The sequence below is a fragment of the Kyrpidia sp. genome, from assembly GCF_023512215.1.
Taxonomy (GTDB): domain Bacteria; phylum Bacillota; class Bacilli; order Kyrpidiales; family Kyrpidiaceae; genus Kyrpidia; species Kyrpidia spormannii.
Genome location: NZ_JAILZZ010000021.1, coordinates 1 through 46,684, shown reverse-complemented (window position 1 = coordinate 46,684; position 46,684 = coordinate 1). Strand labels below are relative to the sequence as shown.

The 46,684-nt window shown below is 59.7% G+C and carries 39 protein-coding genes and 1 other RNA gene; 8 read left to right on the top strand and 32 right to left on the bottom strand.

The genetic code is table 11. The features are described 5' to 3' along the window. The 7 genes from mnmA to hisS all read right to left on the bottom strand — a co-directional run. A partial coding sequence (mnmA, locus tag K6T64_RS09275; RefSeq protein ID WP_288009792.1) for a tRNA 2-thiouridine(34) synthase MnmA occupies window positions 1-1,083 on the bottom strand: 1,083 nt, incomplete at its 3' end. Beyond that, window positions 1,076-2,227, bottom strand: coding sequence for a cysteine desulfurase family protein (locus tag K6T64_RS09270; RefSeq protein ID WP_288009790.1), 1,152 nt, complete (start codon window positions 2,225-2,227; stop codon window positions 1,076-1,078). The genes K6T64_RS09270 and mnmA, both read right to left, overlap by 8 nt. 23 nt (window positions 2,228-2,250) lie before the next feature. Further along, window positions 2,251-2,661, bottom strand: a complete 411-nt coding sequence (cymR, locus tag K6T64_RS09265) for a cysteine metabolism transcriptional regulator CymR (protein ID WP_100668120.1) — start codon at window positions 2,659-2,661, stop codon at window positions 2,251-2,253. Further along, complete coding sequence (locus tag K6T64_RS09260; RefSeq protein WP_288009788.1) at window positions 2,658-4,064, bottom strand: replication-associated recombination protein A; 1,407 nt, start codon at window positions 4,062-4,064, stop codon at window positions 2,658-2,660. The genes cymR and K6T64_RS09260 overlap by 4 nt, the downstream gene beginning before the upstream one ends. 104 nt (window positions 4,065-4,168) lie before the next feature. Further along, a non-coding RNA gene (gene ssrS, locus K6T64_RS09255) (6S RNA) lies at window positions 4,169-4,347 on the bottom strand. Between the two features lie 117 nt (window positions 4,348-4,464). Beyond that, window positions 4,465-6,261 carry an aspartate--tRNA ligase gene (gene aspS / locus K6T64_RS09250; RefSeq protein WP_100668121.1) on the bottom strand — a complete coding sequence of 599 codons (1,797 nt, stop codon included), beginning with the start codon at window positions 6,259-6,261 and terminating at the stop codon, window positions 4,465-4,467. Continuing rightward, complete coding sequence (gene hisS, locus K6T64_RS09245; protein ID WP_288009786.1) at window positions 6,245-7,519, bottom strand: histidine--tRNA ligase; 1,275 nt, start codon at window positions 7,517-7,519, stop codon at window positions 6,245-6,247. The genes aspS and hisS overlap by 17 nt, the downstream gene beginning before the upstream one ends. A 271-nt stretch (window positions 7,520-7,790) precedes the next feature. Here hisS and wecB point away from each other — a divergent pair, with 271 nt between their 5' ends. The 4 genes from wecB (at window position 7,791) to K6T64_RS09225 (ending at window position 12,329) form a co-directional block, all read left to right on the top strand. Continuing rightward, the gene (wecB, locus tag K6T64_RS09240; RefSeq protein WP_100668123.1) at window positions 7,791-8,882 is read left to right on the top strand and encodes a non-hydrolyzing UDP-N-acetylglucosamine 2-epimerase; all 1,092 of its coding nucleotides are present in this window, start codon (window positions 7,791-7,793) and stop codon (window positions 8,880-8,882) included. Between the two features lie 71 nt (window positions 8,883-8,953). Then, window positions 8,954-9,925: a DUF3048 domain-containing protein gene (locus K6T64_RS09235; protein ID WP_288009782.1), complete on the top strand. Its 972-nt coding sequence runs from the start codon at window positions 8,954-8,956 to the stop codon at window positions 9,923-9,925. A 115-nt stretch (window positions 9,926-10,040) separates the two neighbouring features. Continuing rightward, the gene (locus K6T64_RS09230) at window positions 10,041-10,754 is read left to right on the top strand and encodes a response regulator transcription factor (RefSeq protein WP_198592002.1); all 714 of its coding nucleotides are present in this window, start codon (window positions 10,041-10,043) and stop codon (window positions 10,752-10,754) included. 255 nt (window positions 10,755-11,009) lie between these two features. Then, window positions 11,010-12,329, top strand: coding sequence for a glutamate-1-semialdehyde 2,1-aminomutase (locus K6T64_RS09225; RefSeq protein WP_288009781.1), 1,320 nt, complete (start codon window positions 11,010-11,012; stop codon window positions 12,327-12,329). A gap of 90 nt (window positions 12,330-12,419) precedes the next feature. Here K6T64_RS09225 and K6T64_RS09220 read toward each other — a convergent pair whose 3' ends face one another. From K6T64_RS09220 to K6T64_RS09195, 6 genes are all read right to left on the bottom strand, one after another. Continuing rightward, window positions 12,420-12,641: a NifU family protein gene (locus K6T64_RS09220; protein ID WP_100668127.1), complete on the bottom strand. Its 222-nt coding sequence runs from the start codon at window positions 12,639-12,641 to the stop codon at window positions 12,420-12,422. A gap of 128 nt (window positions 12,642-12,769) precedes the next feature. Then, complete coding sequence (locus K6T64_RS09215; RefSeq protein WP_288009780.1) at window positions 12,770-13,084, bottom strand: hypothetical protein; 315 nt, start codon at window positions 13,082-13,084, stop codon at window positions 12,770-12,772. 81 nt (window positions 13,085-13,165) lie between these two features. Continuing rightward, a complete protein-coding gene (yfmH, locus tag K6T64_RS09210) occupies window positions 13,166-14,452 on the bottom strand; it encodes an EF-P 5-aminopentanol modification-associated protein YfmH (protein WP_288009779.1) in 1,287 nt (428 codons plus the stop codon). Next, window positions 14,433-15,725 carry an EF-P 5-aminopentanol modification-associated protein YfmF gene (gene yfmF / locus K6T64_RS09205; protein ID WP_288009777.1) on the bottom strand — a complete coding sequence of 431 codons (1,293 nt, stop codon included), beginning with the start codon at window positions 15,723-15,725 and terminating at the stop codon, window positions 14,433-14,435. Before yfmF ends, yfmH begins: the two co-directional genes overlap by 20 nt. A 161-nt stretch (window positions 15,726-15,886) precedes the next feature. Next, window positions 15,887-17,053, bottom strand: coding sequence for an NAD(P)/FAD-dependent oxidoreductase (locus K6T64_RS09200; protein ID WP_288009775.1), 1,167 nt, complete (start codon window positions 17,051-17,053; stop codon window positions 15,887-15,889). Window positions 17,054-17,127: 74 nt separating this feature from the next. After that, window positions 17,128-17,934 (bottom strand): CPBP family intramembrane glutamic endopeptidase, encoded by an 807-nt coding sequence (locus K6T64_RS09195; protein WP_288009774.1) that lies wholly within the window; start codon window positions 17,932-17,934, stop codon window positions 17,128-17,130. A gap of 146 nt (window positions 17,935-18,080) precedes the next feature. Here K6T64_RS09195 and K6T64_RS09190 point away from each other — a divergent pair, with 146 nt between their 5' ends. Next, window positions 18,081-18,803 (top strand): N-acetylmuramoyl-L-alanine amidase, encoded by a 723-nt coding sequence (locus K6T64_RS09190; RefSeq protein WP_288009772.1) that lies wholly within the window; start codon window positions 18,081-18,083, stop codon window positions 18,801-18,803. Here the strand turns inward: K6T64_RS09190 and K6T64_RS09185 are convergent. The 7 genes from K6T64_RS09185 to K6T64_RS09155 all read right to left on the bottom strand — a co-directional run bounded on the left by K6T64_RS09185 (window position 18,769) and on the right by K6T64_RS09155 (window position 27,494). After that, window positions 18,769-19,845, bottom strand: coding sequence for an ABC transporter ATP-binding protein (locus K6T64_RS09185; protein WP_288009770.1), 1,077 nt, complete (start codon window positions 19,843-19,845; stop codon window positions 18,769-18,771). The two genes, K6T64_RS09190 and K6T64_RS09185, sit on opposite strands and share 35 nt — an antisense overlap. After that, window positions 19,842-20,588: an ABC transporter permease subunit gene (locus K6T64_RS09180; RefSeq protein WP_288009768.1), complete on the bottom strand. Its 747-nt coding sequence runs from the start codon at window positions 20,586-20,588 to the stop codon at window positions 19,842-19,844. The genes K6T64_RS09185 and K6T64_RS09180 overlap by 4 nt, the downstream gene beginning before the upstream one ends. Window positions 20,589-20,673: 85 nt before the next feature. Then, the gene (locus tag K6T64_RS09175) at window positions 20,674-21,183 is read right to left on the bottom strand and encodes an N-acetyltransferase (RefSeq protein WP_170085929.1); all 510 of its coding nucleotides are present in this window, start codon (window positions 21,181-21,183) and stop codon (window positions 20,674-20,676) included. Window positions 21,184-21,302: 119 nt separating this feature from the next. Continuing rightward, window positions 21,303-21,803, bottom strand: a complete 501-nt coding sequence (locus K6T64_RS09170) for an LSm family protein (protein ID WP_100668136.1) — start codon at window positions 21,801-21,803, stop codon at window positions 21,303-21,305. 198 nt (window positions 21,804-22,001) lie between these two features. After that, window positions 22,002-23,786, bottom strand: a complete 1,785-nt coding sequence (locus K6T64_RS09165; protein ID WP_288009765.1) for an acyl-CoA dehydrogenase family protein — start codon at window positions 23,784-23,786, stop codon at window positions 22,002-22,004. Between the two features lie 69 nt (window positions 23,787-23,855). After that, complete coding sequence (locus K6T64_RS09160; RefSeq protein ID WP_288009763.1) at window positions 23,856-25,034, bottom strand: acetyl-CoA C-acyltransferase; 1,179 nt, start codon at window positions 25,032-25,034, stop codon at window positions 23,856-23,858. Between the two features lie 57 nt (window positions 25,035-25,091). After that, a complete protein-coding gene (locus K6T64_RS09155; protein WP_288009762.1) occupies window positions 25,092-27,494 on the bottom strand; it encodes a 3-hydroxyacyl-CoA dehydrogenase/enoyl-CoA hydratase family protein in 2,403 nt (800 codons plus the stop codon). Between the two features lie 266 nt (window positions 27,495-27,760). Between K6T64_RS09155 and K6T64_RS09150 the strand changes: the two genes are divergently transcribed. Together K6T64_RS09150 and K6T64_RS09145 are read left to right on the top strand one after the other, a co-directional pair. Continuing rightward, the gene (locus K6T64_RS09150; protein ID WP_100668142.1) at window positions 27,761-29,497 is read left to right on the top strand and encodes a class I adenylate-forming enzyme family protein; all 1,737 of its coding nucleotides are present in this window, start codon (window positions 27,761-27,763) and stop codon (window positions 29,495-29,497) included. Beyond that, window positions 29,494-30,780: a beta-ketoacyl-[acyl-carrier-protein] synthase family protein gene (locus K6T64_RS09145; RefSeq protein ID WP_288009761.1), complete on the top strand. Its 1,287-nt coding sequence runs from the start codon at window positions 29,494-29,496 to the stop codon at window positions 30,778-30,780. Before K6T64_RS09150 ends, K6T64_RS09145 begins: the two co-directional genes overlap by 4 nt. 290 nt (window positions 30,781-31,070) lie before the next feature. On the opposite strand, the gene icmF is transcribed toward K6T64_RS09145, so the two are convergent. Further along, a complete protein-coding gene (gene icmF / locus K6T64_RS09140; RefSeq protein ID WP_288009759.1) occupies window positions 31,071-34,334 on the bottom strand; it encodes a fused isobutyryl-CoA mutase/GTPase IcmF in 3,264 nt (1,087 codons plus the stop codon). Then, window positions 34,324-35,013, bottom strand: a complete 690-nt coding sequence (locus tag K6T64_RS09135) for a TetR/AcrR family transcriptional regulator (RefSeq protein WP_100668145.1) — start codon at window positions 35,011-35,013, stop codon at window positions 34,324-34,326. Before K6T64_RS09135 ends, icmF begins: the two co-directional genes overlap by 11 nt. A gap of 230 nt (window positions 35,014-35,243) precedes the next feature. Between K6T64_RS09135 and fadH the strand changes: the two genes are divergently transcribed. Beyond that, on the top strand, window positions 35,244-36,059 hold the full coding sequence (fadH, locus tag K6T64_RS09130) for a 2,4-dienoyl-CoA reductase (RefSeq protein ID WP_100668146.1): 816 nt from the start codon (window positions 35,244-35,246) through the stop codon (window positions 36,057-36,059). 171 nt (window positions 36,060-36,230) lie between these two features. On the opposite strand, the gene fabI is transcribed toward fadH, so the two are convergent. The 10 genes from fabI to K6T64_RS09080 form a co-directional block, all read right to left on the bottom strand. Next, window positions 36,231-37,004: an enoyl-ACP reductase FabI gene (fabI, locus tag K6T64_RS09125; RefSeq protein ID WP_100668147.1), complete on the bottom strand. Its 774-nt coding sequence runs from the start codon at window positions 37,002-37,004 to the stop codon at window positions 36,231-36,233. Further along, entirely contained in the window at window positions 36,988-37,413 is a 426-nt protein-coding gene (locus K6T64_RS09120; RefSeq protein WP_170085936.1) for an NUDIX hydrolase, read from the bottom strand. The genes fabI and K6T64_RS09120 overlap by 17 nt, the downstream gene beginning before the upstream one ends. A 153-nt stretch (window positions 37,414-37,566) precedes the next feature. Further along, complete coding sequence (locus K6T64_RS09115) at window positions 37,567-38,175, bottom strand: hypothetical protein (protein ID WP_100668149.1); 609 nt, start codon at window positions 38,173-38,175, stop codon at window positions 37,567-37,569. A gap of 116 nt (window positions 38,176-38,291) precedes the next feature. Beyond that, window positions 38,292-39,476, bottom strand: coding sequence for a pyridoxal-phosphate-dependent aminotransferase family protein (locus K6T64_RS09110; RefSeq protein WP_170085937.1), 1,185 nt, complete (start codon window positions 39,474-39,476; stop codon window positions 38,292-38,294). Between the two features lie 108 nt (window positions 39,477-39,584). Continuing rightward, on the bottom strand, window positions 39,585-40,031 hold the full coding sequence (locus K6T64_RS09105; protein ID WP_170099559.1) for a PepSY domain-containing protein: 447 nt from the start codon (window positions 40,029-40,031) through the stop codon (window positions 39,585-39,587). A gap of 82 nt (window positions 40,032-40,113) precedes the next feature. Then, complete coding sequence (locus K6T64_RS09100; RefSeq protein ID WP_288009736.1) at window positions 40,114-42,333, bottom strand: S-layer homology domain-containing protein; 2,220 nt, start codon at window positions 42,331-42,333, stop codon at window positions 40,114-40,116. An 84-nt stretch (window positions 42,334-42,417) separates the two neighbouring features. Further along, the gene (locus tag K6T64_RS09095; RefSeq protein WP_288009734.1) at window positions 42,418-43,611 is read right to left on the bottom strand and encodes a D-alanine--D-alanine ligase family protein; all 1,194 of its coding nucleotides are present in this window, start codon (window positions 43,609-43,611) and stop codon (window positions 42,418-42,420) included. Window positions 43,612-43,637: 26 nt separating this feature from the next. Continuing rightward, window positions 43,638-45,218, bottom strand: a complete 1,581-nt coding sequence (locus tag K6T64_RS09090; protein WP_288009793.1) for a UDP-N-acetylmuramoyl-tripeptide--D-alanyl-D-alanine ligase — start codon at window positions 45,216-45,218, stop codon at window positions 43,638-43,640. 11 nt (window positions 45,219-45,229) lie between these two features. Then, window positions 45,230-46,006, bottom strand: coding sequence for an alpha/beta fold hydrolase (locus tag K6T64_RS09085; RefSeq protein WP_232070186.1), 777 nt, complete (start codon window positions 46,004-46,006; stop codon window positions 45,230-45,232). Window positions 46,007-46,481: 475 nt separating this feature from the next. Then, window positions 46,482-46,684 (bottom strand): hypothetical protein (locus K6T64_RS09080; RefSeq protein ID WP_288009733.1); only part of this gene is annotated, 203 nt, incomplete at its 5' end.

Sequence of the window (46,684 nt, the reverse complement as noted above, 5' to 3'; positions counted from 1 at the left end):
GGCCAAACTTTTTTCGATCGTACCACCGCCAACCACGTCCTCGCCCCGGTAAAACACCACCGCCTGCCCCGGGGTCACCGCCCGCTGAGGCTCATCGAACTCCACCCGGACCCGCCCTTCCTCTTCGGGGTAAAGGGTGGCCGCAGCTTCTGGGGCCCCGTAACGAATCTTCGCGTTCACCCGGATCGGGCCGTCCGGCCGGGGAAGGGAGACCCAATTCACCTTCGAAGCCACGAGGCCCTTCGCAAACACCCGCTCCCTGGACCCCAGCACCACCCGATTGCGCTCTGGCTGAATATCCACTACATATACGGGATGACCCACCGCCACCCCCAAGCCCTTTCGCTGGCCGATGGTGTAGAAAGGAACCCCTTCGTGCCGACCGACCACATGCCCTTCGGTGTCGACAAAATCCCCCGGCGCTACGGCTGAATCCCCCATCCTCCGACGGAGAAATTCTCCGTAATCCCCATTCGGGACGAAACAGATGTCCTGGCTCTCCGCCTTGTTCGCCACCCGGAGCCCAAATTCCCTCGCCATCTCCCGAACCTCCGACTTCTCGTACTCCCCGAGGGGGAACAAGGTCCGGGCGAGCTGTTCCTGAGTCAGGTGATACAGGACATAGGTCTGGTCTTTTCGCCGGTCCTCCGCCTTGCGCAACACATAGCGACCCCGGGATTCGTCGTACAGTACCCGGGCGTAATGTCCCGTGGCCAGGTAGTCCGCCCCGAGATCCAACGCCTGCTCGAGGAGCAGGTCGTACTTCATATACATGTTGCAGGCAATGCAGGGGTTCGGCGTCCGTCCCCGCTTGTATTCGTCTTCAAAATACTGAATGACCCGTTTTTCGAAAGCCTCGCGGTAATTGACGGCGTAAAAAGGAATCCCCAGCGTCTGACAGACCCGCCGGGCGTCGCTCACATCATCCACCGAGCAGCACCCCCGGCCGGAAGAAGTCTCTTCTCCCCCCCGCAGCCGCATGGTAATTCCGATCACATCGTATCCTCGTTCCTTGAGCAGGGCGGCGGTGACCGAACTGTCCACGCCGCCGCTCATGGCAACCACCACGGTCCCCTTATCCATGGCCACCGGGCCGGACCAATCGCCGGGCGATCCGCCCCACCGCGCGTCCGGCCTCCCGCACCTCCTCCTCTGTGGTTTGTATCGAAAAGCTAAAACGCAAGGAACTTCGCACCACCGCGTCCCCGAGGCCCATCGCCTGCAGTACATGGGAGGGCTCTAAAGACCCGGAAGTACACGCCGAACCGCTCGACGCCGCAATTCCGTGCAAATCGAGATTCATCAACAGGGTCTCCGCCGAAACCCCGGGAAACGCGACATTCAAGATGGCGGGAATGCCGTCTTCCGGGGAGTGAACCAGGACCTTGCCAAACTCCTCCCGGACTGCACCGAGAAAAACTTCTCTCAACCGAGCCGCGTGGTCCAAACCCGCAGTTCGCCTCGCCTTGAGCCAGGCTGCCGCCGCGCCAAATCCGACGATGCCCGGGACATTCTCCGTGCCCGCCCGTCTCCCCCGTTCCTGGGTTCCGCCGTACAGGAGCGGCACCCAGGGAGTGCCCTTCCGGACATAGAGGGCGCCGATCCCTTGGGGCCCGTGCAGTTTGTGGGCGGACACGGACAGCAGATCACAGCCGACCGCATCCACCTCCACCGGGAGCCACGGCACTGCCTGGACCGCATCGGTGTGAAAAAGGATGCCCCGCTCCTTGGCCAATGCGCCGATATCCCGCACGGGCTGAACCGCCCCGGTTTCGTTGTTCACCCACATGACGCTGACTAAAACCGTGTCCGGCCGAAGCGCCCTGGCCACGTCTTCGGCCCCCACCACACCCCTTGGCCCCGGATGGACATAGGTGACCTCAAACCCCCACTCCTCCAAGTGCCGAGCAGTGTACAACACCGCATGGTGCTCGATGGCCGTGGTCACCACGTGCCGACCTCGGTCCCGCAGAGCCAAAACGGCACCGACTAACGCGGCGTTGTCCGCCTCCGTGCCTCCGCTGGTGAACACCACTTCTGCCGCAGTGGCGCCAATCAGCGCCGCCACCGCCTCCCGGGCATCCTCCACAGCCGCCTTGGCTCTGCGGCCGAACTCGTGAATACTCGACGGATTCCCCACCCGTTCTTCCAAGTGGCGGGCCATGGCTTCCCGCACTTCCGGCAGCACGAAGGTGGTCGCCGCGTGGTCCAAATAGATGGCCCTCATCGGCTCCACCTCACTTGTTTTTCTTAAATGTAGTACATCAAACCGTCATCTGTGCCCTGGCGCATCATCTCCGCGAGATCAACCAGGGTCGTTCGGTCCAACACGGCATTGATGGCATCCCGCACTTCATCCCACAGCCGGCGAAGACCCGTCGGTTCATCTTCCACCACGGTGATGGGGCCCTCCAGAACCCGGACGATATCCCCGGCCGTAATCTCCTGGGCGGGTTTGGCAAGCACATACCCCCCGTACGCGCCGCGGATACTTTTGACAAGCCCGGCGTTGCGCAGAGGCGCAATCAACTGCTCCAGATAATGTTCCGACAGATTCTGGCGCTCGGCGATGGATTTCAGGGACACCGGCTGGTCCCCACTGTTGATCGCTAAATCCACCATCAACGTAATCCCGTAACGACCTCGGGTCGACAATTTCATGGAGTCCCACTCCCTTCGACTTGGTGCTTTCCCCCGCCCGTGATCTTCTCGCCCGCCTCCTCCCTCTTTTCGCCCGGGGACTGCTCTTCTTTCCAGCGCGCGGCCATGAAGCGAGCGATTTGCTGCTCGTGGCCCTGATCGCTGGGCCGGTAATACCGCCGGGGTGCAATTCCCGGAGGCAGATAGGACTGTTCCACCCAGTGGCCAGGATAATCGTGGGGATAGAGATACCCTTCTCCGTGACCCATGGCCTTTGCACCGCTATAATGGGCATCCCGGAGATGGCGGGGGACAGTCAGGTCCAGCCCTTTCCCGACATCTGCCAACGCTTTCTCCAGCGCCATATAACTGGCATTGCTCTTTGGCGCCGTGGCCAAATAGGTCGTGGCCTGAGCGAGGGGGATCCTCCCTTCGGGCATGCCGAGCCACTGAACCGCTTGAAAAGCCGACACCGCCACCACCAGTCCCTGTGGATCGGCGTTCCCAATGTCTTCGCTGGCCAGAATCACCAACCGCCGTGCGATAAACAGCGGGTCCTCCCCCGCCTTGAGCATTTTCGCCAACCACAACAGCGCCGCGTCGGGGTCTGAACCCCGGACCGATTTAATGAAGGCGGAAATGGTGTCATAATGGACGTCCCCTTCCCGATCGTAAACCACCGCCCGGCGCTGAATGGACGCCTCCGCCACCTCCAGCGTGACAACAATCCGGCCCCGGTCGTCCGGAGCGGTCGTCAAGGCGGCTAGCTCCAGGGCGCTTAGCAGCCTGCGGGCGTCTCCTTCACAGTAGCGCACCCAGTGATCCAATGCCTCCTCCCGCACCTCCAGAGGCATCGTACCCAGCCCCCGTTCTTTATCCGCAATGGCCCGCCTCGCGATCGTTTTTAAGTCTTCCGGACCGAGCGGGTGCAGGGCGAACACTTGGGAGCGGGACAGGAGCGCCTTGTTGACCTCAAAATACGGATTTTCCGTGGTCGCCCCGATGAGGATGATCAGCCCGTCCTCGACGTGAGGCAGCAGGGCATCCTGCTGGGCCTTATTGAAACGATGGATCTCGTCAATAAACAATGTGGTTTTCTGCCCATACATCCCCAAACGTTCCCGGGCGTCATCCACGATTCGTCTTAAATCCGCTACCCCCGCAGTCACGGCGCTAAGGGTGACGAAAGCAGAGCGGGTGTACCCCGCGATCAGCCGAGCCAGGGTCGTTTTACCCACGCCCGGAGGTCCGTAAAAGATCACCGAAGTGAGTCGGTCCGCCTCAATGGCTCGACGAAGAAGGGTGCCAGGGCCCACCACATCCTCCTGGCCCACGAGTTCGTCAAGGGTCGCCGGACGCATGCGGGCCGCCAGAGGAGCGTTCATCCGTTTCTCCTGCTCAGCGCGATAGGAAAACAGATCCATTTTCCGCCCTTCTTTCACCCGTAACTTCATCATTATACTCTACTTTCCAACATAAAAAAACAACGGGCCCTCGCCCGTTTTCGATGATCCTTCATATATGGGGTAAGAGCCCTGCCATGCCGTGTCCCTGAGTTTTGAACCTGCCCTCGGCAGGTGGGTGACCTGCGTCACGGTTTACATGTCCACCCGAAGATGGCTTATGCGCTCCGCGCCGACCCCGGTCTCCCTTTTAAACGGTGTTGGCTCAAAACTTCACGATAGATCACTAACACAGAAGGGCCCAAACCTACGGATCGTCGCGGTATCGCGAGCTCGGCCGCTCGCTCTCCGCATCTTTATGGTACCACATCACTTCACACTGTGCAATGGAGAAATTCTCCGTCACGGACTCTTGTCCGGCCTATTGTCGGGCCGTCACGCCATCCGGCCGGATGTGCAACTCCCGCCATTGCTCTTCCGAGATCTCCGAAGGAGCACCAGTCAAGAGGCACGAGGCGCTGGCCGTTTTCGGGAAAGCGATACACTCCCGAATGGAGGACTTCCCCGCCATAAGCATCACGACCCGGTCGAATCCGAAAGCCATTCCCCCGTGGGGAGGGGCCCCGTATTCAAAGGCCTCCAACAAAAAGCCGAATTTCTCCCGAGCCTCTTCCATCGAGAACCCGAGGGTCCGGAACATCGCCTCCTGGATCTCCCGGCGATAAATGCGCAGACTGCCGCCTCCGATCTCATAACCATTGAGCACCATGTCGTAAGCCTGAGCCCGTACCCGCCCCGGGTCTCGTTCCATCAAATCCACATCTTCCCAGCGAGGCATCGTGAAGGGATGATGTTCCGCCACCCATCGTTTTTCCTCTTCATCATAGCTAAACAGCGGAAAATCGGTGATCCATGCGAAGGCGAAAGACCCGTCGTCGATCAGCCCGAGTCTGCGCCCCAAATGTAACCGCAGTTGCCCCAACACCTCCGCGCAGATCTCCGGCCGGTCGGCCACAAAAATAAGCAGGTCCCCGGCCTCGGCGCCGAGCTCCCGGCGGATGGCGGCGAGTTCCTCGTCGGTGAAAAATTTGGCGATGGGGGATTTGACCCCTTCATCGGTAATGACCATCCACGCCAGGCCCTTAGCCCCCAGCTGTCCGGCCAGTGCCCCCAAATCGTCGATTTCCTTGCGGCTGAACCCTCCGCATCCCTTGGCGTTGAGCCCGCGCACCGCCCCACCGGAATTCACCGCGCTCTGAAACACCCGAAATCCACAGGTTTTAACCGTCTCCGTCACGTCCCGAATCTCCAGACCGAACCGCAAGTCCGGTTTATCTGAGCCGTACCGGAGCATCGCTTCATCATAGGGTATCCGCCGAAACGGGAGTGGAACCGTCACGCCGAGCAGTTCCTGAAACAACTCCGCCATCATCCGCTCCATCAATTCCTGGAACTCCGCCAGGGGCATAAAGGACATTTCAATATCGATCTGGGTAAACTCGGGCTGGCGATCCGCCCGGAGATCTTCATCCCGGAAACACCGCACGATCTGAAAATACCGTTCGAACCCCGAGACCATCAACAGTTGCTTGAACAGCTGAGGGGACTGGGGCAGGGCATAGAATTGTCCGGGGTGCACCCGGCTGGGGACGAGATAGTCCCTGGCCCCTTCTGGCGTCCTGCGGGTCAACATGGGGGTCTCGATTTCCATGAACCCGTGGCGGTCCAAGAACCGCCGGACCAGTTGCATGGCCCGGTGCCGCAGCAAAAACGTCCGCTGCATCTCCGGCCGCCGCAAATCCAAGTATCGAAACCGCAAACGCACCGACTCATCCACATCGATGCCGTCCTCAATCGGAAAGGGGGTCGGCTTCGACCGGTTGAGCAATTCCACCTCCCGGGCCCTCACTTCGATGGTCCCCGTCTCCAAATTCGGATTGACGGTATCCGGATCCCGGGCCACCACATCCCCCCGCACGCTGATCACATATTCGTTGCGCACGAGATCCGCCACCGCAAAGGCAGCCTCTCCAAACTCTGGACTCGACACCACTTGAACGATTCCACTGCGGTCCCGCAGATCCAGAAAAATCACTCCACCCAGATCCCGCCGCCGCTGGACCCAGCCGCTGAGAACCACCTCCCGGCCGATGTCGGACTCGCTTAGCCGTCCGCACATCGCGGTGCGCGTTAACGATTCCTTACCTGCCTGTGCCATGCTCGGTCTCCTTCCACCATGACTCCAATTCCAGAGCGGGCAGCTCTCGTTGTTCACCGCCCGTCAAATCCTTCACGATCACTACCCCCCGTCGCCGTTCCTCCTCTCCGAGGATGAGGGCCCACCGGGCACCCAGTCGGTCCGCCGCCTTCAACTGGGCTTTGAGGCTTTTCCCTTCGAACCCCCGCTCCGCCCGACAGCCCAAGGCCCGCAGGCGGCGCAGCCACCCCGTCAGCTCCACCGACGCCTCATCCCCGAGAGCGATGCCGAACACATCCACACCGGCTTCTGAGGCCCCCTCGCCCCGACGCTGCTCAAGGGCCAAGATCAAGCGCTCCAACCCGGCGGCAAATCCGATCCCGGGCACCGAAGGGCCTCCCAGCTCCTCCACCAACCCGTTGTAACGGCCTCCGCCCAGCACCGTGCCCTGGGCCCCGATTCCTTCTTCCACCACTTCGAAGGCTGTGCGGGTATAATAATCGAGACCCCTGACTAGCCGGGGGTTGATCTCGTAGGCAATGCCGGCGGCGTCGAGATGGCGGTGCAACCCCTCATCATGAGCCCGGCACTCGTCGCACAACGCCTCCCCGATCCTGGGCGCCCTCTGGGCGAGAGCCTTGCAGGTCTCCCGCTTACAATCGAGTAGCCGCAATGGGTTGCGTTCCAATCGGTCCTGGCAATCCTCACACAGCTGTTCTCGCAACGGTCGGTAGTACGCCAGCAGGCGCTCCCGGTACACCGGCCGGCACTGGGAACAGCCCACGCTATTCAATTCCAGCCGCAGTCCTTTCAAACCGATATCTTCCACAAAATCCAGGCCCAGGGCAATCACCTCGGCGTCCACGGCCGGGTCCGCCACCCCGAACACTTCGACCCCGAACTGGTGAAACTGGCGCTGCCGTCCAGCCTGAGGTCGCTCATAACGAAACATCGGGCCGAGATAAAACCATTTGACGGGCTGTGGCCCACCGTAAAACTTGTGCTCCACATAAGCCCGAACGGCCCCTGCCGTGCCTTCCGGGCGCAGGGTCATGCTGCGGCCGCCGCGATCATTAAACGTGTACATCTCTTTTTCCACGATATCGGTGTTCTCCCCGACCCCCCGCTGAAACAACTCCGTGTGCTCCAGAATCGGGGTACGCACCTCGGAAAAACCGTATCGTGCACAAATTCGCCGGGCCGCCTCCTCGATCTCATGCCACAGGGACGCCTCCTGGGGCAGGATGTCGTGCATCCCCCGCGGTCGCTGTGTCAACACCCCGAATCCCTCCTTCGCCACGGGAGACGGGGCCGACCCGTCCCCCACACGCAAACAAAAAACCCGCCCCGGGGCGCAGGGACGGGACTGACATCCACCTGCCACTCAGCATCATGATAGCGAACAGGCCGACCCAACGTCAAGAAACTGGGCGCCGGCATTCCCGAAAGTGGACAGGAATCTATAGTCAATCCATCTCCGCTGTGCTACACTGATCCCAGTTTTGCGTCGCATTGCGACAGTCTCTGCCAGAAAGCGGGTTGCGCACATTATGGGCAAACGATTCGCCATCATCGTCGGGACCCGTCCGGAAATCATCAAGATGGCACCGGTGATTCGGGAATGTGAGAGGAGAAAGGTCGACTATCGCCTGGTCCACAGTGGCCAACATTACGACCACGCCATGGATCGGGCGATTTTTGAACAATTCCAACTTCCCGATCCTCACGTCAATCTGCGGGTGGGATCCGGACGGCACGGCGAAGTCACGGCACGCATCTTGGAACGATTCGAGGCGTACATCCTGCAAGAAGACATTCGGGCCGTCCTCGTGCACGGCGATACGAACACCACCTTGGCGGGCGCCTTGGCAGCTGCGAAACTCAACCTCCCCATCGGTCACGTGGAGGCGGGGTTGCGAAGTTTCGACCGCACCATGCCCGAGGAGGTCAATCGGGTTCTCGCGGATCACGTCGCCACCCATCTTTTTGCCCCTACCCCTGCGGCGGTGGACAACCTTCGGGCTGAGGGAATCGAAAATGGGGTCTACTTAACCGGCCAAACTGCTGCGGACGCCATTGAGTTCCTGCGGCCGGGCTTGGCGGAACATCCGATCTTGAACGAACTTCATCTCAAACCGGGCGCGTACGTGTATCTGACGCTGCACCGGCAGGAGAATACGGACCACCGGGAACGCATGGATCTTTTGATCCAAGGGATCGAGAGGGTCGGAAAAGAACTCGGCTTCACCATCGTCTGCGCCCTTCACCCCCGAACCCGGGGGCGGCTGATCGAATACGGCTGGCTCGACCGATTCTACGGCATCCCGGGGATACGAGTGGTCTACCCCCCGGTGGACGTTTTTGCTTCTTTGGCCCTACAGTCCCAGGCGGCCGTCGTGCTCACCGACAGCGGAGGACTCCAAGAGGAAGCGTGTATGCTCGGCGTCCCCTGCGTCACGCTGCGGGAGAACACCGAGCGACCGGAAACTTTAGCCATCGGATCCAATCGCTTGGCGGGATACCATCCGGACACCATCGTTGAGGCGGTGTCAATGATGGCCCGGGCTCCCCGGGGGTGGACACACCCGTATGGGGACGGCCGGGCAAGCATTCGGATTCTGGACATTTTTCTCGCCGAGTGAGCATACGCGCCCAGGGGATTGCATAGCCATGGGGGAAGGAGCCTGGACAAGCCCAGAGAGGAGGGATTTTTGTGCCGCCTTCGACGTTCACTCGACTCGCCGCCACCGCCGCCCTCGGCCTTCTCATCATTCTCCCGGGCTGCGGGCCCGCCGCTCCGATGCAGGCTCCCGCACCGGCACCGGCTCCCGCTCCGGCGCCGAGCCCACCCACCACTTCTGCCCCTCCACCTCTCGGCGGCACATTAGCCGTGATGATCGACAATCTCCAACAGGCCCGCCCTCAAGCGGGGGTCGACCAGGCGGCCGCGGTGGTGGAGGCCCTGGCCGAAGGACCCATCACGCGCTTCGAGGTGTTCGTCGATCACAAGGTGGCGAAAATCGGACCGGTGCGCAGCCTCCGGCCGTATTTTGCCACCTTGGCCGAATCCCTGGGGGCGCCGACAGCTCACGCCGGCGGCAGTCCCGACGCCCTGAACATGGTCCGCCGGGGCGGCTGGCCGGATCTGGACCAGATCTACAATGCCGGTTCCGCCTTTTGGCGGGATCCCCATCGCCAGGCCCCCCACAACCTGTATACCAGTACGGACAAGTTGATGGCGGCCGTTCAGGCGAAAGGATATTCCCTTGGAGAGCCGGTACCCATCCCCAGGGGCGAGATGATGGAGTCGGGGACACCCGCCAAGGCCGTGCAACTGCATTGGTACGACTACTCGGCATCCTGGACCTGGAACGGAAGCCAGTACGTGCGCAGCGAAAACGGTACGCCCCACGTGATGGATGATGGAACGCGGATTGAGAGTCAGAATATCGCGGTGATGGTAGCTCCGGATCGGATCATCGATCAGGCGGGACGCCGTCAGATCACATTGACAGGGTCGGGCCAGGGGTGGTTTTTTCGATCGGGCCAAATGTTTGAAGGAACCTGGAGCCGCACTTCGACAGGCTGGTTTCAATTTTCGACCGCGCAAGGCCCCATGAAATGGGCGGAGGGGCCCTTGTGGATTGAAATTATTTCTAGGCCATCCTGGCTCAGCGTTTCCTGAGCCAGCCCCCCTAAGTTCGCAACTTTCAAATCACCTTTACACCTTTTCAAAAAAAGGTGTTTATACGACAATAGAAAGCAACGGACCCGCAGAGCAGCAGATGAGGGGGAAAAGGATGACACCGAGAGTACTGGTCATCGAAGCGGAACCTCGCATCGCTCGCCAAGTTGCACTGAATTTAAGAAAAAACGGATTCATTCCCACCGTTGTCCCCCGCGGCCGCCTGGGGTTAGCGGCGGTGCAGGAACGAGCTCCGGACATTGTCATCCTCGACGCTTCGGTCCCAGACATGTCCTGGGACCTTTGTCGAACATTGCGGCAGATCCCCGATCGATTTCTGCTACTCCTGTTGGGCCGACAATGGCTACAGGATACCGACCCGGCGGACAGACGTTCCAATGATTACGCCGACGGTTGGATGCCCAAGCCCTTTCGGCCCGATGAACTGCCCGAACGGGTGCGCGCAATTCTGTTTCGGGGGCGAAAGGAACCGATCTTTGCACGAAGGCTGCGCTTCAACGATGGGGATCTGGAGGTCGACGTCTACCGGCGCACCGCGTATCGCGGAGAACGACAGATTCCACTGACTCCCACGGAGTACATGCTGTTGTTGATGTTGGCCCGCTCGCCCGGGGTAACCATTTCGAGACAAGAATTGTCCGACTGGGTGCTGGGCCCGGATTTTGTTGGAGATTCCCGAACCATCGACGCCCATGTGAAAAACCTTCGGGCCAAGATTGAGGACCAACCGAAACATCCGAAGTACATTAAAACCGTCTATGGCACAGGATATCGCTTTCAGGGGAAACTGGATGATATTCCTTCGTAAACACGCTCACACACGCCTGATGTTGGGGGATCAGCTCTCATTCTCTTCTGCGGGTCCGTGAACGATCCCCCGGTTTCCCGACAACCAGGAGGATCAAAACCGACGAAAACCGTTCACATCCGAGTCCGGCGAACTGCCGAACCGCAGAAGCCGCCTTCGAAGCCGCCCGGGCGGCCCTTCGTCGTGGCCTTATCGACCACTGTTCTGACGATACCGGATTGATCAAAGACGATTTTGCAGGAAGGGGTCACAAGTATGGAACAAACGGGGTCGGTCAATCGCCCGGAATCCGCGCGGTGTTATGAAAGGGCACAAAAGGTCATTCTCGGCGGAGTCAACAGCCCCTCCCGGGCATTTAAAGCCGTGGGCGGGGGGGCACCGGTCTTCATCACCCGCGGCCAAGGGGCATATCTGTGGGATGTGGATGGCCATCGATATATTGATTACCTTTGCGCCTACGGTCCGGTGATTCTCGGCCACGCCCATCCAGAAATCACCGCTACCCTGACCCGGGCCGGAGAAGACGGGATTCTGTTTGGAACACCTACAACATGGGAAACGGCCCTGGCCGAAACCCTCCGATCGGCCATTCCGTCCATGGAACGAATTCGGTTTGTCAACAGCGGAACCGAAGCGGTCATGAGCGCGATCCGGGTGGCCCGGGCCGCCACCGGCCGGAACAAGATCGTCAAGTTCGAGGGTTGTTACCACGGCCATTCGGATCTTGTCCTCGTGGCCGCGGGCTCCGGTCCTTCTACGGTGGGGACGCCGGACAGCGCCGGGGTCCCCCAAGGCATCGCCGAGGATGTCGTGACCGTCCCCTACAACGATCTCGATGCCCTGAGCCAGGCTTTCGACCATTTTGGCAAAGAGATTGCGGCTGTCCTCGTGGAGCCCGTGGTGGGGAACTTCGGCATCGTCCTCCCCCATCCCGGGTTCTTGGAGGGAATCCGGGATCTCGCCCGGGACCGGGGGGCTCTGGTGATCTACGACGAGGTCATTACCGGTTTTCGCTTTCATTTTGGAGGGGTTCAGACGCTGTTCGGCGTTGAACCCGATCTCACAGCTCTGGGGAAAATCGTCGGCGGAGGGCTCCCCATCGGGGCATACGGAGGGCGGGCGGAAATCATGGAGCGGGTGGCGCCCTTAGGACCCACCTACCAAGCCGGCACCATGGCCGGAAACCCTCTTTCGATGCGAGCAGGACTCACCTGCCTGGATATCCTGTCCCGGCCGGGCACCTATGAAAAGATGGATCTCCTGGGAGACCGCCTGGAAAGAGGCCTTTTGGACGTGGCCCAAAACCACGGTGTCGAGGTCACCATCAATCGCCTGAAAGGGGCGCTGACCCTCTTTTTTGGCAATCGGCCCGTCCACAACTATGAAGACGCGAAAGCTTCCCGGTCAGATCAATTTGCCCGCTTTTTTCATGAAATGCTCAACCGGGGCGTGCATCTGGCCCCTTCGAAATACGAAGCTTGGTTCCTCACCATTGCGCACACAGAACGAGATATCGATGAGACCCTCGAAGCTGCGGACGCGGCTTTTGCCGCCGTGGCCAAGGACGTGCCTTGACCCATTCAACAAGTGGCCTTCGCCCCCGGAGTACTCACCGGGGGCGAAGCGGCCAAAGGCTTTATCCTTAGACGAACCTTGCAGCGGCATTCAGACGGCGACGACTTCCTTGACCTCGGGAACCGCGGCCCGAAGTGCCCGCTCGATCCCCATCTTCAAGGTCATGGTGGACATCGGGCATCCCCCGCAGGCGCCGATCAGGTGCAGGGTCACCACACCGTCTTCGACATCCACCAACTCCACGTCTCCGCCGTCGAATTGCAAACCCGGCCGGATCCGCTCCAAAGCTTCTTCCACTTTCTCCCGAAGCATGAGCGCCTTCCCCTCCAATCCGTTTTTTTCAGTATAAAAACACAACGCGCAAAAGACAAGAATTGCAATCGGCCGAAAGCGGCAGTCCCGACGACGCTAACGCCCCCGGGCACCCGGGTCGTTCACCGCTACCGGCCCTCCCGCGTCTCCGCCGAGGCGGTCAGATCCTCCGTCGCAGAGGCCGATAACACTTCCTCCCGTTCATCAAGAACAGATGCCGGCTTTGGCCGCGGCCGGCTGCCCGGAATCCCTCGCCGCCGGCTCACTCCCCGAGCCCACCGATCGACGCCAAGACCTATCACGAAGGTCCAACCGTATGCGGCCATCACCCATACATACAGGGGTACAGGCTGGCCCGCCAGCCGGTGCCATTCCCACAACACCAAGGCGGCTAACGCCACGATCGCAGAGAGAATCGCCACCGCCCATTGTGCTTTTTTCATCTGAACATCCCTCCACAAGGGGTCCCCGCCTCTCCGGCCGAGCCCCGGGACCCTCGGGATCCCCACCGGGCAGGAAGACCATCAGTTCACCGGACGCACTAGAGAGACGGCTTGTCTTTCGGGCCGGATCAACTCCCGCAGCCGCGCCTCCACATCCTCCCGCTTCACTGTTTGCAAGGCCGGAATGGTGGCGAACAAATCCATGTCCTTAAAATGATAGGCCGTGATGTACCGGGCCAAGAACCGCAATGAATCGAGACTTTTCACGAACTGTCCGATCAACCGCTTGCGGCTTCTCTCCAGAATCTCGTCTCCAATCCCGTCCTTCTCCACCTGGCGCCACCCCTCGGCCACAACCTCCAGAAAACGTTCGGGTTCAGGGGTGTTGCCTCCGATCACCGCGTGGGCATAGCCTCGTCCGTAATCATACTCCCACCCGAAACTCTGATCAATCAGCTGCTTTTCGAACAATCGTCCGTACAGGGGACCGCCCTTTGTAAACAAGGCGTCGAACAGAAGAGAGGTCACCGTGTCTCTTTTCAACCCCTCCGCCCCCCGAACCTCCGTGCCGACATCCTTATACCCCACAAAAATTCGCGGGGTGTTCACCGGCATTTCGCACTCCTGGCGAGCTTGAAACACCCGGTCGGGTTCCGTCTCCGCCAATCGCTGAGCCGGTCCCTCGGCAGTGCGGCTTGCCTTTTTCGCCTGGTTCTTCTCCACCGTCTCAATCACCGTCTCCGGGTCGATTCCCCCGACCACCAACAGGTGCATATTCTGGGGGTGATAGAAGCCCCGGTAGCAGGTGTAAAGGTCTTCTTTGCTGATGGCTCGGATGCTCTCCACTGTACCCGCAATCTGAATACGCACCGGATGGTGTTCATAAAGTCCCTTGAGAAGCTGGTAATAGACCCGGGCATCCGGATTGTCCTCGTACATGCGGATCTCCTGGGCGATGATCCCCTTCTCTTTCTCCACAGTCTCGTCGGTAAAATACGGTTCGTCGACAAAATCCAAAAGGGTTTCGAGGTTTTCGAGGATATCATGGGTAGCTGAGAACAGATAGGCGGTCATATCAAAAGTTGTATAGGCGTTGGCCGATGCCGCCCGGGAAGCAAATAATCGAAACACATCCCCTTCTTTTTTCTCGAACATCTTGTGCTCAAGAAAATGCGCCACGCCGTCGGGGACTTTGATCTCCCGCCCGTCCCCGGATCGGAAGCGGTGGTCGATGGAGCCGAAATTCGTGGAATACGTGGCAAATACCTGGTTGTAGCCCGGCTTGGGCAACACCGTCACCGTCAGACCGTTCGCGCACCGGTGCTCCACTATGCGAACCCCCAACTGATCATACTTCCGTTCCCGCATCCTCTGTCCCCTCCTTTCCGCGCAAAAAATATACGGTATCCTTTTGAACCCTCCTGCCTACAGCAGCCACTTCCTCCTCTGTCACCGCATCCAAGGCCTCTATCATCTCCCCGGGCGAACGGGAGACACCGTGAAGAATTCCCGCCAGCCTCATGTCGATCATGCCGTAGGGCGAATCCTGCAACTCCCGGTACTGGTTTTGCAAACCGATCCGCGTCCAGGTCCACTCCTCGTCGTTGATCTCCCCCCGGGCCATGGCTTCCACTTGTCGGTCGACGATCTCCATCACCGTGTCCCGGTGATCGCTGGGAATCCCCGTCATCACGTACAAGACTCCCTTGTGGGCATCCAGGCGGCTAGACGCATAATAGGCCAAGTTTGCCCGTTCCCGAACATTGATGAACAATTTTGAATGGGGAAACCCACCCAATACCCCGTTGTACATCATCATCGCGGGAAAATCTTGATCCCGCCAAGCGGATCCCGTTCGATAACCGATATTCAGTTTCCCTTGTTGAATATCCATGACCTCTTCCACCATTTTAACCGGTCGATCGGCCATAAAGGGCTCCCCGGCAGACCAATCCCCCCGGACCCCTGCTCTCCCCCATTTCGCGGCAAAGGCCACCACCTGATCCGGGTCCACCGGCCCAGCCACAAACAGGTGAAAGGAGCCCCCGTCCCGGATCTGTTCATAGAGGGCATAGAGAGAAGCTCCGCTGATTTGGGCCAGGTCTTCTTCAAATCCGTATCTCGGGGCCGCATAAGCCTGGCCGGCGAACATCTCCGCTGTACAACGCTGGGCGGCATACAGCATTTTGTCGTCCATGAGACTTGCGATCCTTTTCCGGTGCTGCTCTTTTTCCCGATGGACGCGATCTTCCTCGAACCCATCCCCGACGACCAGGGGGTCCCATAACACTTGTCCCAGCAATTCTAATGCCGGGCGGGTCAAATCCAACCCCTCTGCGATTCTCTGCCCAGCCGGCACTTGCACGACAAACTCCAACGTGACCAGATCCCCTTTGCGTTTGGCATCCGCCTGGATCGAGGCCCCGTACAGATCGGAGAAGGCATTCTGAAGATCATCAAACTCCGGAAGGTTTCGAGTCCCTCTCAGGAGCACATGAGGAAGAAGCGTTGCGGCGGTCACTGTCTCCCGTTGTAGCGGCCACACCCAGTACGCCACCATGGTGATGGTGTGGAAACGACTGGTGGACCACAGGTGCACCTGTCCTCCCGGAACGGTCGTGCTTTCAAAGTCCTCACTCAAAGGATTCCCTCCTCGTCCATACCGTCACAACTCCTGTTCTCACTCTATTCCCATGATCGCCAAAAATAAAGCCCTCCTTACGGAGGGCACCTGGTTTCGTGGACATATTTTATTTTCTCGCTTTCATCCTTTTGGAATGGGTTGCCGCCCTCGTTTTGAAGTTATTTCATCAGAGCGCCGATTTTGGCCAGGTATCGGATCTGGCTCAAATCCTTAATGAAGTACGCCACTCGCCCGGAGGTCTTGTAATTGTTTCCGACTTTCCCCACAGCATCCCGGCCTCCCAGGGACGCCACCGTGCCGAGAATCTTGGGCACAAAGGGGGTCTTTGGGCGGCCTTGCAGGTCGGCGGCCAGATTGTGGGCTACGGAATTGCCCATCTGGATGGCAAGCTGAGCCGTGGGCGGATACGGCCGCCCCTGTTCATTCAGGACAAAGCAACAATCTCCGGCCATGTACACGTCATCGTAACCGACGGCCTGAAGATACTCGTTGACTTTAGCCCGCCCCCGGGGCTCGGTCTCGAATCCGGCGTCCACGACGATCTGATTGCCCCGTACACCGCCGGTCCAGATGATGGTCCGGCTTTGGATCACTCCTCCATCTTTCAGGTGAACGGCTCCAGGCTCCACCTGCACGATGGGCGATCCCACCTTGAAGATCACACCTTTGGCCTTGAGGACTTCTTCCGCTTTGGCCACCAGATCGGGCTCGAAACCGGGAAGAATCGAAGGCATTGCTTCAACGTTGTACAAGGTCACTTGTTCCCGGGGAATGTTACTTTCTTCACAAAGTCGGGGAAGCCAATCGGCGATCTCCCCCACCAACTCAATGCCCGTGAGTCCTGCACCGCCCACCACAAAAGTCAGCAACTCCGGCCGGGGATCCAACGGGTATTCCGCGAAGCAGCGCTCGATATGCGTGCGAATCAACCGCGCTTCATCGACGGACTTCAACGTCATGCCGTACTCCTTCATCCCCGGAATGCCAAAGTACTCTGTCTCGCTCCCCAAGGCCACCACCAGATAATCGTAGGAGAGCTCCCCACCCTCCAAGGTCACGACCTTTTCCTTTGGGTCAATCTTTGTTACCACATCCTGGACAAAGCGAATCGGCTTCCCGGCGAGCAACTTTTTGAGAGGAATCCGAACCTCCGTATCCCGTTTCGCCGCTGCCGCCGGTTCATACAACTGGGTCACCAGCTGGTGATAGTCGTATTTGTTGACGAGGGTGATGTCCACCGATCCGGCCGGCGTTCCTTTAGCCAGCTTCAGGGCGGCCACCAATCCTCCGTACCCCGCTCCCAAAACCACCACGCGCTTGTTCACCGATATCCCCCACACTTTGTGTTTTATTTCACAAACCCGTCACATTCTCATCATAGATCCCCTTTTGCAGTCTGTCAAGAGGATCGCTTGGACAAAAAGTGAGAAAAGAGGCCAAGATACACGATCAGCCCGGCGGTGGCCGCCGCCCCCGATTCTAGTCCCGCCTCGTCTGGAAACAACCACTGCGGTCCAAACCACTCCGCCACTGGTCCGCCCAGGGCGGGCACCCCCATACCAAAGAGAGGGCCTTGAAGACCGATCCACATCCAATGAAAACCCACCGCCCACCCGAGGGAATTGCTATTCTCCCGGGACTGGGCCAATAGCAAGCCCAATAAAAAGCGGTTGCATGCGAAGAGCGGCCCCGGAGCCCCCATCGCCGCATACAGGGCGTATAGCAACGCGCTTCCGACCACCGCGGGCCGAGAACCATACTGGCTGCGAAGGGTGGAGAATAAGTAGCCTCGAAAAGCCAGCTCTTCCCAAAGAGCCAAGAATGAGCAACTGATCAAACCCCGCCCGGGGGTGGCGCCGGAAAAACCCTTGGGCCAATGGACCCATCCCACTGCCCAAAACAGCGTGACGGCGCCCATCACGCCAATCGCCCCCCACAAAGCTCCCGAGGAGGCCTGGCGAGCAAAACCTTCCAGACGCAGCCCCATATGGGCGGGAGAACGGCCTTCGCCAAAGCGATACATCACCGGCACCAAGGCAGCGGCAACCAAGAGCACCCATCCACTGAGCCGGCCGTCGCCTCCCGACTCATTGAGAGCCCCTGCGTTAAGCCCTGTCACCACGAGCCCGGCCACTGCGACCAGTGCCGTGTACAAAATGAGCCGCGCCCACGGTGACAGACGCCTTCCATGTCCCCCCTCCGCCATGCAAACCCCTCCGTCCGCACCATCTCATCCTGTCCTCATCCTATGTCCGCCGATGGACAGACAGACCTTTTTGGCCGGCCTGTCTGCCGACCTCAAGGCCGTCCGCATATACATGGAAGAAGATCGGCAAAAAGGAGGAAGATGCGATGTTGGTCTGCCTAGACCCTGGACATGGGGGCTCCGACCCCGGGGCCACCTATGGAACCCTCTATGAGAAAACCCTCACCCTGGCCCTGGCTTTGGCGCTAGGCCGTCGCCTGGTGGACACGTATTCTGTGGATGTCATGTACACAAGACAAGATGATCGGTTCGTCGGCTTATCCGAACGGGCAAGAATTGCGAACGATGCCCGGGCCAATTTCTTTTTGTCGATTCACATCAACGCCGGCGGCGGGGAAGGGTATGAGGATTACATCTACCCCGGCACCGAGAAAGGAGCCACCGGCCGAATCCGGGACGTGTTGCACGATTATATCGCTCATTTTCTCCAGAAACTCGGGGTGGCGGACCGGGGGAAGAAAGAAGCGGATTTTGCCGTACTTCGGGAAACCGTGATGGATGCGGTGCTCCTGGAAGTCCTGTTTATCGACAGTGCCAAGGACCGCGCCTTGTTGGTCTCACCTGAATTCCAAGACCAGTTCGCAGCCGCGGCCGCCGCAGGGCTCGCCGACGCCCTGCAACTTCCCCTCCGGGGAACCCCCACGCCGGCTCCGACTCCGGCTCCGACCTCTTCCCCGGGGCCAGAAGTGTTATACCGCGTTCAGGTCGGCGCCTTCCACGACCGGCAGCGGGCAGATGCTTTGGCGGCTGAGCTTCGCCAAAAGGGGTACCCCGCTATTGTTTTGCCCGAATCAGTTGCGGGTCACTAGGGTCGATGGAGAGCCATACCGGTTCTCCTTCGGCAAAGGCGGCCCGCGCCCAGTCCCGATGGGGGATCAGGGCTCTGACCGTCAGGCGATGGGTATTCACTTCCACAAGGACGCCTTCGAGGTGCAATTGAATGCTGCCGACTGAGCCCGGGAATCGATTGGGGGACGCCGCTGCGGTCTCCCCTTCCCCCCGGGGCCACACCTTCCACGCGTACGATGGGATGTAAACCCACACGTCCTCCCATTCTCGGTACAACCAGTTCGACCAGATCATGAGGTCCACGGCGCCCTGGCCGGGATACAGGCGTACCAACATCCACGAGTGGCTCCTTTGGACGACCTGTCCCCGGAACACCCGACCTCCCCCCAAGATCGCCGCCACCTCTGGGGTGGCCGGTCGGTTCCATACGTCTTCCGTGGTGCCCTCCTGGACCAACCGGCCCTTCCAAAGCAGAGCAAGGCGGTTCGACCAGTGGAAAGCCTCCTCCACGTTTGAAACGGCTACCACCGCCGTGACTCGGGTCTCCCGAAGCCAGCTCCCGGCAAAGCTGCGCCACTGCTCCTTGCTCTCCTCGGGAATATCAGCCGTCGGTTCATCAATCAGAATCACCCGGGGACGGCTGGCCAGAGCCCGGATCAGCTCCACCCGGCGCCTGTCGAAGGAGTTCAACTGCCAGGGATAGAGATCGGCTAAAGCCTCAAGGTCAGCGAGGGAGAGCCAGCGACGAGCAAGGCGGGGGCGAGGCACGACAAAAGACAGATTCCGAAAAACCGTCATATGGGGAAAAAGGCCGTCCCGGGCAAAAAGAACCGCGATGTTGCGGTGCTCTACAGGTAGTTCCACCACCGACCGCCCCCCGACCCGGATATCGCCTGACAGGGGTCGGACGAAACCGGCAATCGTTTCTAAAAGGAGGGTTTTCCCGGCACCCTGGGGTCCGACCAAAGTGGCAATGTCTCCTTCCCCGACAAACCACCCCGGTATACGCAGGGAAAAACCGGGATCCCCCTCTACCGTCAACCCCTCGATCTCCAGACTCAACCGCGAAACCTCCCCAGCCGTCGCCCGACCCACAGCCGTATGCCGGCAACCAACACCCAGCTGAGGAGGCTGAACATGGCCCCGATTGCTGCCAGCTCCACCGCTTTTTCCGTCATTCCTTGTGAAAACCATTGATAAATACCGGTGCCCACGGTCAAGGGAAAGGGCACAACAAAGGCCAGGGCGGCGAATTCCCCGAAAGCTCGGGCAAACACCACGGCCGCCGCTCCGAGTAGCCCATCGGCGGCCAGGGGCAGAGTCACCTGTCGAAAGGTTTTGCCCGCCCCGGCTCCCAGGGTCCGGGAGACCCTCTCCAAATGAAGATCAACGGCATCGAATCCGCGCCGACTTTCTTCCACCGCAACCGGGAGGCTGACGAACACCATCGCCACGATGACGAGAGCGTAGCCAGCCCAGGAAGACCCACTTCCCAGCATCCCCCCGCAGGCCATCACCAGCGCGAGCCCCACCGCCGCCTGGGGGACGTGACCCGGGATCTGTAACAACACCCGGAGCGGCCTCCGGCGAAACCCAGGATCCCGACTCAGGCGATAACCCACCGCGATTCCAAACATCATGTCGATGGCCGTGGCGACAGCCGCCGCCACCGCTGTGCGCAGGACGATGGCCAGGACTGCCGTGGACACGGTGGCCTGCAACATCCAAGATACCCCAAGAACAAAAAGTGGCAACAGCAGTAAAACAGCCGCCACCGTCGCTGCGAGCGTTGCCGCAGTTCTCATCCGCCCCACCCCGAGCCGTTTCTGCCCTTAAGGTACCGGACGAGGGGCACGGCGTCAACGTCGATGCCGGCCTGCACCCCGGTGTCTAAAGCTGCGTTACTTGGATGGTCGGAGAAACGCGTAGCCGGGGAGAGACATCCGGCGTGACCACCCGCAAATATGCGGCTTCATCGCAGGTGGCGAATTTGCTGCAGCTGACACAATCCTTCCAGACTTTGTGAGGCAGGGTCTGCTTCTCCACGGGGTAGAACCCGCATTTTTCAAAGAAACGCCGCTGATAAGTCAAAGCGAGTACCTGGGGGATGCCTAGATGCCGGGCCTCTTCCGACAACCGATCCACCAACAGACCCCCGATCCCCTGCCCCCGGGCATCCGGCGCCACCGCCAAGGACCGGATCTCCGCCAAATCTGCCCAAAGGATGTGCAACCCCGCAACCCCCAGCAGTCGTTCACCCTCCACCGCCACACTGAAGCATTGGAGGGATTCGTACAAGGACAGCCGGGAACGCGGGAGAAGCAACCCTTGTTGTGCATAATAATCGATCAAGACATACATGGCGTCGACGTCTTCAACCACAGCTTTCCTCAATTCCATGCCCAAACTCCCCCATCCCCGCGGGCTCAGCGTGGGGAATAAATATTCGGTGATGGTGATAAATATACACCTCACCACCGTCCGTGTCTACACTGAACCCGCCCGGGAGCGGGGGCCTGTCACCAGGTCCAGGGCTTGCCGTACCCCGGCGGCGGGCCGGGCGGGGGGCCTCCCCAGCCCCCGCCGTAACCGCCCCCATATCCTCCGCCGTACCCTCCGCCGTATCCGCCACCATACCCACCGGCCCCCGGCGGAGGCCCGTAAGGAGGACCGCCCGGACCATAGGGCGGACCACCGGGGCCGTACGGCGGACCACCGGGGCCGGGTTGGGATAGAATCAAAGGTGTCAGTGCCAACAGCGCTGCAAAAGGGATGAATAACACAAACGGGTTGACGCGGCGCAGACCCGAACTTTCCTCCCGGGTTTCTCCCTCTGTTGCCAGAGCTTCGTGCACGCGCAGATACAGACCTTTTTCCACCACTTCCACCAAGGTGCCGCGATACACCGCTGTCCGGGTCCGTACTTCGACCCATTGTCCCTTCCATCTGCGGCACCAGTCCCAATCCACGGGAAAGGGAATTCGCAGTCCGTGTTGCTGCGCCCATGCGGCGTCAGCCATATGCCACTCCCCCTTTCACCCTACCCTACAGCATATGGCCGACCGTCCCGGGACGCTTTAGGCGAAGGCGGATCCCAGGGACGCGGAGCCTGATTATCCAAACCTGAAGCCACTCCGGCCCCCTTGCCCGCAGGAAAAAACCGGCCCCTTTCCAGGAGCCGGTTGGCCGGCGGCGATCACCACCGGCACTTTTATCGATCACTGAACCACGTATTTTTCGGCATCGAGAATCCGGGCCGCAATCCGCCGCTTCAGGGCCGCGATGTTCACCGGAGTCCTCCGGGCCAGTTTCCTCAGCCCCGCCAGCATCATCGCGAGAGTTTGCCCCTCTTCCACCGCCGCAAGAACCGACCGGGCGGTCGTCTCCAAGTGGTCAAACCCTTCATAAACCTGGCAGCGGGCCATATCCGCCATGAGCCCGGCCTTCTCTTCCCCATGGGCCTGGGCGAATTTCACCGCCCGCAGCACCGCGCTTTCCATGGCAAAGATGTCGATGACCAAATCGGCCAAACCAGCGAGGACCTCTTGTTCCTGTTCCAACTTCGCCTGATATTTTTGCACTGCTGTGCCCGCCGCCAGAAGGAAAATCTTCTTCGCCTGTTCGATCAGGCCCCGCTCGACTCCCAGGAACCCGCCGTCCTCCACCCCGGTAACACTCCCGGACATGAGTTCACCCTGCAGCTGCTGGGCTTTTTGCAGCAGGGGCAGCTCGCCCTTCATGACCTTGCGCATCAACATGCCGGGGATCAACATGCGGTTGATCTCATTCGTCCCCTCAAAAATTCGATTGATCCGGGAATCCCGGTAGATGCGCTCGGCACCGTATTCAGCGATAAAGCCGTAGCCGCCGTGAATCTGGACGTTCTCATCCGCCACGGCGTCGAGCACCTCGGAGCCGAACACCTTATTGATGGAACATTCCAAAGCGTACTCCCCGATGGCCGCAGCGGCCTGCATGCCCACCTCGTCCTGGGTGAGGTCAAAATCCTGCAGCTGCCGGTCAAACAACCCCACCGTCCGGTAAATCACAGACTCCGCCGCAAAGGTGCGAACCGCCATGGTGGCCAATTTGTTCTGAATGAGCGGAAACTCGGCGATGGGTTTGCCGAATTGGCTTCGTTCCTTGGCGTATTTTGCAGACATGGCCAGGGCGATCTTCGAAGACCCGACACAGCCCGCGGCCAATTTGTAACGGCCGATGTTCAGGATATTGAAGGCGATCAGATGGCCCTTGCCGATCTGGCCCAACACATTCTCCACCGGAACCGGCACATCTTCAAGGATGAGCTGCCGGGTAGAAGAGCCCTTGATCCCCATCTTCTTCTCTTCCGGACCGGTGGAAACCCCGGGGAATCCGCGCTCGACGATGAAGGCGGTGAATTTTTCCCCGTCCACCTTGGCGTAGACGATAAACAGGTCGGCAAACCCGGCGTTGGTGATAAACTGCTTCGTGCCGTTGAGGATATAGTGGGTACCTTCGGCATTTAACACCGCCGTGGTTTTCGCCCCGAGGGCGTCCGATCCCGAGGTGGGTTCGGTCAGGGCGTAAGCGGACAGCCACTCGCCGGACGCGAGCTTTGGAAGATATTTTTCCTTCTGGGCCTTATTGCCGAAATACACGATGGGAAGGGTCCCGATGCCGACGTGAGCCCCATGGGAAAGGGCGAAGGCCCCGCCATAGGTGACATACTCGGTAATCAGGGTGGAACTGATCTTGTCCAGTCCAAGGCCCCCGTATTCCTCGGGGACATCCGCGCCAAGCAGCCCCAGCTCTCCAGCCTTTTTCAACAACCCGACAGTGACGTCAAAATTCTGGGCTTCGATCTCGGCATCCCGGGGTTGCACCTCGCCGACGCAAAAATCGTACGTGGTCTTGGCGATCATGCGGTGCTCCTCGGTAAAATCCTCCGGTGTAAACACACTGGCGGGATCCACCGGGCCCACCAAAAATTCTCCACCCTTGACCTTTTTTTGTTCTTCCATGATGCCACTCCTCTCTCGATCGTTTCTAAGACATCCCGAGACAGCATCCCAGGACGATTTGACCAAGCACTAGGGGCGTTCAAATACTCCGGCCGCCCCCATGCCTCCTCCGATACACATGGTAACCACCCCGTAGCGGCTGCCCCGGCGGCGCATCTCGTTCATCAGGGAGACGGTCAACTTCGAGCCGGTGCAGCCCAGGGGATGGCCCAAAGCGATGGCCCCTCCGTTGACGTTGGTCTTTTCCGGATCCATCCCGAGTTTCCGCATCACCGCCAGGGACTGGGCGGCAAATGCTTCGTTGAGCTCAAAAAGATCGATGTCGTCGATGGACAGGCCGGCCTTTTTCAGGGCTTTGGGCACCGCCTCTACGGGCCCGATGCCCATGATATCCGGGTCGACGCCCCCCACGGCAAAACTGCGGAAAATCAGCTTTGGCTCCAAGCCGAGCTGCGCCGCCCGTTCGGCGGACATGACCACCACCGCCGCCGCGCCGTCACTGGTCTGGGAGGAATTGCCCGCTGTCACGGTGCCGTCCTTGGCAAAGGCCGGACGCAGTTGCGCCAAAGCCTCCAGGGAGGTATCCCGGCGCACCCCTTCGTCTTCGACGAACTCAAAGGACGTTTTCACCACTTTGCCGTCCTCACCCACCACCGTGCGGGTCACCGGGACCGGAACAATCTCGTCACGAAACAGTCCCTCGTCAATCGCCCGGGCGGCCCGCTGATGGCTGCGGAGCGCAAAAGCATCCTGATCCTCCCGGCTCACGTCAAACCTCCGGGCCACCTGCTCAGCGGTGAGCCCCATGGACAAATACACCTGGGGATAATGTTCGACCAGATAGGGATTTGGGCGCACGGTGTGGCCGGTCATGGGGACCAGGCTCATGCTCTCCACGCCCCCGGCCACGATCACGTCTGCAAATCCGGCCATGATTCGCTCCGCCGCCATGGCGATCGTCTGAAGCCCCGATGAACAGAATCGATTGACAGTCACTCCGGGCACCGATGTCGGCAAACCCGCTCTCAAGGCCACGATCCGCCCGAGGTTCATCCCCTGTTCTGCTTCAGGAATGGCGCAACCGATGATCACATCCTCCACTTCGGCGGGTTCCACCTGCGGCACCCGGCGCAGGGCTTCGGCCACCACGAGCCCCGCGAGGTCCTCCGGCCGGGTTTCGCGCAAAGCACCCTTCGGCGCCTTGCCCACCGCGGTGCGCACCCCGGACACAATCACTGCTTCCCGCATCGCTCTCCCCCTCTTCATCTCCCGATCTCATCTACGCAGTTTTTGCCTTCCCCATCACTAATTCCGCAGCGGTTTATTGTGTTTGAGCATATAGGCCATTCGCTCCTGTGTCTTGGGCTCCCCGGCCAGAGACAAAAACGCCTCCCTTTCCAGATCGAGCAGGTACTGTTCCGATACGAGAGTCCCTGCGGGCACACTTCCGCCCGCCAACACCCAGGCCAACTTTTTCGCAATCTTCTCGTCGTGTTCGCTGATATATCCGCCCATGCGGAGAGTGTACGCCCCCACCGCCATGACGGCATAGCCGGGTTCTCCCACGACCGGGATCTTTCTCCTGACGGGAGGCCGGTACCCGTTCTCCGCCAACTGAAGGACTTTGCGCTTGGCATCGTACAACAAGGTGTCAGGGTTGACCGAGATGCCGTCGCCGGCTCGCAGAAATCCCATCTCCTTGGCCTCCGCGGCACTGGTGCTGACCTTGGCCATGGCGATGGTTTCAAAGGTACGATTGACGAGAGGCTGCAGGTCTACCCCGCTTTTTTCCGGGACACCCTCGATGGCTCGAAGGAGCAACTCCTTAGTACCTCCTCCCCCGGGAATCACGCCCACCCCGGTCTCCACCAGGCCCATATAGGTCTCTGCCGATGCTTGCACCCTGGACGCCGCAAAACACACCTCGGCCCCGCCGCCGAGAGTCATGGCAAAAGGCGCCGCCACCACCGGTTTGTCGAGATACTTCAGGCGCATGTTGGCCTGTTGGAACTGGTTGACGGCCATCTCCACCTCGTCCCATTCCTCTTCCTGGACCCCCATGAGGATGAGAAACAGGTTGGCGCCAACGGAGAAGTTTTTCGCCTGGTTTCCGATCACGAGGCCCCGCCAGTTTTTCGAGACCTCTTCCGCGGCTTTGAACATCATCTCCACCACATCCGGGCCGATGGCGTTATGTGGTGACCGAAACTCCAGGCAGGCCACCCCGTCCCCCAGATCGTACAGGGCCGCCCCGCTGTTCTCCATCACCACCTTGCCCTCTTCCCTCAGCCGAGGAAGATGGATCCACTCTTTCGGTTCTTCCGTGTACCGCACTTCTTTATCCGGCATAAACCGCCCGACCCGGCCGGGCTCCTTGTGATACCAACTGTCCAGACCCTGGGCCAGAAGATCTTCCACCAGTGGGGGGATCGCCTCTCCTTCGACCCTCATGCGCTCCACCGCCTCGCGCACCCCGATCAGGTCCCACAGTTCGAATGGACCCAGTTCCCAGTTGAACCCCCACTTCATCGCCCGATCCACCGCCAAGATGTCATCGGCAATCTCGGGGATCTTCGAGGCCGTGTATAGCAGCGTCTTCTTTGTCACCTTCCAGGCGAGCGCCGATGCCCGATCCTTGCCGAACAGTAGCGCCCGAATCTTGTCGCCAAGGGACGTGGCATACTTGGCCTGGGTTAGAGACGGATACTCCGCCTTCTTTCTCGGCCGGTACTCCATCGTCGACGGATCCAGGGTCAGGATCTCCCGTCCGGCCTCGCTCTTGACCCGTTTATAAATTCCCTGGCCCGCCTTCTCTCCAATCCAACCACGCTTCACCATCTCTAGAATGAAAGGCGGGACCTCGAAAGCCGCTTTCTCCTCCGGGGTGGAAACACTATCCCGGACGTTGTGCGCCACGTGCACAAAGGTGTCAATGCCGACAAGGTCCAAGGTCCGAAAGACCGCGCTCTTGGGTCGACCCATGGCCGGACCGAACACGGCATCCACATCTTCCACAGTGTACCCGTCCTCTAACATGGCCTGGACCGTGGCGAGAAGTCCGTAGGTGCCGATGCGGTTGGCGATAAAATTCGGCGTGTCCTTGGCCACGACGACGCCTTTGCCCAGTACCCGAGTGGCAAACTGGCACATGTCCTCCACCACGTCGGGCCGGGTTTTCGCCGTGGGGATGATCTCCAGCAATTTCATATACCGGGGCGGGTTGAAAAAGTGAGTGCCCAAAAAATGGGCTTGAAACTCTTCGGATCGCCCTTCCGCCATCTTCGTGATGGACACGCCGGAGGTATTCGAACTGACCACCGTGCCGGGGCGCCGATAGGCTTCAACATGCTTGAGAAGTGCTCGCTTGGCTTCGAGATTTTCCACGATCACTTCGATAATCCATTGGCAGTCCGCAATGCGATCCAGATGGTCTTCGAAATTACCAATCCGGATCCGGTCCGCCGCCCGCTGGGTATAAAATGCCGCCGGTCTCGCTTTGAGAGCCCGCTCGAGCCCTGTTCGGACAATTCGCAGGCGAACTTCCGGGTCACTCAGGGTCAACCCTTTGGCCTTTTCTGCCTCTGTGAGGGACGAAGGGACCATGTCGAGCAATTCCACCTCGAGGCCCACCCCCGCCAGATGCGCTGCGATGGCCGCTCCCATCACGCCGGAGCCCAGAACCGCAACTCGGTTGATCGTTGTGGTCATTCACAATCCTCCTCACCATCTCGCCTTTCCATGAACATCAACCAAACAGTCGGAAGATCCAGCCGCCACTTCAGCCTCGTATATCCACACTCCCAGTATAGCATAATTCGAGATCGAAAACGGATTTTCCTGCCGTCTTTCTCCATCCTGGGAAGGAAACCGTCGTCATCGGCAAACTTGCAGGAAATACAACCATGCATCGCGTATTTGATGTACTATTGTAACAGAAACGTCGAAAATCAACGAATCCACAGGGAGGTGTCGTTATGGTACGCAGTCCTTCGGAGCGACGAAGGTGGCTCGAAAGTCGATTCCCCACCTGGCCCCGCCGGACACTCACATCCCACATGCAGGAAATGTGCCGGGAGTTCGCCGATCGCCCATTTATTATGACGGCCGACCGGAACTACAGCTACCGAGAAGTTTGGCAGCAAGCCCGGTCGGTGGCGAAGGCCCTGCTGGCCCTCGGCGTGAAGCGCCGGGACCACGTCGCCCTCCTGATGGCCAATGAACCCGAGTATGTGTTCGTGAAATTCGCCGTGGCCATGGTGGGAGCGGTGGCCGTTCCTTTAAACACCCTCCTGCGGGAAGATGAACTGCACTACATGATTCGCCAGTCAGACAGCCGCTGGCTCGTGATGCATTGGTCGGCAGGTGGGATGAAACACGGTCCTGCGGTGACCCGGCTCCTCGCTCGGATGGACGATGAAGGGGAACGTAAGCTCCAGCAAGTGGTGTACATCGGGGATGGCGCCGGTGCCCGGGAGGGTGCCTTTCTGTCTTGGGAATCCTTTTTACAGCAGTCTTCCTCCGTCTCGGACCAGGCCCTGGAAGAGCGAATGCGGCAGTCCGAGTATCCCGATGAAGTGAGCGATATCATTTATACATCCGGAACCACGGGACTTCCCAAGGGCGTGATGCTCACCCACGACAATTTTTTGCGCTGCGCGTACAGCACCACCCTCAGCCGAGCCTTTGAAGAAGGCCGGAGAATTTTTACCCCTTTGCCGTATTACCACGTCTTCGCTTACGAAGAAGGCCTGCTCGCTGTTTCTTTTGTCGGCGGCGCGATCATTTCGATGCCCGAGTTCCATCCCCGGGAGGCTCTCGCTCTCATGGAAACCCACCGAGCTACCGATTTCCTTTGCGTGCCGTCGATGCTTGTGGCGATCCTCAACCATCCGGACCGGGAACGATTTGACCTGGGAGCCCTTCATTCCCTCATGTGTGCCGCCGCCCCGGCGCCGGTGCCCATCTGGGAGCGGGCGGTCAAGGAGCTGGGCGTCCGTGAAATTTGCACTGGCTACGGGGGAACGGAGGTGACAGCTTCCACTGTACACACCGAGGTGGGAGATCCCATCGATATTGTGGTCAGCCGGGTGGGACGGATCAAGCCGGCGGGGTCCACCGGCCTGCCGGAGTTCGGCGGGGCGAATGTCCAGTACAAAGTGGTCGATCCCTACACCGGCGAAGACCTGCCGGAAGGCGCCGTCGGGGAATTGACCGCCCGGGGCAACATCGTCACCCGGGGCTACTACAACAAGCCCGAAGAAACAGCGGCGGTGATCGATAAGGATGGCTGGTTCCGCACGGGAGATCTCGGTCGCATCGATGAAAACGGATATATCGAATTTCTCGGCCGCAGTAAGGAGATGTACAAAGTGTCTGGAGAAAACGTCTCACCAAAGGAAGTGGAAGAAGTGATTTCCCGCCATCCAGCCGTCGGCCAGGTGTACGTGGTGGGAGTGCCCGATCCCTTAACCACCGAGGTAGGAGCTGCTTTTATTGAACTCAAGCCCGGGGCTACCTTGACCCGGAGAGAGGTCGCTCGTTGGTGTCAAGACCGCTTGGCCAAATTCAAGGTCCCCCGGTACGTCTGGTTCGTGGAGCCCGGGCAGTGGCCAATGACGGGGACCGGAAAGATTCAGAAGTTCAAACTGCAAGAGATGGCCCAGGAGCGTCTCACTCAACCAGCTTCCTACCGAGAAGGGCGGCGGCAATGAGGCGCAATCCTGTATTCACTCCCGTCGCCGTGACCGGGATGGGCGCGGTCACTCCTTTTGGCTCGGGCGTCCAGCGGCTGTGGAACGCGATCATGGGGCGCCGCACAGCGGTGGGAGCACCGTCTGACGCCCGCATCGCCCACTTTAGCCCCGCCGTGGCCGAAGTGAAAGATTTTTCACCCATGGACCATTTGCCCAAAAAAACGGTCCGGGACACGGATCGAAGCACCCAATTGGCCCTGGTGGCGGCCGCCGAAGCCATGGCCGACGCGGGTTGGACAGCGGAGGAGGATCCTTTCGAGTTGCGGGGAGTCAACGCCAATCGGACGGGGATCGCCTGGGGAACCGCTTTTGGCGGGCTTCCCAGCTATGAAGAGGAAGCGGTGCGGTTGGCGAAACATCCCGAGGGCCGGGTCGGGCCCCGGGTGGTTTCAAAGGCGATTCCCAATGCCGCCGAAGCGGCCCTGGCCATGCACTACGGAATCCGGGGCCCGGCGATGACCTACACCACGGCTTGCGCCGCTTCGGCGAACGCCCTGGGGGAAGCCCTTCAATGGCTCTGGCTGGGCATCGTTGACCAAGTGGTGGCGGGCGGTTCCGAGAGTCTTTTCACGCCCACGGCCTTGGGCGGCCTGCGCTCAGCCGGCGCCGTGGCCATGGAGGGAGGGGGAGATCTTTCCACTTGGTGTAAGCCCTTTGACGTGGACCGAACCGGAATGGTGATGGGAGAAGGAGCGGCAGCCCTGATCTTGGAACCTCTGGATCGGGCGAGGGCCCGGGGGGCAAAGGTCTACGCGGTCTTGGTGGGTTACGGGGCATCCAACGATGCATATCACGAGACAGCCCCACATCCCGACGGCACCGGCGCGGTGCTGGCAATGGAGCGGGCTCTGTACAGCGCAGGGCTGGGTCCGGCGGACATCGATTACATCAACGCCCATGCCACGGCCACCACCGCCGGGGATCGAGCCGAATCCCTGGCGTTGCGCCGGGTTTTCGGGGGACATCTCAACCAGATTCCGGTCAGTTCCACCAAGGGAGGGATGGGCCACCTCCTGGGAGCCGCCGGAGCGGTGGAGAGCATTGTTAGCATTAAGTCGATTGAGACCGGGTGGATTCCCCCCACTCTTCATTGTCGGCAGCCGGACCCGGAAGCACCTCCGGACTTGGTGTTGGACGGGCCCCGGAGGCGGCATATCGCCGTGGCTATGAGCAACTCTTTTGGATTTGGCGGTCAGAACGGGGTTCTGATCTGGGCCGACCCGGGATTGTTCAGTCGGTAACTTGGATCACAGAGCAAGAATCCGATTGTGTCGTACAGGAAGGGACTGCGCTCCCTTCCTGTCCCTTTGCTCATGGGGCTCGCATCCGCAAAGGGCGGCCGACAGGTTCACCGCGACACCTCAAGGCCAGCGGTGATCAATCCCTCATTCTCCCCGGCCGCTTATAGACGTCACCATCGTTCCGTCTCCCCAGGAGGATGATGCGTACCTCATCCTCATCAGCGCACAACAAAGCCGGGCCGCTTTGGGACGACCCGACCCGGTTGCGTTCGAACCCTCTCCCTCTATCGTCACATGTTCCGCCGGTACTGGCCCCCGACTTCGAACAGCGCCGCCGTGATCTGGCCGAGACTGCAGTATCGAACCGTCTCCATCAACTCCGCAAAAATGTTTCCGCCCTCGGTGGCCACCCGCTGCAGTCTGCGGAGCATCTGGGGTGCCCGATCTCGGTTGCGCTCCTGAAAGGCCCGGAGGTTGCGAAGCTGTTCTTCTTTCTCCTCCCGGGTCGCCCGGGCGAGTTCAATGGTGGTGTGCTCGGTCTCGGATGGGCCTTTTGGATTGAGAAACGTGTTGACCCCGATGATGGGCAACTGCCCCGTATGCTTCAGTTGTTCGTAGTACAACGACTCATCCTGGATCTTTCCCCTTTGGTATTGGGTCTCCATGGCCCCGAGCACTCCTCCCCGGTCATTGAGCCGCAAAAACTCCTGAAGCACCGCTTCCTCCACCAGGTCGGTCAACTCCTCAATGATGAACGCCCCTTGAAGCGGATTTTCATTTTTCGCCAGGCCGAATTCCCGGTTGATGATCATCTGGATCGCCATCGCCCGCCGGACCGACTCCTCCGTGGGGGTGGTGATCGCCTCGTCGTAAGCGTTTGTATGCAGGGAATTGCAGTTGTCGTAAATGGCCAGCAGCGCCTGCAGGGTGGTGCGAATGTCGTTAAAATCGATCTCCATGGCGTGCAGCGACCGGCCGGACGTTTGAATATGATACTTCAGTTTTTGACTCCGCTCATTGCCGCCGTATCGATATTTGATCGCCGTGGACCAAATCCGCCGGGCCACCCGCCCGATCACACTGTACTCCGGGTCCATGCCGTTGCTGAAGAAAAACGACAGATTCGGGGCAAAATCGTCGATTTTCATGCCCCGGGACAGATAGTATTCCACATAGGTAAAAGCGTTGGACAGAGTAAAGGCCAACTGGGTAATGGGATTCGCCCCGGCTTCGGCAATGTGATAGCCACTGATGCTCACCGAGTAATAATTGCGGACCTGGTGCGCAATAAAATATTCCTGGATATCCCCCATCATCCGCAAGGCAAAATCGATGGAGAAAATGCAGGTATTCTGCCCCTGGTCCTCTTTCAGGATATCCGCCTGCACCGTCCCCCGGACCGTGCGCAAGGTCCTGGCTTTAATCTCTTCGTATTCCTCCCGGGAAGGCTCCCGGCCCGTCTCCCGCCGGAATGCCTCCACCTGTTGGTCGATGGCGGTGTTGAGAAACATGGCAAGTAAAATCGGCGCCGGCCCGTTGATGGTCATGGACACGCTTGTATTGGGAGCGCACAGGTCAAAACCCTCATACAGCTTTTTCATGTCGTCCAGGGTGCAGACGCTGACCCCGCTCTCCCCGATTTTGCCGTAGATGTCGGGTCGCCGATCGGGATCCTGGCCGTACAGGGTCACGCTGTCAAAAGCGGTGGACAAGCGTTTCGCCGTGTCATTTTGGCTGAGATAGTGAAACCTCCGGTTCGTGCGCTCCGGAGTACCTTCCCCGGCAAACTGCCGGCGGGGCTCCTCTTCGGTCCGCTTCAAGGGAAACACCCCGGCGGTATAAGGGAAGGAACCCGGAACGTTCTCCAACAGGATCCAGCGCAGAACCTCCCCGTAATCCTCGTATCGCGGCAGGGCTACTTTGGGAATCCGGGTACCTGACAGGCTCGTGGTGTACAAAGGCTGGCGAATCTCCCGATCCCGGACCTTCATCACCAGTTCGTCCTGGCGATACCTCTCCTTCAGTTTCGGCCACTCCTCCAGGGCTTTTCTGCAGTCGGGATGCAGTTGTTCCCAAAAATGGGCCAGTTGTCGGTCGATTTCCTGAAGGGGGACCGCCTCCCCTTCCCCGGCCGCCTCGGCCAACACCGTCCTGGCCCCTTCCAGTTGGTAAATTTTCCTTGCAATAGACGACTGTTCCTCGACCCAACGTTTGTAGCGTCGTATCGTGTCTACAATTTCTGCGAGGTAGTGGGTCCGTTCGGGAGGGATGACGCCTGGTTTGCGGCTGTCCATCGCCCCGGGCGTGTAATCGCCCCGCCACGTCTCCCCAAACTGTAGGGCCAGCCGATCGGTCAAGGCCTTGAAGAAGCGATCGGTGCCCGGATCGTTAAACTGGCTGGCAATGGTCCCGTAGACCGGAAGCGACTCATCGGGACCCTCGAACTGATTGTGGTTGCGCCGGTACTGCTTTCGCACCTCCCGAAGCGCATCTTCGGAGCCTTTGCGGTCGAACTTGTTGATGACAACAAAATCGGCATAATCGAGCATATCGATTTTTTCCAGTTGGCTCGGCGCTCCGAATTCGCTGGTCATCACATAGATGCTCAGATCCGCAACCCGGGCCACCTCGGCATCACCCTGGCCGATACCGCTGGTCTCCACGATAATCAGATCGAATCCGGCCGCCCGGACCACATCCAGGGCCTCGTCCATGGCGGCGCTCAGTTCAGACCCGGATCGTCGACTGGCCAGACTTCGCATGTAAATCCTGGGGCTGGCCAGGGCATTCATTCGGATCCGGTCACCGAGCAATGCGCCTCCAGTCTTCTGTTTGGATGGGTCCACGCTGAGAACGGCGAAAGTTTTATCAGGATAGACGCGCAAAAACCGGCGAAGCAATTCATCGGTTAACGAACTTTTGCCCGCACCCCCAGTTCCGGTGATCCCCACCACGGGAACCGGCCGGCGCATTTCCCGCAGCCGGGCGAAGATCTCGTCCCATTCCGGATGTTTCTCCACCACCCGGCGTTCCGCCAAGGTGATCCACTCGGCCACTCGGCGCACCTCGGTGGGAGTGAGGGGCACCTCCGCACCTGACTCGGCCAACCGGGTGGGGGTGGGGTGATCCGCCAACCGAATCATATGATTGATCATCCCCTGAAGCCCCATCTCCCGGCCGTCCTCGGGGGAGAAAATCTTCGCGATGCCGTATGCTTCGAGTTCGCGAATCTCCTCGGGAATGATCACCCCCCCGCCGCCGCCGAAAATCAGGATGTGCCCCGCTCCCCGCTCTTGCAGGAGATCATACATGTATTTAAAGAATTCCATATGCCCGCCTTGGTAAGAACTGACTGCAATCCCCTGCACGTCTTCTTGGATGGCGGCATTCACGATTTCTTCCACAGAGCGGTTGTGCCCGAGGTGGATCACCTCCACTCCGGAGCGTTGCAACAGGCGCCGCATAATGTTGATCGCCGCGTCGTGGCCGTCGAACAAGCTGGCAGCCGTCACGAAACGCACCTGGTGCTGCGGCCGATACACTTCAGTTTCCACCGACAGCTTCCCCCTGTTCTTTTTTATCGTGTGTATCTGTGTCATCCGTCTCGTCTGGACTCATGAGTTCGTTGAGCAAGAGGGACGTCTGAACCCTGATGTACTCCTCCAGCGTATAATGCCGCTGCAACGCCCATCGGCGAAAGGCCCACATCTGACCGAGCACAATAATGTTATGGGCCATCAGCGTCACCGCCCCGGGGTCCAGGCGAAGACTGCCGTCCTCGATCCCCCGGCGCAAAATGTCGGCAAATATCCCGGTAATCTGCTCTTCTTTTCCCAGCACAAAGCGCAGGGCCTCCAGGGGCAAAGATTTGCTTTCTTGGTAGATGAGCAGCACATCATCCTGCATATCGTCCATCACGTACAGATACTGTCGAATGGCCGACCGCAGGCTCTCCCGGCCGTTGCCCGCCTCGGTGAGGGTTCGCCGGAGCCGCGTCTCAAGGGTGGTGTGGATATTGTCGCAAACCAGGTACAACACGTCCTCTTTGGACTCCACGTATTCATAAAGGGCTCCGATGCTCAGTCCGCTCTCCCGGGCGATCTCCCGGGTGGTGGTGCCGTGAAACCCTTTTTTCACAAAGAGATTCACCGCGGCAGCCACAATCTGCTGTCTTCGGGTTTCGATCAGTTTGGGATCCTTGACCGCCGAGGGAATGTGCTTTTGCGGGCACACCCCGCCCCCCTCCTTTCGACATTTCTTCGGTCGGCCAAACGCCGAGCGAGCGTTCGATCAGGTTTCCTGGTACCATCTTACGTGTCCTTTTCCCGTCCGTCAACGGACTGTTGCCCAAATTCCTGCAACCAAACGGTCGTTCTGGCAGGAAAATCGACCAATCCTCTCGAATCTAATGAATCAACTCTATCTACATCCCTTCCCTATCACTCTTAAAAGGAGAATCGCCCATGTTAAGTCCTGATACCTTAAAAAACCGCGTCGCGGTGATCACCGGAGGCAGTTCTGGCCTGGGAAAGTCTATCGCCGGCGAATTCGCCCGGCTTGGCGCCCACATCGTCATCACCGGACGCAATGAAGAACGCTTGAATGCCGCCGCCCAGGATCTACTCAGCCGCACCCCGGGAGCCCGGGTGTTGGCCGTCGCAGGGGATGTCCGCAATCCTGCGGACGTCGATCGCTGGGTGGCAGAAACGCGCCAAGCCTTCGGCCAGATCGATATCCTCGTCAACAATGCCGCGGGCAATTTCGTCTGCCCGGCCGAACAGTTGTCGGTCAACGGGTGGAACGCCGTGGTCGGCATCGTCCTCAATGGAACGTTCTACTGCTCCCGGGCGATGGGAAAAGAGATGATCGAATCCGGGCGAGGTGGAAACATCCTCAACATCGTCGCCACCTACGCCTGGACGGGCGGACCCGGCACTGTCCACTCGGCTGCGGCAAAAGCCGGGGTCGTGGCCATGACCCGAACCTTGGCGGTGGAATGGGCCAGGTACGGCATCCGGGTCAACGCCATCGCCCCGGGTCCCATCGAACACACGGGCGGGGCAGACAAGCTGTGGCCGACCAAGACGATCGAAGAACGCCTGAAACAAGAGATCCCCGCAGGGCGGTTCGGGCAGCCCGAAGAGGTTGCCAGGCTTGCCTCGTTCATCGTCTCCGATTACGCAGGTTTCATGACCGGGGAAGTTGTGACCCTGGACGGCGGTGAATGGCTGAACAAGGGATTTCTCAAACATTTTGAGGCCGATAAGTCGACGAAGTAGTCACCCGGGCCCGGGGGTTCTGGGCACGGGACCCGCGCTTCCCTCCCGTCCCCCGGCGATGCTTGGCCGATACCCTGGGAGGCCTTGTGGAACACCTGATCAAAAAGGCAGCCCTCCGGATCCGAGGACTGCCTTTTTTCCAAGCCAATCTACTCCTTACTGTCCAACCACTCAAACCCCCATGATGTGATACCCGTTATCGACGTGAATGATTTCCCCGGTAATGCCCCGGGACATGGAACTGGCCAAGAAGACCGCCGTATCCCCCACCTCCGCCGGGTCGGTATTCCTCCGCAAGGGCGCTTTTTCTTCGATGATTTTTAAAATGCTGTTGAAATCTTTGATTCCCTTTGCGGACAGGGTGCGGATGGGACCCGCCGAGATGGCGTTCACCCGAATCCCATCAGGGCCGAGATCCTCCGCCAGATAGCGCACACTGGATTCCAGGGCCGCCTTGGCCACCCCCATCACATTGTAATTCGGCATGACTCTCTCCGAACCCATGTAGGTCATGGTGATGACACTCCCGCCTTCTTTGGCCAAAAGCCCCCGCAGGCGCTGGAGCACTGCCGTCAAGGAGTAGACGCTGATCTCCTGGGCCACGGCGAACCCTTCCCGGGAGGTATCCACATAAAGCCCGGAGAGCTCCTCGGTTTTCGCAAAAGCGATACTGTGCACCAGGACGTGAAGGGCGCCCACCTGTTGATCGAGGATTTCCTTCAACGCATCCAGGTCCTCATCCCGGCTCACATCGCAGGGAAATAACAACGATCCCGGAATCTGCTCCGCCAACTCCCGAACCCGGCGTTCCAGCCGTTCGCCTTGATATGTAAAGATCAGTTCCGCCCCTTGGTCCGCCAGGGCCTTGGCGATGGCCCAGGCGATGCTTCGGTCGTTGGCCACCCCCATGACCAATGCCTTCTTGCCGTCAAGTAATCCCACCATCCATCCTCCTTTGTCGCTCCAACCAATCCGTAACGCGAAACAACAATTCTCGATTGTCCGGCCAAAAAAGCATCTTTTCGGCCCTGCCGGGATCCACCCAGCGGCTGTCGGTGTGCTCGCTGCTCAGGTGCGGTACGAAAGGACGAGGGCAACAAGCGATCCAGACGGTGTGCCGGTATGTTTGCCCCAGATGCTCAAACTGGGCCGTCCAGGGAGTCCTGATCAACCGGTCCGGCATCCACCCCGTCTCCTCCCGGGTTTCCCGCCCCGCCGCCTCCTCCGGCCGCTCCCCCGGCTCCACGTGCCCTGTTACCGGTTGCCACCATCCCCCCCGCTCCGCCGTTCGCTTGAGCAACAACACCTGTAGGGGTTCCACCGCACAGATAAAAACGAGCACCGAATGACGCACCGCACTTCCCCCCGCTCTCCATCATAGCAAAAAAGCGATTTCGGGACATGATTGAGGGGCGTTGGCGCGAAGAAAAAAGACAGCCGCCCGAGACTCGGCTGTCCGAAGGACAAAGTGACACCCCGCTTGCATCGGATGGACAGGCGGCTTCCGTCATCCCCGGCCGCCGGAACTGCGGCCAATCGCCACCTGGGCGCCCCGCCTGGCGGAGAGTTCCTGGTTCACCCGCTGGAGGTGTTGCTGGGCCCGGGCCAACTCGGATACCGCCTTTTTCTGCGCCTCGGGGTCTGGCACCACCAAGGCTTGGGCGAGCAGATCCAGATATCGGTGCACGTGACCTGTCCAGGTTTCCTTCTCAATAAGTAAATCCCAGTCGGTCCGCTGATCCCATTCCACTCGCCCCACCGCTTCCCAAAACAGTAGACCTCGGCTGAAGCGCACCTCACTGATGCGCCCTTTCCACGTCACATAGGCGGTGCCTCCGGCCTCCACCGTTTTGAGCAAGTCGAGCCAGGCCGTCACCAGACCGCTGCAACCGAGTGCCGCCGGCTCACCGTAAAAACTGGCACTCCCGGACAGGTTGTCCTCTTCCGCCCGGACCCGCACCACCCCCGTGGAACTGCAGGACGTATAAACTGTCGCTTGGGGTGTATGGGATACCGCGGTGCTTACATCGGAACCGCGCCAGGTTTTCATCCGCTCATATACGGTCATCCGATGGGCGGAAGCGCGAAACACGGCGGCCACGCGGAGATCGTCCATCTGCGAGGTCCCCCTCTTCTCCTAGGTTCCTTACCAGTTATGTCCCGGGGGGATTCACTTGAAACCTGTTACGATACAGGTACGCCGAAAACCGCGCAAAAGTGTCGGCAGCGAATTCACTCCTTAGCCAAAAAATCCCGGTACACCCCCTCCGCCGCCTGACAGCCTATACCCGATTCCACCGAGTAACCCACACTCCGGAGAATCTGCTCCAGGGCACCGAGTAGGAGCAGGACATTTCTCCGTCGGCTGGAATGGCCGAGCAACCCGATTCGCCACACCCGGCCCTTGACCTCTCCAAGCCCCCCGCCGATCTCGATCCCGTACTCGTTGAGCAGGCGGTTGCGCACCAAAGTATCCTCCACACCATCCGGGATCCACACCGAAGTCAACTGGGGCAGGCGATGCCGTTCGTCGGCATACAGCTTGAGACCCATCGCCTCAAGGCCCGCCTGAAGAGCCCGGCCGTTCACCAGGTGCCGCCGGAATACGGAATCCAAACCCTCTTCCAACAACAATCCCAGGGCCTCGTGGAGGGCGTACATCATGGTAATGGGGGCGGTGTGATGATAGAAACGCTCCCTCCCCCAGTACTGGCGAACCATCGTCAAGTCGAGATACCAACTCTGGACTTTTCGCTTGCGGCGCTCCAACGCTTCTTCGAATCTCGGGCTGAACGTCGCCGGAGAAAGCCCGGGAGGCGCACTGAGACATTTTTGCGTTCCGGAATAACAAGCGTCGATCCCCGCCTCCTCCACCGGCACGGGAACGCCCCCCAATGACGTCACCGCATCGACCAGGAACAAAGCCCCGTAATTCTGGGCAAATCTGCCGATCTCCTCCAGGGGCTGTAAAACCCCCGTGGAAGTTTCGGCGTGAACTACCGCCACCGCTTTCACTCTCGGGTGACTTTTCAGAGCCTCCTGAATCTGACCCGGATCGACGATCTTCCCCCACGGCGCCCGCACCTGAATCACTTCGGCACCGGTACGGGAGGCGACGTCCACCATCCGCTCCCCGAAGGCGCCGCAGATGCCGATTACCACCCGGTCTCCGGGTTCCAAGGCATTGACAAACACCGTTTCCATCCCTGCACTGCCCGTTCCGGACATCGCCAGGGTCAGCGGGTTACGGGTTTGAAACACCTGTCTCAGCCGTTGCATTGTCTCGTTCATCTGTTCGAGGAAAACCGGATCGAGATGTCCCACTAAGGGGGTCGCCATGGCCTTCAGAACCTCGGGATGACAGTCGCTTGGGCCAGGTCCCAACAAAATCCGCTGCGGAATTCTCTTTTCATTCATGGTGATCCCCCTCGCCAATCTCGCACAAACTCAAAGGTCCAAAAACCAAGGCGCCCCCAGCGGCAGAAAACCTTCCGGGAGCGCCCGGCCCAAATGGACCCTCGTTTGTCAATCGTCGCCGTGCGCCTTCATCATGGTCTTGTGCACCAAAACATTGCCGTTGCCGGCGTCGACCACCACCAAGGATCGCGCCCCGTCGCGGTTCATGTGCACCAGATACACGACGTTCCCGTGAACACTGTGAAGCTTGACCTCGGTGACCATGCCCTTTGGCTCGGCCTTCAGGGCCGCTTGCTCCGCCTGTTTCGCCGTAATCTTGGCGTGAGGCATGAGCGCTTGCTGGTACGCCTGTTCAATGGTCACACGGAGCTGTTTTTTCTGCGCGTCCGTTAACTGAACACTGCTGTGCACTTCATCCCAGTCAATGTCCCAATGAGCCCGGCCGTGGACCGGTGCCGTGGATTGCGGCCCTTCCACCGCCAACACCGGCACCGACGTCCCGAGACTCGCCACCAGCAGGACGGCGCCGGCCGCCAGCATACAAGGTTTTATCACGTAACGTCCCTCCCCTGTGATATCGATGAACCGATTCTCTCTCAGTATCACCGATCCCAGGGAGAAGCTTGCGCGGCCTGGCTCACCAGGAAAAATTATGAAATGCGCTCAGCTCTTCGGGAGTGGCCGTGTCCCAGCGATACAGGGAAAATGCCGACGCCCCGGCATCTTTCGCCGCCTGCATGGCCGCGGTGACCTCTTCACCGGTGGGCACCGTGGCAAAGGGTTTTCCCGAGGCGGTGTTCATGCGATACGCTTGTCCGATCACCTCCACGGGCCGACCGGTCAGAGTGGCGGCGGCTTTCGCTTCGTTGTAGATTTCATTCCGCACTTCGTCCGCCGTGTACGCTCGATCTTCGTAATGCCAGTAGTCCATGATGCTGATCATCGTAAAATATTGACCGAAGGTGCTCCACGGGTACGTCGCCGATCGCTGCCATGCCGTGCTGATATGAGGCGGATAGGTCACGGCGATAATCGGGTAATCGGGCCCAAGAGCCTGACGGACCGGTATCATGGTGCCACTGATGGACTCCGAAGTCGGGCTCTCCTCGATGTCGGCCGCAAGGCCGTCCACCCGTTCCCCGGTCGGCGTCGTGTATTTCGCCACCGTCAACATCCGGCTCGAATCCAATGCCGGATCATCCACTAAGTAGACCACCCCGATAACAGGTATCCCGGCGGCATGGGCTCTGGGAACGATGGCGTCAAGCATGGCCTTGGACTCGGGACGGATCGTCCCTTCGCCAGGCTGATTCCGGACAATGAGATAGATATATTTAGCCCCCGCCTGTTTCGACGTTTGTACAATTCGGTCCGGGTCATAACCGGAGGTTCCCCATTCCACCCAGGTTCCCCAGATGCCCTTGCCGTTGACTGGGTTCTGCACTTTAACCACATTCAGTGTCACCTGTCCGGACCCCTTCCACCCCTGGGTCGCAATATCCGCGCGAACCTGGACCGGTCCGTACTGGGATCCCGCTGTAAACGTCCCCAGATCCCCGATGCCTCCGGTGACGACAGCTTTTGTCGTATCGAGATGACCCTTGGAGGGGTCAGAGACACTGACGTTCAAATCTACTTCCCCTGGAACCAACTGCCCGGCCGGGTCGCGAAGCGTCACCTGGATATGGGCTTGTCCCCCAGGCACCAAACTGAGGGAGGGGGTGACGGCCAGTTCCACCTGCACCGGCACCGAGGCGTCCACAGTCACGGGAATCTTGGTGGTCAATGTCCGGCCATCCGCTGTGGTCAAGGTGCCGATGACTGTACCGGTGCCGGCCTGTTTCGCCTGCAATTCTCCCCCTTGGATCGTTCCGATGTTTCCCTCCACCTGCCAATTCACGCTGACGGGAACCGCCTCGCCATCCTGCCGCAGGGCCAGGGCCACGATCTTTTGCGTTTGACCCAGCGACAACTTAACCTGTTGAGGAACCGCTTGAAGTTGCTGAATGGTTCGAGTTTGCCACGCTTGGAGCTGATCTGGGGGAATCTGCAATGCCTTGTCAATCATCGCCGCCGCATCCGCCCGGCTCGCCGGATCCTTGGGATGAAGAAGCCGTTTGTCATCCCCGGAGACAACGCCCACCTTCACCGCCATGGCTACCGGCACCACCGCGTATGTACTCAGCTGCCCCGCGTCCCCGAAGGGCTGTAAAACGTCCTTTCCCGGGTCCACCCCGCTCAGCCGCAGGGCGTTGATCAGCAAAGCAGCCATGTCCTGGCGATCGATCTGGGCATCTGGAGCAAATTGCCCGCCCCCCACCCCATGAACGACGTTTGCCGCCCACGCCCCTTCCACAACGGGCCAGTACCACGCGCCGTAGGGAACATCTGAGAAATGAGAGTAGGTGCTATCCCGCTGTAGCTGGGACTGGTCGGAACTCGGATAATTGTTCCAAACCACCGCCCCGGTCTGATTATCTCGGACGAAAGCATGATCAAACTGGGAAGCGTAAGCGATTGCATCCGATTGAGAGGAAAAGACCTGCTTCGGCTGTGTACCCTGTAGGACCGTATAATGATAGCCGAAAGCCTGGACCGCCATGGCTGTGAACTCCGCCCGGGTGACCGAGGCCTCCGGATGGAATCGACCATCCGTAGAGCCGTGCACAATGCCCCGATTCGCCAAGTCGCTGACCGCCGGATAATACCAGTCCCCGGGATGCACGTCGGGAAAAGATGGGGCCCCACTCGCCGCAAGGCCGACCCCCGCCCGGGTTACCGCCATCGCCGCCAAGGCGCCGGCCACCGACAAACGGATCCACCCGCCGTGCCTCCCGGCATTCCACCGTTCTAGCAATCTCGTCCCTCCTATGAATTTCACTCCATAAGAGGGTTCGACATCCCTCGCGCGGTTCCTGCCGATCGGGAGAGGTTTGTCGAATTAAGAAGTTTGTGGCGACGACTTACTGCCCACTTTCCCACCTCGGCCAAATTGTTCGATGAGGTCTGTATCGTACGTAGAGATATTTCGACTTTTATCCCGGTAATCGCCCAAGGCGTCTTCGATCAATTTATCAAGGAGATCGGGAAACGACACGCCACTGGGCTCCCACAGATAAAAGGAGAGGGAACCCGGAATGGTGTTAATTTCATTCACATAAATCGAACCGTCTGGGGAAAGAAGGAAATCCACCCGGGCTACCCCACGGGCTTGAATGGCGCGAAAAGCCCGGCGAGCCAACTCCTGCACCGTCTCCGTCACCCCGTCCGGCAGCTCCGCCGGAATGTGCCGGCCGGTCTGGCCCTTGGTGAAATTCCCACGAATGTATTTATCTTCATAGCTAAGAAAGACTTCCCAGGACACCGGTTCTTCGCAAAGAGAAACCCGGAGATCCTTGCCATCGGCCAGAACAGAACAATTGATCTCCCGGGGCGAGACCACCCCTTGCTCGATGAGCAGCCGACGGTCGTACCCCGCTGCCACATCCAAGGCGTGGAACAGACCGTCCCGGTCCTCCGCCCGGCCGATCCCCACCGACGAACCGAGGTTGGAGGGTTTTACGAAAACCGGATACTGCAACTCCCCTTCCACGCGATCCGCCACCTCATCGGGATGCTCATGCCATTCGTCCCGGTGGACCCACATGTAGTCCACCACCGGGATCCCCTGGGCCCGGAATACATCTTTCATCAGAATTTTGTCCATCCCCACTGCCGATCCCAGCACCCCGGGACCGGTGTAAGGAATTCCGGCCATCTCAAGAAGCCCTTGCAAACACCCGTCCTCCCCGTAAGTTCCATGGGTGGCCAGAATCGCGACATCGGGAGTCCACCGCCGGGGTTTGCGAAAAAGCCCTCGCAAAGCCCGGGGATCTTCGATCACCCCCCCGCCCGGAGTCGGGACCACGATCACGCGGGCCGCCTGGGCAAGGGCGGCATTCCGGTTGGCTGCCTTAAAAGATTCCAATTTGGCGAGTACATCGCCCGTCCACCAGGCCCCTTCTTTGTCGATGTAAAGGGGCATCACGTCATAAAGATCCCGGCGGAGTTGATACATGATCTGCTGGGCGGTCACAATGGAAACTTCGTGTTCCACCGACCGCCCCCCGAAAATGACCGCAATAAGCTTTTTCATGGGGCTCCCTCCCGCATCACCGACTATCACCGGGTGTAGTTGTCAGGCAAATCATTCTCAAACAACACCGCATCCCCCGGCCGCAGCAACTGCTGCAACACCGCCGTCGCTTCTTCGAGGCTCGTCACCACCGACACTCGGTCCCGGGGAAGCCCGCCGTCCAAAAGACCCGCAGCGATGGGTTTCGTCCGTTCCGGCCCGACGAGAATGACATGATCGCAGACTTGGGCCATCCGCTGGCCGAACTCCCGGTTGTACCTTTCTTCTTCCCCTCCCAATTCCACCATCCCCGGGGTGACAACGACCTTGCGGCCGGAAAAGCCGCTGAGCACTTCCAGGGCTACCTCGGTCCCGGTTGGATTAGCATTAAAGGCGTCATCGATCACATAGACCCCGCCTGAGCGGATTAACTGTAGACGGTGAGGGACAGGTTGCAGTTGCCCAATCCCCGCCGCAATCTGGCGCAGGGACAGACCCAGATGCCTGGCGACGCTCACCGCACCGAGAATGTTGAGCACCTGGTGGCGACCGAGCAAATCTGTCCGGCAGGACACGGATTCCCCGGTTTCCCGGTCCGCGAGCACAAAAGTCGTGCCCTTTTCGGAGACGTGAACATCGGACACGAAAAGCCGTGTCCCCGGGTTCTCCAGACCATATCCCTCCACCTGGACATGCCGCGTCTCCTTGGCAAGCTCCCGACAATACGGATTGTCGTAATTCATCACGGCCAGCCCGTCGGGAGGCAAACTTTTGATAAGTTCATATTTTGTTCTCGCCACCGCTTCTACAGACCCGAAAGTTTCAAGATGCACCGGTCCCACGGCTGTAAGGACACCGATTTTCGGGTGAACCAAATCGGCCAACTCCCGGATGTCCCCAGGTTGCCTGGCCCCCATCTCAACCACGAAAACTTCATGTTCCGGTTTCAGGCGCTCATTGACAACCCGACAAACCCCCATTGGGGTATTATAACTGTCCGGTGTCACCAGGACGTTGAATTTTTGGGTCAAAAGCGTGCCGAGAATAAACTTTGTGCTGGTTTTCCCGTAACTTCCCGTGATGCCCACGATAATGAGATCCGGGCGCTGAGCGAGTTTTTCCCGGGCGGCACGTAAAAATCTGTTGTTGATACGCCGTTCCACTGGACTCATCAGCCCGGTCGCCACCATCATCCACAAAGGTTCCGTCCACAACATGAACCCGAGAACGGGCAACCCAAACCTCGGCCCGACCATGGCGGAAATAAGCCCCAATACCAAGTTCAGCCCGAGAAAACACGCGTACAGTCGCTTCGCCCTTGACGTCCACACCAGCGGTTTTTTCGCCGGCAACCGCACGCCCCGCATAGCGAGGGCCGACAGGGCGACGGCGAAGGCGACCCAGACGATCCCGCCGACAACATCCCCTGGGACCAGAAGCCCGACCAATAACCCGATCACCCACACCGCGGCGGCCCAGCGTTCCCACAGCGCGGATGGCATTCGCTTCATCCACCGCAAGTAGCGCTCCGGCCGATACCCTTCCAGCTGCGCCATGTGAAGAAGGTATTTTCCACGTCCGACCACCACGGGAAGAGAAAGCACTGCCGCGATGACCCACCATCCCATACCCAACCCGATCACCCTTTAAAAAAACGTTCCACGATCACGGAAAAGTCCGCAAATCGATCGAGATAACTAAAATGCCCGGCCCCCGGGAACACGACGAGTCCCGCATCGGGGATCTCCTTTTCCATGACCTTGCCCATCCACACCGGGGTATCCCGATCCTCTTCACCCCATATCAACAAGGTTGAAGCTCGGATCCGGGGCAAAAACGGCCGCAGGTCCTCGTTGATCACCCTCACCATCACAGCCCGCATTGGGCCGGCCTCCCGATAATCTTTCGATCCAAACCGCTCGTACAACTGCGCCAACCGTTTGTCCCGGTCCTTGCCGGGCAGACGTTGGTACAGAGCGCGCAACGTTTTAAATGTGTACACCCGAATATAATACTTCCAGGAACGGCGGGGGCGAATCCCCGCTGCGTCCACCAACACCATGCGGGCAACTCGGTCCGGGTGGGTGGCAGCCAGGACAATGCCGATCCGCCCCCCGAAGGAATGTCCGATCACGTGAGCTCTAGAAATACCAACATGTTTCATAAATTCCAGCACGAACTTCGCATAATCCCTCACTCCCCAAGTTGAAGGGGGAGGAGCGCTCTCTCCAAAGCCTGGAAGGTCCGGGACGAGAACCCGATATCCCTGAGCCAGACGATCGGTCACCGGCCGGAAACTTTCGGCCCGCCCGCCCCACCCGTGAAGGAGGAGCACGGGAAATCCCTCCCCGCGATCCTCATAACTGATTCGCAAGCCGCCGAGATCCACTTGCACATTGATCCACACCTTTGCCATGGTCACAAGAAGTCAGTTTACTCTATTCATCACACCCCGGAGATTCGGCCTGTCCGGGGTCCCGACTGCCAGTATACCATGAAAAAAGGACCTGCCGGGCCATCCCCGGTCAAGTCCCCAGACAATAAATGCACTCGCAAAATGGACCGTGCTGTTGATCAGGAGATTCTGTCGAGAACGCCTCCGGGGCGTCTCCTGCCTTCTCCCCGGCTGCCGATGGATCCCGGTTATCAGACCCGGGATCCGGCTTGCTCTTCCCGCGGCCATTCATTTTGCGCCCCTCCCTCCTGCAGTTATAAGCCAGGATATACAAACGAACCTGGTTTCATGCGGAAGGACGCAAAGTCTTCACAGGAATGTCACGGCGCAACAGAGCCCACCAGAACCCCGACTCACTTCGACCTTCGCCCTCGGGCAGATCAGGGGAGGGAGAGACTTTTCGCCAAGCTGCTTAGCAGATGGCTGATGGTCCCGCCTAGGCCTCCGGATCGAGAAGAAGCCGAACCGGCGGATGCCGTGGAAGACGAGGAGGACACTGACGTGCCTCCAGAGGATGGATGAGCATCCGCTGAGCTCTGAGGTGAAGCACTGGACCTCGCCGCCGGTGAACCCCAAGATGTCCCCCGGACAGCACTCGAATCTCCCCCGACGGACGCCGGTGTGGATCGAGTCTCGGAA

Excerpts from the sequence above, each read along its gene's own strand:
- K6T64_RS09150 (WP_100668142.1), top strand. The coding sequence starts at position 27,761 with ATGGTACGCAGTCCTTCGGAGCGACGAAGGTGGCTCGAAAGTCGATTC.
- K6T64_RS09095 (WP_288009734.1), bottom strand. The coding sequence starts at position 43,611 with ATGAAAAAGCTTATTGCGGTCATTTTCGGGGGGCGGTCGGTGGAACAC.
- K6T64_RS09180 (WP_288009768.1), bottom strand. The coding sequence starts at position 20,588 with ATGAGAACTGCGGCAACGCTCGCAGCGACGGTGGCGGCTGTTTTACTG.
- K6T64_RS09260 (WP_288009788.1), bottom strand. The coding sequence starts at position 4,064 with ATGGATCTGTTTTCCTATCGCGCTGAGCAGGAGAAACGGATGAACGCT.
- fadH (WP_100668146.1), top strand. The coding sequence starts at position 35,244 with ATGTTAAGTCCTGATACCTTAAAAAACCGCGTCGCGGTGATCACCGGA.
- K6T64_RS09115 (WP_100668149.1), bottom strand. The coding sequence starts at position 38,175 with ATGGACGATCTCCGCGTGGCCGCCGTGTTTCGCGCTTCCGCCCATCGG.
- K6T64_RS09145 (WP_288009761.1), top strand. The coding sequence starts at position 29,494 with ATGAGGCGCAATCCTGTATTCACTCCCGTCGCCGTGACCGGGATGGGC.
- yfmH (WP_288009779.1), bottom strand. The coding sequence starts at position 14,452 with ATGCGGGAACGGAAGTATGATCAGTTGGGGGTTCGCATAGTGGAGCAC.
- K6T64_RS09225 (WP_288009781.1), top strand. The coding sequence starts at position 11,010 with ATGGAACAAACGGGGTCGGTCAATCGCCCGGAATCCGCGCGGTGTTAT.
- aspS (WP_100668121.1), bottom strand. The coding sequence starts at position 6,261 with ATGGCACAGGCAGGTAAGGAATCGTTAACGCGCACCGCGATGTGCGGA.
- wecB (WP_100668123.1), top strand. The coding sequence starts at position 7,791 with ATGGGCAAACGATTCGCCATCATCGTCGGGACCCGTCCGGAAATCATC.
- fabI (WP_100668147.1), bottom strand. The coding sequence starts at position 37,004 with ATGGTGGGATTACTTGACGGCAAGAAGGCATTGGTCATGGGGGTGGCC.
- K6T64_RS09230 (WP_198592002.1), top strand. The coding sequence starts at position 10,041 with ATGACACCGAGAGTACTGGTCATCGAAGCGGAACCTCGCATCGCTCGC.
- K6T64_RS09195 (WP_288009774.1), bottom strand. The coding sequence starts at position 17,934 with ATGGCGGAGGGGGGACATGGAAGGCGTCTGTCACCGTGGGCGCGGCTC.
- K6T64_RS09090 (WP_288009793.1), bottom strand. The coding sequence starts at position 45,218 with ATGGGATGGTGGGTCATCGCGGCAGTGCTTTCTCTTCCCGTGGTGGTC.
- K6T64_RS09110 (WP_170085937.1), bottom strand. The coding sequence starts at position 39,476 with ATGAATGAAAAGAGAATTCCGCAGCGGATTTTGTTGGGACCTGGCCCA.
- K6T64_RS09165 (WP_288009765.1), bottom strand. The coding sequence starts at position 23,786 with ATGGAAGAACAAAAAAAGGTCAAGGGTGGAGAATTTTTGGTGGGCCCG.
- K6T64_RS09215 (WP_288009780.1), bottom strand. The coding sequence starts at position 13,084 with ATGAAAAAAGCACAATGGGCGGTGGCGATTCTCTCTGCGATCGTGGCG.
- K6T64_RS09175 (WP_170085929.1), bottom strand. The coding sequence starts at position 21,183 with ATGGAATTGAGGAAAGCTGTGGTTGAAGACGTCGACGCCATGTATGTC.
- K6T64_RS09190 (WP_288009772.1), top strand. The coding sequence starts at position 18,081 with ATGTTGGTCTGCCTAGACCCTGGACATGGGGGCTCCGACCCCGGGGCC.
- K6T64_RS09220 (WP_100668127.1), bottom strand. The coding sequence starts at position 12,641 with ATGCTTCGGGAGAAAGTGGAAGAAGCTTTGGAGCGGATCCGGCCGGGT.
- K6T64_RS09160 (WP_288009763.1), bottom strand. The coding sequence starts at position 25,034 with ATGCGGGAAGCAGTGATTGTGTCCGGGGTGCGCACCGCGGTGGGCAAG.
- K6T64_RS09155 (WP_288009762.1), bottom strand. The coding sequence starts at position 27,494 with ATGACCACAACGATCAACCGAGTTGCGGTTCTGGGCTCCGGCGTGATG.
- K6T64_RS09270 (WP_288009790.1), bottom strand. The coding sequence starts at position 2,227 with ATGAGGGCCATCTATTTGGACCACGCGGCGACCACCTTCGTGCTGCCG.
- K6T64_RS09170 (WP_100668136.1), bottom strand. The coding sequence starts at position 21,803 with ATGGCTGACGCCGCATGGGCGCAGCAACACGGACTGCGAATTCCCTTT.
- cymR (WP_100668120.1), bottom strand. The coding sequence starts at position 2,661 with ATGAAATTGTCGACCCGAGGTCGTTACGGGATTACGTTGATGGTGGAT.
- K6T64_RS09085 (WP_232070186.1), bottom strand. The coding sequence starts at position 46,006 with ATGGCAAAGGTGTGGATCAATGTGCAAGTGGATCTCGGCGGCTTGCGA.